This window comes from Hyalangium sp., from assembly GCF_045802625.1.
In the GTDB taxonomy this organism is placed as follows: Bacteria; Myxococcota; Myxococcia; order Myxococcales; family Myxococcaceae; genus Hyalangium.
In genome coordinates, this window is sequence record NZ_JBJMQP010000221.1 from 1 (window position 1) to 57,671 (window position 57,671).

Here is a 57,671-nt window from a genome sequence, read left to right on the forward strand (position 1 = left end):
ATGATCGATCTGTTCGGCGCCGCCGATCCCACCGGCGCGCAGCGACGTCCCGAGCTGGTGAAGCACGCCGGGCGCCATCTGACAGCGCTCGAGGACTGGCTTCGGGAGCGTCCGTATCTCACCGGCGAGGCGTTCACCGTGGCGGACATCCTGATGACCACGGTGCTGCGCGAGGTGAGGTCCAGCACTAGGCTGTCGTCGATGCGTCGTCACGGTGGGGCGGCCACGGCGCGCCGACCTCGGGCAACGCCAGCCACGGCCGCGGTCCGTACTTCTTTTCGAACTCCTCGGCGAGATCCGAGCGCAGCGGCCGGACGAATCCCATCGAGTCATCGAGCATTGGCGTGACGTTGACGGGGTTGCCGCCGAGGTCGAGGTAGAGGCAGGCCGCGAGGTGCGGCGAGGCCGCGAGCGCGACGACACCCCCCTTGCCGATCGCGTTGGCGGTCAGGCTCATCCAGCGGAGGGTGCGCGCGTGCTCGCTGCTGGCGAGCAGCTTCGCCTCCGTATCGCCGAAGCGCTCCCCGAGCTCGACGATCTGGAGCGAGCTCACACGAGCGAGCAGCGGAGAGGCGACGACCGCCGCGAGCTCCAGCGGCGCGGTCAGGTTGACGTGCTGCACGGGCGCGAGCGCGACGAGCTTCGGCATCACAGTGGGAAACGCGGAGCCGGGCAGCGTGACCTCGGCGAGGCAGCCGCGGTGGAACGCAAAGGCCGTGACGAGCGGCGCGACAGCCCCTGCCCACAGCTTGCCGTGCCGGCGAACGAGCACGTTGATCTCGCGAGAGAGCTGGTTCGCCTCGTCACACCACAGGGTGTTCGCGAGGCGATGCTCGCGCAGGCGCAGTTGTTTCTCGATGAGAGGGGCGCGCGAGTCGTGGGTCGCATGCCACTCGGCGGCGAGGGTCTGGCGTGCCGAGAGCGAGCTCGGCTCGGCGAGGACACGGTCGTAGGCGGCCATGGGGGCACTCTGCGCGTGCGACGAGTGACTGCGGCAGCGCCGCCTTCTGGGCCTCGAACGCTCGCCGCTGCCTCTCAGTCCGGAGACTGGGAGTCACGGGCCTTGTCGCTCCCGTCGTGCGTCTCGGTCTCGTAATACGTGTGGCCGGGAAGCTCGTCCGGGGACTCCATGTCGCGCGCCTGATCCGCGCCGTCGCGCGTCTGGGTCTCGCTGGCCGTCTTCTCCGCCGACATGCGGAAGGGCGCTTTCTCGAGACCCACTCGGCGCGCCCACTCCTTCTCCAACTCCGTCCCCTCGGCGTCCGAGTTCGGGAACGTCAACCCGTCCGCAGGACTCGGGCGCGTCGTGACGAACAAGGTGCGTGGATGTTCCATGGTGGTTCTCTCTGGGTGGCGGGTGGGGTTGATGCCAGTCTCAGCCTAGGCGACGGAAGGGAGGGCCGCCATCCCCCCCCGATCACTGCACCAACATGCGGCAGAAGCGGCTTCCCACATCCGTCCCGGCTCGGATGTCGAGGAAGAGGAACTGACCAGAGGGGTTGATCTCGAGGAAGTACATGGTGCCATCGGGCGCCTCTCGCAGATCGATCGAGCCGCTGTGCAGCCCGAGGGCGCGGCGCAGGCGGCGGAGCTTGTCCGCGATGGGCTCGGGCAGCGTGGCCGGCGTGAGCTGGTAGCTGAGGTCATTGCGCCAGTCGTACTCGGCCACGGGCTGCTGGATGTGGACCTCGGTGGCGAAGACGTCGTCCTCGACGAGGGTGACGCGGTACTCCCGGCCCCGAGGGATGTACTGCTGGAAGATGGCGGGGCAGTACTTCAGCCTCCACAGGTCCGGGAGGTCCTCGTCCCGGAGCGGCCGTGTGTCCATCACCATCAGGTCCGTGGGGCCAAAGGACTTGTAGATGAGTCGAGGGTGCTTGCCGCGGAACGCCAGCACCTCTTCGGCCGTATTGGTGATGAGCGTGTCCGGGATCTCCAACCCGCAGGCCCGAGCGACCTTGAGCTGATAGGGCTTGTACCCCGCGGCCTGCTCGAGGATGGGCGAATTGTAGATGGGCAGGCCGCTGGCGAGCAGGGCTCCCCAGAGGGCGTCCCGGCTCTCGCGTACAGCGAAGCGGGCCTCCTCGGGGTCACGCGTATCGGGAGACGCCTTGGGATAGTGGACGCGCCGCCACCAGATGGAGTGGTAGTCCGAGAGGGGGCGGCCATTGAGCCGAACATTCGTGAAGTCAGGCCCCTGGTGCGAGAACGGGAGCGCGGAGGGGAAGTCCGCGGCATCCACGATGTCCGCGTCATCCCCTTGTTTCTGGAGGAGCGCCTGGATGGCAAGTGCGTGGTAGTCCTTCAGGAAGGAGAGGATCAGGATCCGCTTGGTCATCGGGGGCCCAGTGTCGTAGCCAGGGCGTCATGAGTCCAGACGAAGTGCACGGCCACTTGAGGCAAGGCGGAAAATCTCCCGAGGAAGGACATGACGCTCGATGAGGTGCGCCTCGCGCTGCTCGAGCTCATGGCTCAGGAGAGCTACCTGGGGAGCGTGATGATGAAGGTGGTGAAGACTCCCTCTTCCGATTCGAAGCGCAGGGTGCCCCCGTAGCCCTTGACGATGATCTCGTGGCTGAGGGAGAGCCCCAACCCTGTTCCCTCTCCTGCGGGCTTCGTGGTGAAGAACGGCGTCAGAATCTTGTCCCGGATGTTCAGGGGGATGCCGGTCCCATTGTCGTGGAAGTGAAGTTCCACGCTGTCCTGTCGGCCGGCGGTCGTCACCCGGATTCGTCCCTGGAAGTCCCGGCCCAACCGCTCCCACTTCGCGTTCACGGCGTGGCAAGCGTTCTCCAGCAGGTTGGTGGCGATCTGACTGATCTCCTGCGGGACGAGCTGCATCTTTCCCACCGACGCGTCGAACTCCTGCTCGAACTGGATGTTGAAGGAGGGGTAGTGAAAGCGGTTGCTCTGGGAGACGAGGTGGATGGCATCCGCGAGCAGAGCATTGAGCGAGACATCGCGGCGCTCGCCTTGTCCTCCGCGGGAGTGCGCGAGCATGGCGTGGATGATCCGCTCCATGCGCTGGCCATGCGCTTGGATCTTCTTCACGTTGGTGGCCAAATCCATGAGGTTCTGCTGAAGGTGCGCCGGAGGCTCGAAGCCCTGCTTGTCGTGCAAGGCCGTCAGCTCGTGGACCACCTCCTCGCACAGGTCCGCCGAGAGCGCCGAGAAGCTGTTCACGAAGTTCAGCGGGTTTCTGAGCTCATGAGCGATTCCCGCTGTGAGCGTCCCCAACGCCGCCAGCCGATCCTGGAGGATGAGCCGGTTCTGTGCCTCTCGTAGCTGGCTCAGGGCCGTGGGGAGCGCGTCGTTCTTCACCTGGAGTTCCTGGGCCCACTTCGCCTCCTGGAGCTCCATCTGCCTGCGGGAGGTCACATCCTGGGCGAACACCCGCAGCACGCCGCTGTCCGGCAGGGGCACCACCGCCAGCTCCCAGCACCGGCCCTCAAGCTCCACCCTGGCAGGGCGCTGCTCCTCACCGGCCCGGGCCCACGTGAACGCGGCCTGCACCACCGGGTGGTCCTGCAGCTGCACTGTCAGGTCTGGGAAGAACTCGTGGGCGGCCGGGTTGGCATAGCGCACTGCCCCTGTCATCTCCAGTTCCAGCATGGGCGCCGGGTGCATCAGGGGGAAGGAGGCCAGCCGGAACAGGTGCTCCTCCAGCGGGGGGTGCTCGGTGATATCGCGCAACTGCAGGAGGACTGCCGGCTTGGGGTGCTCGGGGTTGGGGGGCTTCACTGCCACTTCAACCATGTACGAGCGGATCTCTCCTTGCTCCTCCTGGTTATAGGGCACCTGTCCTTGTGTGCCGTCATGGCGCGCCAGCCGCGTCAACGCCTGCAGCCTCGCGGCCTGGGGCCCCAATATCTCCGTGAGCGTTCGCCCTAAGAGCTCGCGCACCTTCCGGCCCAGCGCCGTGTCCGTGGCAGCCCACGCGCTGAGGCAGCGGTCCTCTTCATCCAGCGTGAGCGCGAGGAAGCTGCTGCCCCGGCGCAGCCAGGGGTTGGACGCGCGCGGGGAAGCATTTGAGGATGGGACGAAGCCATCGACGTGGAACGGCGCGATCAGCGGATCCAGCCCGTTCCCGCCTTTGCTCAGCTCCACGAAGATGGACCGCAGGGCGGCGGCGTCCTCCTCGGAGAGGCGGCGCGTGAGGATGAGCCCGTCGGAGGGCGTGGGCTCGGAGAAGAGAATAGGCTTGAGCAGGCGCTCAGCGCCCTCAAGGTACTTGCTCATGGAGGCGCGGGCGTGGACCTCGTCCGGCTGGCTTGAGAGCACGGACGTCACGTCGGCCTCTCCCAAGAGGACCGCGCGCAGGGCTCTAGGGTAGGAGCCGTAGAACCGCTCGTTGGAGAAGAAGGTTGCGGGAGGGTAGCCCAGTGCCTCCAGCCGACGCGCGATGAGGAGATAACCGCCCAGCGATTGGGGGATCACCCAGGCGGCGCGGCAACCCCGCAGGTCCTCCAGGGTGGAGGCCTCGTCCACGCGGCAGACGAGCGCCGCGTAGTAATGATCGTGCCCGAAGCGCACCGCGCGCAGCACGGCCCATGCCCGGTGGGCGAACATGGCGCACTGCTCGGCCGTGGCCCAAGCGATCTCCACCTGATTCTCTGCGATTGCCTGGGAGAGGGCCTCGTAGGAGCGAGCTGTCACCACCTGGACCAACCGCCCCATGCGCAGGGAGAGGGCGCGGCCGAGCAGCTCGGCCCGAACGTGCTGCTGCTCTACTCCTTGAGATGGGTAGAGGAGGAAGCGGATGGGGGGAGAGGGGACTGTCACGATGGCCCGCGAGAGGCCGAAGTATAGGCGAAGGGACACGAACTGGTACCAGATGCCCTGGCGGCCTATGGGAGCGAATCGCAGCGAGGCGACGTGACCCTGCGCGGACCTCCGCTCCATGCTCCTCGACAGCGGGCGGGCACGGCATCTACAACGCTGGAGTGCTCACGCTCTACGGCTTCGGCCGCGTCAACTCGAAGGTAGTGGGTCTCACGCGCGATTTGCGCGCCCTGTGGACGCTCGAGGAGCTGGGCGTGCCCTACCGGGTGCACGGCCTGGATCATCCCGCGGGGGAACTCAGCAGCGAGGAGTACCGGCGGCTGAACCCCTTCACTCAGGTGCCGGTGCTCGAGGACGACGGCTTCGTGCTCACCGAGACGGGCGCGATCCTGCTGTACCTGGGGGAGAAGACGGGCAGATTGATGCCCGCGGATCTCCAGGGCCGCGCCCAGGTGACGCGCTGGTGCTTCGCCGCGCTCAACACCCTGGAGCCCCCGCTGTTCCAGATCGCGATGATCGATCTGTTCGGCGCCGCCGATCCCACCGGCGCGCAGCGACGTCCCGAGCTGGTGAAGCACGCCGGGCGCCATCTGACAGCGCTCGAGGACTGGCTTCGGGAGCGTCCGTATCTCACCGGCGAGGCGTTCACCGTGGCGGACATCCTGATGACCACGGTGCTGCGCGAGGTGCGCAACGCGGGCGTGCTCGACGGCTTCCCCCGGGTCTCCGCCTACCGCGAGCGCTGTGAGGCACGGCCCGCCTGGCGGCGGACACTGGAGGCCTATGAGCAGCGCCTCGGGGCCCCGGCGGGCAGCGCGCGCTAAAGGGGGAGGGGCTGTCCACCGCTACGCCGCCTCCCCATCGCGGCTCGCCAGGACCACGTAGTACCCGTCCGGATCCCGGAGCCACATCTCCCGGTGCTGGGGCGCCGGGTTCACGTGCGGCTCCTCGACCACCGTCGCTCGCAGCTTCCGCGCCCGCTCCACGGCCGCATCGAAGTCGTCCACCTCGAACCACACCAGGACGCCATGCCCAACCGGTGCTTGGTCCCTCCCTTGGAGGTTGGGGTGCTCCTCGTCGTCCCAGCTGTGGAGCTGGAGGATGAGCGTGTCCCCGCTCATCAGCCGGTCATAGAGGAGCCGGTGCGGATGATCCGGGTCCCCGAAGGACTCCACGCCGAGCAGTGCCCGGTACCAGGCGCTGCTGGCCTTCACGTCTCGCACCGCGATCAGCGGTTGGGCGCGCACAGATGCTTGTGCGGGAGGGAGTGCGCGGGGGGAGGGGCTGGCCATGGCGTACCTGGGGAAAGGAGGGCGGAGGTGATGACTGTAGTCAACAGGTTGAGGGGTGGTCTCACCACACTTGCGCAGAGGAAAGGTCGTCTTTGGTGCTTCAATGTGGGTGCTTTGGCGATAACCCCCTGGATCCCTGAGGCTTTGTTTCCCAAGGCGTTCCCCCTTCGCGTGGCATGTAGGCCGCAAGAGGTGTCAGGCAGACCCCTCAACCTTCCGAAAAGAGAACGCCATGTCCATCACCCCCGCCGCCCGCCGCCATGCCCCGCCACCCCGCGCTCCCGCAGTGGGAATGCTGCACGAGGGGAGCAAGGGGCCCCAGGTGCTGGCGCTCCAGAAAGCGCTGGCCGCCGCTGGCTTCAATCCCCACGGCCTCGATGGCTCCTTCGGTCCCAAGACGAAAGCGGCGTTGATCGCGTTTCAACGCGCGGCGGGCATCACCGTTGATGGACTCGCCGGGCCGCAGACCTGGAACGCCCTGAAGGGCAAGGGGGCCCATCCGCCTCCACACACCGGCCCGTCCACTGGCCCGTCCACTGGCCCGTCCACCGGCCCCGTCACCGGCCCGTCCACCGGCCCCGTCACTGGCCCCACGGCGCCCGCCTCCCAGAAGATCCAGTCGATGCTGACCTGGGCGAAGTCGATGATCGGGACGCCGTACGCGGCGGTCAACCCGTTCCGTTTTGGCGATGTCCCCTGGGATGGGGCCGCCCACAAGAGCGTCAACGGCTCGTCCACCGTCTGGCAGTACCCCAAGGGCACCCGAGTCTTCGACTGCTCGGGGTTCGTGGTGGCCGCCTACCGGCAGCTCGGCGTCGATCTCGCTGCCCACGGACTGGCCTCCACCTCGACCTTCAACGCGGACACCAAGTTCCTGAAGCCGCTGACGCGTGAGCAGCTGGCCCCTGGAGACCTGATCATGTACCAGCCCCACAACGGCATTGGCCACGTGGTCATCTACATGGGCGAGGGCAAGGCCATCGAGGCCGCGGGCGGCAAGGGAGTCACCATCAGCAACGTGGACTGGAACCGGATCAAGTCGATGCGGCGAGTCCCCGTGCCCTGATCCTCCGCGACGATCTTCCTTCGCGGGCGCAGACAGGAGTTCCCGGGTGATCCGAGGTGCCCCAAGAATCGGGGCGCCTCCCTGGCACTTGCGCTGGAACTTCAGGTGCTGAGACAGTGCGCGCACTTCGTGAATCGCGTCTGATTCATGTCTCACGCCCCCGAGGACATCATGAACGCTCGTTTCGCCCAGCTCGTTGTCAGGGGCGTGTGGCTCCTTGTTTTGTTGGTGCTCGCGGCCTGCGGAGGGGGTGGCTCGAAGCCGCCTCCCGCGAGCCAGTCCCTTCGCGTCACCCCCGCGACGGCCACGGTCACCGTCGGCGCGACGACGCACCTGGTGGCCGAGCTGGTGGCCGCGGATGGCACGGCCTCGCCCGCTGGCGCGGACGTGGTGTGGACTTCGAGCAATGCGTCGGTCGCGAGCGTCACACGCGAGGCGGATGGGAGCGCCACGGCCAAGGGAGTCGGCAAGGGCAGCGCTGACATCACGGCCAGCGTGAACGGGCTCTCGGCCAAGGCCACGGTGCAGGTGACCGCCATCGAGCTCGTCTCCATCGAGCTCACGCCAGCGGCGCCCTCTGTGCCAGTGGGGCAAACGAGCTCGCTCACCGCCACGGGGCACTTCAGTGACAAGCACACGGAGGACCTCACCGCGCAGGTGACCTGGACTTCGTCCGCGGTGACGGTCGCCACGGTCAGCGATGCCGCGGGAAGCAAGGGGATGGTGACGGCCGTCGCTCCGGGCGAGACAACCATCACGGCGAGCACTGGGGGCGTGAGCGGGACGACGACGCTGACGGTGACGGCGGCCACGCTGGTCTCCATCGCCGTCACCCCGGCCAACCCGTCCATTGCTGCCGGGACGACTCAGCAGTTCACGGCCATGGGCACGTACTCGAATGCCACGACCCAGGATCTGACGGCGACGGTGACCTGGGCCTCCTCGAGCCCGAACACTGCCACGGTCAGCAATGCCGCAGGCAGTAAGGGTCTGGCCACGGGATTCAGCGCCGGTACGGCGACGGTCAGCGCCACGTCGGGTTCGGTGTCAGGCTCGACGACGCTGACGGTGACGGCGGCCACGCTGGTCTCTATCGCCGTCACACCCGCCAACCCGTCCATCGCTGCTGGAACGACACGCCAGTTCACCGCCACGGGCACCTACTCGAATGCCACGACCCAGGATCTGACCGCTTCGGTAACGTGGGCCTCGTCGAGCCCGAACACGGCCACCGTGAGCAATGCGGCGGGCAGTAAGGGTCTGGCCACGGGAGCCAGCATCGGGACCACGACCATCAGCGCCTCGTCGGGTTCGGTGTCGGGCTCGACCACGCTGACAGTGACGGCGGCGACGCTGGTCTCCATTGCGGTGACTCCGGCCAATCCCTCTATCGCCGCTGGGACGACGCAGCAGTTCACCGCCACGGGCACGTACTCGAATGCCACGACGCAAGATCTGACGGCGACGGTGACCTGGGCCTCGTCGAGCCCGAACACGGCCACGGTGAGCAATGCCGCGGGCAGCAAGGGTCTGGCGACGGGAGGCAACGTCGGCACGACAACCATCAGCGCCACGTCGGGCTCGGTGTCGGGCTCGACCACGCTGACGGTGACGGCGGCCACGCTCGTCTCCATCGCCGTCACCCCCGCCAACCCGTCGATCGCCGCCGGGACGACGCGGCAGTTCACGGCCACAGGCACATACTCGAATGCCACGACTCAGGATCTGACCGCTTCGGTGACGTGGGCCTCCTCAAGCCCGAACGTGGCGACGGTGAGCAATGCGGCGGGCAGCAAGGGTTTGGCGACGGGAGCCAGCATCGGGACCACGACCATCAGTGCGACGTCGGGCTCGGTGTCGGGCTCAACCTCGCTGACGGTGACGGCGGCCACGCTCGTCTCCATCGCCGTCACCCCGGCCAACCCGTCGATCGCCACTGGGACGACGCGGCAGTTCACGGCCACGGGCACCTACTCGGATGCCTCGACCCAGGATCTGACCGCTTCGGTAACGTGGGCCTCGTCGAGCCCGAACGTGGCGACGGTGAGCAATGCGGCAGGCAGCAAGGGTCTGGCGACCGGAGCCAGCGTCGGGACCACGACCATCAGCGCCACGTCCGGTTCGGTGTCTGGGTCGACCACGCTAACGGTGACCGCAGCCACCCTGGTCTCCATCGCGGTGACTCCGGCCAACCCGTCGATCATCGCTGGGACCACCCAGCAGTTCACCGCCACGGGCACCTACTCGGATGCCTCGACCCAGGATCTGACCGCTTCGGTGACGTGGGCTTCGTCGAGCACAAGCGTGGCGACGGTGAGTAACGCGGCGGGCAGCAAGGGTCTGGCGACGGGAGCCAGCGCCGGGACCACGACCATCAGCGCGACGTCGGGTTCGGTGTCCGGCTCAACCACGTTGACGGTGACGGCGGCCACGCTGGTCTCCATCGCAGTGACTCCTGCCAACCCCTCCATTGCGGCTGGAACCACCCAGCAGTTCACCGCCACGGGCACCTACTCGAATGCGACGACCCAGGATCTGACGGCGTCGGTAACCTGGGCCTCGTCGAATGCGAACGTGGCGACGGTGAGCAATGCGGCGGGCAGCAAGGGTCTGGCGACGGGAGCCAGTGCCGGGACCACGACCATCAGCGCGACGTCGGGTTCGGTGTCCGGCTCAACCTCGTTGACGGTGACGGCGGCCACGCTGGTCTCCATCGCGGTGACTCCTGCCAACCCCTCCATCGCCGCCGGGACGACACAGCAGTTCACGGCCACGGGCACGTACACGGATGCCTCGACGCAGGATCTGACCGCTTCGGTGACGTGGGCCTCCTCAAGCCCGAACGTGGCGACGGTGAGCAATGCGGCGGGCAGCAAGGGCCTCGCAACGGGCGCCAGTATCGGGACGGCGACCATCAGTGCGACGTCGGGCTCGGTGTCGGGCTCAACCTCGCTGACGGTGACGGCGGCCACCCTGGTCTCCATTGCTGTCACCCCTGCCAACCCGGCCATCGCCGCTGGGACCACCCAGCAGTTCACGGCCACGGGCACCTACTCGAATGCGACGACGCAGGATCTGACCGCGTCGGTGACGTGGGCCTCGTCGAACGCGAACACGGCCACGGTGAGTAATGCGGCGGGCAGCAAGGGTCTGGCGACGGGAGCCAGCACCGGGACCACGACGATCAGTGCGACGTCAGGCTCGGTGTCCGGGTCGACGACGCTGACGGTGACGGCGGCCACGCTGGTCTCCATCGCGGTGACTCCGACCAACCCCTCCATCGCCGCCGGGACCACCCAGCAGTTCACCGCCACGGGCACCTATTCGGATGCCACGACGCAGAATCTGACGGCATCGGTGACTTGGGCCTCGTCGGATACGAACGCGGCGACAGTGAGCAATGCCGCGGGCAGCAAAGGCCTGGCGACGGGCGCTAACGTAGGCACAACGACGATCAGCGCGACGTCGGGCTCGGTGTCGGGCTCGACCACGCTGGCGGTGACGGCGGCCGCCCTGGTCTCCATCGCGGTGACTCCGACCAATCCGTCCATTGCCGCCGGGACCACCCAGCAGTTCACCGCCACGGGCACCTATTCGGATGCCACGACCCAGGATCTGACCGCGTCGGTGACGTGGACCTCGTCGAGCCCGAACACGGCCACGGTGAGCAATGCGGCGGGCAGCAATGGACTCGCCACTGCCATCAGCGTGGGTACGACGACGATCAGCGCCACGTCGGGCTCGGTGTCGGGCTCAACCACGCTGGCGGTGACGGCGGCCACGCTGGTCTCCATTGCGGTGACGCCGGCCAACCCGTCGATCGCCGCCGGGACGAATCAGCAGTTCACGGCCACGGGCACGTATACGGATGGCTCGACCCAGGATCTGACTTCGACGGTGACGTGGGCCTCGTCGAGCACGACCGTAGCCTCGGTGAGCAATGCCGCAGGCAGCAAGGGTCTGGCGACGGGAGTCGCTGCCGGGACGACGACCATCAGCGCCACGTTGGGCTCGGTGTCCGGCTCGACGACGCTGACCGTGACTGCGGCCACGCTGGTCTCCATTGCCGTCACGCCAGCCAACCCGTCCATTGCTGCCGGAACCACTCAGCAGTTTACCGCCACGGGTACCTACTCGGATGCCTCGACTCAGGATCTGACGGCGTCGGTGACGTGGGCCTCGTCGAACGCGAACACGGCCACGGTGAGCAATGCGGCGGGCAGCAATGGGCTCGCCACCGCCATCAGCGTGGGCACGACGACGATCAGCGCCACGTGGGGCTCGGTGTCGGGCTCGACCACTCTGACGGTGACAGCGGCCACCCTGGTCTCCATCACAGTCACCCCGGCCAACCCGTCGGTCGCCGCAGGGACGACCCAGCAGTTCACCGCCACGGGCACGTACACGGATGCCTCGACCCAGGATCTGACGGCGTCGGTAACGTGGGCCTCGTCGAGCCCGAACGTGGCCACGGTGAGCAATGCCGCGGGCAGCAAGGGTCTGGCCACGGGAACCAGCATCGGGACTACGACGATCAGCGCGACGTCGGGCTTGGTGTCGGGCTCGACGATGCTGACGGTGACGGCGGCCACGCTGGTCTCCATCGCAGTGACTCCGACAAACCCGTCCATCGCCGCCGGGGCCACCCAGCAGTTCACCGCCACGGGAACGTACACGGATGCCTCGACCCAGGATCTGACGGCATCGGTAACGTGGGCCTCGTCGAGCACGAGCGTGGCCACGGTGAGCAATGCGGCGGGCAGCAAGGGTCTAGCGACGGGATCCAATGCGGGCACAACGACGATCAGCGCCACGTTCGGCTCGGTGTCGGGCTCGACCACGCTGACGGTGACGCCGGCGCTTGTTTCCATCGCGGTCACGCCGGCCAACTCGTCGCTCATCGCTGGGAAGAGCCGGCAGTTCAAGGCCACGGGCACGTACTCGGATGCCACGACGCAGGATCTGACGGCGTCGGTGACGTGGGCCTCGTCAAGCCCGAACACGGCCACAGTGAGCAATGCCGCGGGCAGCAATGGGCTCGTCACTGCCATCAACGCTGGCACGGCGACGATCAGTGCGACGCTGGGCTCGGTGTCCGGCTCGACGACGCTGACCGTCACCGCATGCCACGTCACGATTAACGAGGTGACGACGGGCGGGGCCTCATCGGGCTTGGACGAGTACATCGAGCTCTACAACGGGTGCTCGGTTTCCATCGATCTGAAGGGCTGGAAAATCGTCTACCAGTCCGCTGGGGGATCGAACGATATCAACCTGTTCTTATTCTCAACTACAGCTTCAACTCTGATGTCGCCGGGCAGCTTCTTGCTCTATGCAGGGACCAATTACTCGGGTAGCTCCGATGGGAAGCTCAGCAGCGGCCTTAGCCCTACCGGCGCTGGCGTGGCTCTGAAAGATGCTTCTGGCAATGTCCGTGACTCCATGGGCTACGGAACGGCGACGAATACGTATGTCGAGGGCACAGCGGCTGTGGCGCCCGCCGTAGGGAAGTCCGTTAGCCGGTTCCCTACGGATGGCGTGGACACCGAAAACAACGCGAATGACTTCCACGAGACAGCCCGGACGCCCAAGGCGCCTAACCCCTGAGCCTCACAGCGGGGCGCGCTGCCTATAGGGCGCGCCCCGCGCTCATCACCTGCACGGGGCCGTGAAGCCCTGCCTCACGCCCCGCAGCTCCCCGTGACACGAAAAAGCCCCGCCTCCCACGAAGGGAGACGGGGCTTCAACGCTCCAGCCGCTTGGCCGCGGAGGCGCGGCTACTCCGGTTTGAAGTGCCACACCGCGCGGTGGTGCGGGTGCTCGTCGAGCGTCCAGGTCTGCTTGCGCTGCGCATCCCAGGAGAACTGCTGGATGCCCTTGGCGAGCGTGTCCTGGGCCTTCACCGCGTGGCCCGGGGTCGCGTGGTACAGGTGCCCAGGGGAGCCCATCGTCGCGATGTCGAAGCCGTCACCACGGGCCACCACGCCGGCCACGCGCGCCAGTGGCACCGAGAAGGCCTCCGTGGCGCGCACGCTGCCGCTGGCGTCCGTCTTGAGCTTCCCCGTCTCCAGATCGAGGGGCCAGCGGATGATCTTCCCGCCCGTCTTGTCCTTGCGGTACTCCTGGCTCACCAGCGCGTTGTGCTTGCGGTCGACTGACAGGCCCGAGAAGACAGGAGCGCCCGGCTTGCCCTTGAGCTCGGGCGGCACGCGGTAGAAGCCCACCTGCGGCAGCACCACCGACGAGGTGCCCTTGGGCACCGCGGAGTGGTCCTTCACCTGGGCCAGCTTGTTCATGTCGAAGACGCGCAGGCCGCCGTGGGTGTCCGCGACGTAGAGGTAGTGGCCCACCATGCTGGCGCCGCCGGCGTGGCACGCCACCGGGGAGAACTTGCCGGGGTGCTTGGGGTCCGGCATCACCAGGTCCACGTTGCGGTACTTGGCCTTCTGCCCGTCGTTCGGGTGCGTGTAGTCGACGAACGAGACACGCGAGTGCTTGTTGTCCTTGGAGTGCCAGGTGACAGCCACCCAGTCGCGCCCGTGGATCTTGCCTTGGGCGTTGGCGTCGCTCGAGGTGGTGACGGCCTGGGGGAACCAGTTGGGCGTCGTCCCGTCCTCGTGGTTCCAGGTGAAGCCGGCCGGGCGCTGGTGCTTCATGCCGGTGGTGGGGTGGGTCGCGTGGTAGTGGCGATCCAGGGGCAGGTGGTCCAGCCCTCCCACGGGCTTGAGGGTGCCGGTGGCCACCGCCTGCGAGATGGCCTTGTCCGAGGCCGTGAAGCCCGTGGGCTTGAGCGTGGCGTCCGTCTTGACGCGCTTGAGCTCATGGCTCCCGCCACTGGAGGCGGCCTGGGCATGGGCCGGGGCCTTGGCGTGCGTCGAGGCCTGGGCGGGGTGGTGCGGCGCGGGGCCGCGCCGGAGAGAGCTGACGGTCATGTCAGGATTCTCGCCAAATGAGAGGAAGAGTTGCGAGCTGCCCCGCTCGCGTAACGTCCGGAAGTCACTGGAGTGGCCGGCACTGGGGGACGTAGTTCTTCAAGTATCCATCGAGGTCGCTCTGGCTGCCATGGAGCTCCAGGAAGCGAGCCGCGAGCGCGTGGAACGAGGCACAGTCTCCCGCCTGGGCCGCGGACAAGGCACTGGTGATGAGCAGGCTGCGCAGGTAGGGCTGGAGCTCCTGGGCCTGGCTGCACTTCGCATCCAGCTCGAGGAATAGCTCGCGCGCCGCCTTGTAGCCCTGGATCACCTGCCGCCGGAACAGCTCCTGGGAGTAGCCCGCGAGGATGTCGCGCTTGTCGCAGGAGGCGAGGGCCTGGTTGTACTGCGTCCCCGCGTTCTCGCGGGCGTTGGGTCCCACTCCCAGCGCGGTCTTGATCTTGTTGCTGATGAAGTTGAAGGAGCGCGCGGTCGGGAAGCGATCCAGGAACAGCTGCCACTTCGCGACGGCCTCCTCCACGTGTCCCCGGAGCATGAGCGCATCGCCGTAGAGCTCGAGCACCCGCCGCTCGCGGTTTTCTCGCTGTCCGGGCGGGCTGGCCTCGGCCTCCTGGAGGGCCTGCTCCATCAGCTGGAGTCCTTCCTTCAGGGCGGAGGGCTCCTGGTCCGCGAGCGTGGGGCCCAGCTGGAACGACACGGAGTCGTCTCCACGGCTCCTGCCCGTGAGGATGAACTCGGCCACGGAGAGGGCCGCCTCGTCATCGAACCGCGGCGAGTCATGCTTCGACAGGCGCAGGCGCTCCTCGTCCTCGGGAGCGAGCTTCAGGTCCGTGCGCGAGAGGTAGGAGGCGCCCTCGAGGGCCGTGTGGAAGCGTCGGAAGTGCTCGGCGCTCTCACGAACGTAGGCCAGCGCCTGCTCGCGCCAGAGCTGCAACACCGCCAGGGCCTGGCGCTCGTGTCCGGCCAGGATGAGGTTGGGGTGCTTCGAGGCCAGGTGCGGGCGCAACGTGCGCAGCAGGTACTGCACCCGCATCAGCCGGTAGCCGAGGAGCATGGCGGACCCGGGCTCATCGAGCTCGGCCTGCTGGTGGGACTGGAGGAACTGCGCGGCCCGCTGCCCGAGGGCCTCGTTCGCGTCAGAGAAGGTCTCGGTCCGCTTCGTCTCCGCGGCCTTCAGCCGGGCGAGGATCTGCTCATGGCGCTCACGCGCGAGCAGGAACGTGGGTGCCTTGCTGACCACGGCGGCGAGCTGCTCGCTGGCCTCCTGGAGCTTGCCCTGATCCATGAGATCGATGCCTTGGGAGTAGCTCAGCAGGGTGTCCACGTCCGGGGCCCGGCTCTTGAGCCGCGGAGCCCCGCTGAGCTTCAGCTCCAGGCCCGCCACGAAGCGGCTCACGAGCTGTTGCTGGAGCTCGAAGAGCCGGTTCTTCAAGCCCGTCACCTTGTCGGCGACGAGGACCTTGCCCGTCCCAATCTCGATGAGCTTGATGTCGATGCGAAGCTGCGGATCGACGGCCTGGAACGAGCCGGCCACCGCGTACTGCGCGCCCACGAGCTGGCCCAGCCTCACCGCCGTCTTCGGATCGAAGTACTTGCTGCGCTGGAGCTTCTGCTCGTCGATGATCTGCTGGAGCTTCTCGCGCTCGACGAGCTGGAGCTGGTCCACGGCGGACAGGTCCGTGACCATCATGTCCGCGAAGCCCTTCTGCAGCACGTCGAGCGAGGCATCGCCCGTGTTGTTGTCGAAGTAGAGGACGGCGACCACTCGCTTGGAGGCCGTGCTCTCCGCCGAGGCGAGCACCGGGACGAGCAGGCCCCACAGGGCAATGGCCAGCAAGCGTGAGACGTGAACCATGGGCCTATTAGAGCCCGAACTGCTGGAGCGGTACATCCAGGCCGTGGCGCACCTCCTGGAGATGCCTCCTCCGGGAGCTACCAGGCGCCCCGATCAGGAGTGGGACGTCGCCTGGAGAACGCAGCGGGCCCGGTGGATGTCGGAGCGGCGACACGCTCTCGCAGGGCCCGCTCGGATCATTCGAGACGTTCCTCACCTCGTGCGTAGGGTGCCGCCACTCGTTGATCAGGAGGAGGCATATGCATCAGCGGTATCGTCGGGGCGTCGTGATCGCAGTGGTTGGCGTGGCGCTGGGCGCGGCGTTCGCTCAGTCGACCAAGGATCCCAAGCCGGGCGGTCTCAAGACCCCCACGCCCAAGGAGACCGGGGATCAGACGTACACGATCCCAATCGTCGCCGAGGAGAGCTTCAAGGCTGTCATGGACCGTGACGTGCGAGAGAAGCCCACGGTCATGCGCCGCCAGCAGTCGCTGCTCGAGTCCCGCTACGATCTCGCCAACCGGCCCGCGAAGCTGATGATGGCGGGCGGCCGCAGAGCGATCCAGCAGGGCGTCCGCGTGAAGCTGCCGAGCGGTATGACTTGGGAGAAGCTCGCCAACATGAGCCCGGACGAGATCCGCGAGAAGGGGCTCTTTCCGCAGGGCTTCCTGCCGCTGCCCCACGTGAAGCACGCGGTGGGCGGGCAGGTGTTCCCGCGCATGGAGATCGATGAGATCCGCAAGCAGGAGGGCCGCTCACTCGAGCGGTTCGATGCGGACTTTGATCTCCCCGAGCACCTGCTGCCGGAGTTCCCGCCGCCCATCTTCCTCTCGCAGCGGCCGGACCTGGGGGACGTGTCCCAGGGCAAGGTCCTCACCATCCGCAACTTCTTCGAGCTCATGAACGGCAAGCTCACGCCGGTGCAGATGGAGGGCCTGCGCCAGCTGCTCATTCCCTTCCCGCAGGCGGAGTTCAACGCCACCGACGCCCGGAAGGTGACCGAGGCGAGCCAGGGTGTCGCGTGTCTCGACTGCCACACGAACGGACACACCAACGGCGCCTTCCACCTGACCCCGGATCTGCGCCCGCAGGCCGCGCGCTTCCGGCTCGACACGGTCAGCCTCCGCGGAGTGTTCAACCAGCAGATCCATGGCTCGAAGCGCTCGCTGCGCTCCGTCGAGGACTTCTCCGAGTTCGAGCAGCGCACGGCCTACTTCAACGGGGACATCGCGGACGCCGCCAAGAAGGGCGTCAACGAGCCGGATCGCCCGACCCAGGTGGCGATGATGGCCCAGATGCAGAACATGTTCGACTTCCCGCCGGCGCCCAAGCTGCTGCCCACGGGACGGCTCGATCCGACGAAGGCCACCGAGATGGAGAAGCTGGGCGAGCAGGTCTTCCTCGGGAAGGGGCAGTGCGCGAGCTGCCACCCGCCCATCTCCTCCTTCCTCGATCAGCAGATGCATGACCTGAAGGTCGAGCGCTTCTACAAGCCGCAGATGATCAACGACGAGCTGATCCACGCCGACGGCCCCATCAAGACGTTCACGCTGCGGGGCATCAAGGACTCGCCGCCGTACCTGCATGACGGGCGCCTGCTGACGCTGGAGGACACGGTGGAGTTCTTCAACCTCGTGCTGGGCACGAAGCTGGAGCAGCGCGAGAAGGACGCGCTCGTCCAGTACATGCTGGCGCTCTGAGCAGCGCCAGCACCCGCGAGTCTCTCAGGGGAGGCTCGGGCCTGGCACCCACGCGTGCTACCAGCTCGAGCCTCCGCCTCCCGAGCCGTCCGAGGACGAGCTGGAGCTAGAGCTGGAGCTGGAGTCGCTGCTGGACGAGGACCAGGAGGAGTCCGAGGACGACGAGGACCAGGAGGAATCACTCGAGCTCGAGGAGCTCTCGACGAGCTGGGAGATGATGTACCTCTCGTTGAAGGAGTAGCCGCACGCCCCGCAGGTGAAGGTGTGCATCCCTTGTCCGGACGAGGAATAGGTCGGCTCCAGGGTAATGTGGGTGGTCTTCTTCATCCGCGTGCCGCACTCCCTGCACTTGCGGGCAGACATCCACCACAGCGCGAGGATCCCCGCTCCCACCCCTCCCAGCCCGATCATCTCGATGTGATTGGCGATGAAGTCAGAGACGCGATTCAGCACAGGCTCCGGGTAGTATTCCGAAGCCGGGCTCTGGACGACGGGCGGCGAAGACGTGCTGCCGGAGGAGATCCGGGCGGCGATGGCCTCCAGCCCTGCGCGGATGGCCCCGGCGCGATCGCCGCTCCGGAGCTTCGGCGCCACCACGTCCGAGCAGATGGAGCTGGAGGTCCCCGAGTTCAGCACTCGGGCCAGATCCGTCCCGGGCTGGATGTAGAGCATGCGCGGGTTGAGCACCACCAGCAGGAGCGCGCTCTTGCGCCCCGCGTTCCACTGATTGAGGGTGCGCACCGCGGCGGACTTGGGAAGCTCTTCCGTGCCGTCGATGAGAGTCACCACCGCGAGCCGGGCGCCGGTCTGCCGCTCCAACTGCTCTCTCAGCGTGGTGAGCTGGGTGAGCTCCTCCGGCTTGAGCAGATGGGCTTCATCGTAGATCCACGAGGGTGGGGGAGAGGCTGGAATGTCCGCCCAGGCCGCCGAGGAGACGGAAAAGAGAGCCAGCAGGCCCAACGTGGAGGCCCATCGAATCCCACGCGCTTTCGTCAGGTACATCCGGTCCCTTCCTATGGCTGAACTTGGGGAGAACAGCTCCGGCTCAAGCGAGCGCCTGCTCGAGCTGGCGCTTCAAGGTGTGCTTCTCCTGCGCGGCGGCCATCCGGTTCTTCATCGCTGTCACATGGACTCGCACGGCGAGCGTGTTCGAGACATCGATCTCATTGCCGCAGCTCGCTACCGTGATTCCCAGGGCTCCCGACGGATCCTGCAACGACACGGCGCTGTGCGGTGTGATGTACGCCGCCGGCGTCGAGTTGCTCACTCCCGCGTAGCGGATGAACCAATTCGGGAAGCTCAGCCCCGGCAGGTTGGTGCCCGGAGGCAACGTCCCCGCCAGGTAGTGCTCGACGCCGTTGATGTAGAAGCCGGACATCATCGAGGTGCTCAGCGGCACACGCGCCAGGGGCCTGAGGACGTCGAACAACCGCGACCAGGCCAGCACCGCGTCCGCGTGCGCAGCGACAGCGTCCACGGCCTCTCCCAGCCCCTCTTGCAGGTTCTGCAGGTGGGTCCGTCCGGCGATCAGCCCTCCGCCCACGGTGCTGGAGATATAGGAGTTGTCGTCGTCCGGGCTCCGCCGCTGGTTCACCGCGTCTGCCGTGATGGAGTTGCGGCGGCCTTCCCACGCGATGAAGGTGCCACCCACGATGCTGGAGGGCACGCTGGCCGAAGGCTTCAGCGCCGTGGCGAGCGCCGAGTGCACCACCTTGTTCTCGGTCCGCGAGGGGTAGGAGAAGCTCATCTCCGCATCGATCAAATACGGCCCCTCGGCCGTCGCCATGCAGTTCTCCTGGTGCAGGTCTGTCAGCCCGAACATGCAGGCGACGCCCGCGAGGCGGCCGAACTTGTGGAAGAACCCGGGAATGTGCGCTGGCGCGATCTGCCGGGCGCGTTGCTTGAACTCCATGTAGCCGTAATGGCCGTCGTCCTTGCGGCCCCCCGGGATGACGCGCAGCACCGGCAGCTCCACGCCGAGCAGCGCGAACAGGCTGTCCGTGTGGGTGCCCAGCCCGAGCAGGTGGGGCCTCGTCAGCCGGAACGAGTCCGCGTCTCCCATCAGCAGCATCTGGAAGGTGAGCTCCGAGGGCTTGTAGACGAACTTGACGCCCGTCGAGGACGTCACGATGGCGACGCGGTGCGCGCACTTGTGCGGGTCGCTGCCCGCGATGAAGATGGACTGCACGGAGTGGGTGAAGTTGAACGCCTGCCTCAGCAGGTTCGCATCGTGGAGGATGCGCCCCGTCATGCTCAGGGCAAAGCCAATGTGCGAGTCGATGACGTATTGGATGAGCTTCGCCACGCGCTCGCTGCGCGTCTCGGGCTGGGCCGAGAACAGGCTCTTGATGCCCTTGATGAGGCTCGACGTGGTGGTGGGAGGGCTCCACTCCCCGTAGCGCTGCAGGATGGCGGCGCACATGCACGGGCCCAGCAGATCCAGGGCGGCGCGCTCCATGAAGTTGGAGGACTCCCAGACCGCGAGCCACCCCGGGGGCGCCTCGTGCCGCAGGGCTTGACCCATCCAAGACGCCAGCTGACCGAGCGCCGCTTCAAGGTGCGGGAGGGAGGCCTCCTGGAGTTCTTCGGGGGGGCGGCGCATCTCCTCGATGCTCTGAAACGTCTCTCGTACGCTCCGCAGGGCATTCCTGATGGCTGCGTCGAACATGGGCTGGGCTCCTCTGGCCTCCAGCGTCGGCCCGTTGCCCGATCCAAGTCAAAGACCGGGGGGAGCGGCTTGGCCCAGCAGACTCCCAGCGTAGGGACGTTACTCCTTGCCCGAGCCCTTCGGCGGGCCCTCGCTGCCCAGCGGTGACAGCTTCCCGGACAGGGCGCCGGCCTGCTCGTGTGGCATCAAGTCCCGCGGCGAGCGGTAGTACTGCATCGGCGAGTAGTGCAGGAAGTTCGAGACGCGGCTGGTGTACAGGCACGCGTACTGCTCCACCTGGTAGCCGAAGCGGCTGTTCTCGTTGCCCTCCTTGAACAGCAGCCCCCAGTACGGGTTGAAGCCTTCCTCCACGTCCCGCTCCAGCGTGTCCGCGATCCCCGTCGCCTCCTTCAGCGCCCGGCGCACAAAGTCCAGCTCCGCCTTCAGGTGCCGCCGCGTCTCCTCTTCCCGCGCCCGGTCCGCGGGGCTCTGCGCGTCCCGCTCGATCCGCCGCTCCAGCGCGTTCAGCGCCGTCTTCAAGGCGTTCACCTCGTCATCCAGGCGCGCCCGCGTCACCTCGATCTCCGACAGCCGCGCGATCTCCTCCTGCCGCGAGTCCGTGTAGGTGATCTCGTCCTCGATCTCCTGCACCACCATGCACGTGCGCCACAGCGAGGACTTCTTCGACTTCAGGATGTCGCCGTAGATGTGATCGCCCACGTAGAGGATGGTCTCGCCCCGGTGGCCGGTGAACTCCTCGAACTGCGCCAGGTTGCCGCCCGAGTACACCTTGCCGCGCTCCAGGCTCTTCGCCTCGCCCACCACGGGCCCCGCCTCCGTGGAGCTGTCCAGCTCCAGGAACGGCCGATCCCCGCCGAAGAACCCCGGCTTGCCCGCCGCCGTCACGACGAAGTCGAAGTAGTTGCGCCAGCTCGGGTACTCCGGGAGCGTGCCGTCCAGCAGGTAGCGCATCACCGCGTCCGTGTAGTCCCACGCCGAGTTCGTCAGCAGGAACAGCCGCTTGCCCCCGGAGCGCAGCTTGTGCAGCGCCGGCCCCAGCTCCGGATCCAGGAAGATGTAGCGCGACAGATCCTTGCGCACCTCGCGCTTGAGCGAGTTGTCCCGGTGCACCGTGTCGATCGCCTCGCGGATGTTGTCGTAGAGCTTGCCGTAGTCCACCCGCTGGCCCAGCGACTCCAGCAGCTCGATGATGCCCGCGAACAGACACGTCTCCGGCAGCGCGAACAGCGTGTCGTTCCACGCGAAGCGCGGATCCCTGGGGCGCACCAGCTTGTTGCGGTACAGCTCGCGCCGCACCTCGGGCGTGAGCGGACGCAGCCCGTGCCACCCGCGCCCCACGTGCCCGAACCGATCCATCTTCAGGATGTTGCCGTGCACGCGGTCCACCGCCAGCCCGCGCATCACGAAGTGGTGATCGTAGAGCAGGTGGCCGATGACCGGGTTGTACCCGTACTCGCCCACCAGCTTCGCCAGCGTCATGTCGAACGAGAGCTGCTCCAGCCGGCGCATGTGGTAGATGGCCAGCGTGTAGTCCATGTCGAAGCCCACCAGCTCGATGCTCGACATGCGCAGGTTGCGGTTGACGAACACGTCCCTGGCCCGAGGCACCTCCGGGCGCTCGCGCGGCCGGGTGAGCAGGCGGGAGAGCCCCTCGTCGTTCAACAGTTCCTGGGCGCGGCGGGCCGCTTCCTCGGCGCGGGCCTGGTTCAGCGCCGAGCGGAAACTGCCGTGCAGGGGATCCGGAGTGGAGCCGCCGGGGATGGGGGTGTTCGCGGGTGCAATGGGTGCCAAGGGACTCCAAGTCATAACACGCGCCTCGCGCTCCAGCACCCGGACGGTGAGTCCTCCTTGCGGGTATGCAAGGGAGCGTGGCACGCTCGGGGGCTCGATGCGGTCCCCAGCCAGACGCCAGCCCTCGGACGCCGAGATCCACGCGCGGCTGTCCGCTCGAATCGAAGCCCTGGAGGACCGGGTGCGTCGGCTGGAGCAGCACGTGCGCCGCGCCGCGTCAGTGGGCCAGGTCCGCGCCAAGGCCAGCACTCCCGCTCGGCAGGCGAGGCCCCAGCGGCCTCGGCCCCGGTGCCCTGGCTGCACGCTGGAGCTGCCCCGCGGACGCCGGGGCGAGACGTGCGTCTGGTGCGGCTTCCACTTCTCCGCCGTCCGGCGCCGGGCAGGCAAGGGATGACGGCCTCCTACCGGCTCACCGGGCAGATCGAGGCGGGAGACCTGGCCGAGCTCTACAAGGCCTCGCGGGAGTCCTCCGGCGACGTGGTGGTGAAGCTGTTTCACCCAAAGACTTCGGATCCGGCCTACGCGCGGGCGCTGGCCGAGACCTCGAGCGTGCTCGCCTCGCTGCCTCATGCGGGCATCGTCCACTCCGTGGACATCGGCTTCGTGAAGCAGCGGCTCGCCGTGGTCCGCGAGCATGTGGACGGCTACACGCTGGGCACGGTCCTCCAGCGGCTCCATACCAAGGAGGTCATCCTCCAGTCGGCCCTCGCGCTCTATCTGGTCATCCAGCTGCTGGAGACGGTGCAGCAGGCGCACGATGCGGGCGTCATTCACGGCGCCATCACTCCCGGCAACCTGCTGCTGTCCCGCGAGGGCGTGCCGGGCATCTGCGACTTCGGCGCGCTGAGGGCGCTGATGGCGGTGCCGGAGCTCAAGCGCAGCTTCGCCACCCGAGGGCGCAGCGCCTACCGCGCTCCCGAGGTGGGCCGTGGGGATGAGCCCTCCGCCGTCTCGGATGTCTACTCGCTGGGCTCGATCGCGTACGAGCTGCTCACCCTGCGCGAGGCCGTTGTCTCCGGTGGCAGCCTCAGCACCCGGAGCGGAGGGCTGCCGCCTCCGAGCCGCCTGGATCGCCGCATCAACTCGCGGCTGGATCCGCTCATCCTGCGCGCGGTGGATCCGCTGCCCAGCCGGCGCTACCGCTCGGCGGGAGACTTCGCCTCGGTGCTGCGCAACTTCTTCTCCGCCAGCGGCGGCATGCCGGGCCAGGAGGATCTGCGCCGCTTCATCCGCGAGCTGGTCCCCAACGAGGTGAACCTCTCCACGCTCGGGGCCGTGCCTTTCTCCGAGCCCTTCTCGCTCACCCCTGTCTCCGGCGCCGAGATCGCCCACGTGCACGCCGAGCCCCTGGAGGCCTCGGTGGTGACGCGTATCCCGTTCAGCCGCTCGCTCAGCGAGGACGAGGCGGCGGCGGAGACCACGGAGGCGCCGCCACAGTTCGAGGAGTACAAGCCCGAGGCCTGGGGTGCGCGCGAGCCCACCCAGGCGGCCTCGCCCACGCAGGGAGTCTGGGGCGCTCAGGAGTCCACCCAGCTGGGCACTCCCGAGCAGGAGGTCGCGCTGGCGCCCACGCGCATCGCCGCCACCCTGATCAAGCCCGCGCTGGAGTCCACCCACGTCTCCCCGCCCAAGGTGGAGCCCACGCTGGACTCCACTCCCGTCGAGCCGCCCAGGACCGAGGCCTATCTCCCGCTCGAGCCCACCCGCGCCGGCCAGCAGCCCCCGGTGGCCGAGAAGGAGGACACCGAGCCGAGCCGCGTGGGCCCGCTGGAGAAGGGCTGGGAGGCTCCACCCGGCGCTGCGCCGCCCAAGGCGCGCAAGCAGCTCGTGCCGCTGGGCGGCATCATCGGCTCCAAGGAGGGCACCCAGGTCGGCCGCAACCCGCGCCTCAAGTGGGTGGAGGACTTCTCGGAGGAGAAGACGCGCCTCGCGGACGAGCTCAAGCCGGAGCCTCCCTCCAAGGGCGGTACCTCTGCTCGTGCCGCGCTCCCGCCTTCACCGCAGCAGCCCTTGCGCGCGATGCCCGCGTCCATGCGGCCACCGCCTGCCGAGGAGCCCACCCGGGCCTATGTTCCCAGGGAGCGGACGGAGATCCCCATGCCGCCGCCGACGAGCGAAGGCATCTCCATCGGGAATGACGGGCGGCGCCTGCTCACGGAGGAGCGCAACCTCCTGGCCATCGCACGCCGCAAGCGCCATGCGCTGGGGCTGGCCACCGCCATCGCGGTGGTGGGCGTGTTCGCCTTCACCCTCGCGGTGTGGCAGTTCCAGGCGCCTCCGCCCCCGCGGGCCTCGGTGCCGCAGCCGGAGAAGCCCCCGGCGGATCCTCGCGCCTCCGCCATCAGCGGCGCGGTGGAGCAGTACGGCACCCCGCCTCAGCCTCCCAAGCCCGCTCCCAAGCCCGAGTCGTCCAAGTCCACGCCCGGCGCTTCGGAGGGGCGGGAGGAGGGCGTGGAGCCGCCTCGGCCCGATGCAGACTCCGCCTTCCTCACCTTGCGCACCAACATGCCCGCGCGTGTCTTCATCGACGGGGTGCTACAGCGCAAGCGGGCGCCGCTGGCGAAGTATCCGGTGAAGGCCGGCAACCGGAGCTTCACCCTGGAGTCCCTGTCGACGAAGCAGCACGCCGAGTTCAGCCTGCGCTTCGAGCGCGGCGAGCACCGCGTGATCGAACAGAAGTTCGAGTCCACCCCGAGGCGCTAAATCATGGAGCGGACCCGCGTCTACGTCGTCGAGGATCAGCCCCAGCTCCTCAAGAACCTGATCAAGGTGCTGGGGACGTTCGAGGAGCTGGAAGTGGTCGGCACCTCGCAGGATGGCGAGGAGGCCGTGGAGGACATCGTCCGCGTGCGGCCCCAGCTCGTGCTGCTGGACTTGGAGCTGCCGGGCATCAACGGCATCCAGGTCACCCAGCGCGTCAAGCGCCGCGCCCCCGAGGTGGAGATCCTCATCCTCACCTCGTTCGAGGACGAGCAGAAGGTGTACGAGGCCATCCAGGCCGGGGCGTCGGGCTATCTGGTGAAGCGGGTGGGGCCGGAGAAGATCCGCTCCGGTATCCGCGAGGTGATGGAGGGCGGCACGGTGCTCGAGCCCATCATCGCCCGGAAGTTCTGGAACTACTTCCAGTCCATCCAGGCCAAGCCGCCCGAGAAGAAGGAGAACCCCTGGGGCCTCACCCCCACCGAGTTCGAGGTGCTGCGCTACGTGGCCAAGGGCCTGTCCAACGCCGAGGTGGGGCAGGTGATGACCCTGGAGCGCCGCACCGTGCGCACCCACTTGTCCCATATCTATCGAAAGATGGGAGTGAACTCGCACGTGGAGGCCGTAGTGTTGGCCCTGCGCGCTGGCATCGTCGACTTGTAGCGCCGCTGCCTCGTGCCGGGTATACGAGGGGCCATGCCCAAGGCTCCTCCGCGTCCTGCTGCTCCGAAGGCGGATCCCGCCCTCCAGTCCCTGCTCGAGGTTCACGAGGCCACCCTGTCCAATGGCCTGCGCGTGCGCTTGCTGGCCAACAACCAGACGCCCGTCATCAGCCTCTACACCTTCTTCCAGGTCGGCTCGCGCAACGAGCGCCCCGGCATCACCGGCATCAGCCACCTCTTCGAGCACATGATGTTCAACGGGGCCAAGAAGTACGGCCCCAAGGAGTTCGACCGTGTGCTCGAGTCCAACGGCGGCCGCTCCAACGCGTACACCTCCAATGACATGACGGTGTACTACGACGACTTCTCCTCGGACGCGCTGGAGACGGTGCTGGATCTGGAGTCGGACCGGATGCGCTCGCTGCGCATCTCGGATGCCACGCTCACCAGCGAGCGCGAGGTGGTGAAGGAAGAGCGCCGCGTCCGCGTGGACAACGAGATCACCGGCATGCTGGACGAGGAGCTGGGCACGCTCGTCTACAAGGCCCACCCGTACCGCTGGCCGGTGATTGGCTGGATGGCGGACATCGAGAACATCTCCCGCCGCGACTGCGAGGACTACTTCCGCACCTACTACGCCCCCAACAACGCGGTGCTGTACCTGTCCGGCGACTTCGATCCGAAGAAGACCCTGTCGCTGATCCGCCGCTACTACGGGGATATCCCCAAGGGGCCCAAGCCGCTCCAGGTGATTGACGCCGAGCCGCTGCAGAAGGGCGAGCGCCGCGCCGTCATCCGCCACCCGGCGCAGTCTCCCTCGCTGATGATCGGCTTCCGCGGCCCGCGCGCCACCGAGGCGGAAACCATGGTGCTGGATGTCATCCAGTACGCCCTCAACAAGGGCGAGGGGAGCCGGCTGGTGAAGGGGCTCGTCTACGAGCAGCAGCTCGCCGTGTCGGTGATGTTCGACTGGGGCTGGCGCATTGATCCGGGCACGATCGTCCTCTACCTGGAGCTCAAGCCGGACTCGGATCCTCAGAAGGCCGAGGCCGCCCTGTATGCCGAGCTGGAGAAGGTGGCTCGCGAGGGCCTCACCGAGCGCGAGCTACAGAAGGCCAAGAACAACCTGCGCGCTGATCAGCTCCGCGAGCTGGGCACCAACACCGGCCGCGCCCACGCCCTGGGCCACTACGAGGCCCTGCTGGGCTCGTGGCGCGAGATGCTCACGCTCCCCAACCGCTATGCCTCCATCACCAATGAGCAGGTGAAGGCCGTCGCGGCGAAGTACTTCGCTCCGGATCGGCGCTCGGTCGTCACCCTGCTGCCCGAAGCCGAGCCCCAAGCCGAGTCCGAATCCATTGCCGCCTCCGCCTGAGCCCCGAGGAAACCTGATGGCCTCCCGTTCCCGCGCCACCCCGAAGAAAGAGAAGTCGGCGTCTTCGCGCCAGCTCAAGCTCCCTGAAGTCACTGAGACGTCCACCTCCAGCGGCTTGCAGGTGCTCGCCGCCGAGCGCGGGCCTCTGCCGCTGGTCTCCATGCGCCTGGTGCTGCGCGCCGGCAGCGCCACCGATCCCAAGGACAAGGAGGGGCTGGCCGACTTCACCGTGCGCCTGTTGCGCCGCGGCACCGCCCGGCTGAGCGCCGACGCGATCGACGAGGCCGTCGAGTTCGTGGGCGCCAGCCTCGCCACCGGGGTGAGCGAGGACCTGATGTCCCTGTACATCACCACGCCCGCCGAGCACTTCCCGGAGATGCTCTCCGTCCTGGGACAGCTCGTCCGCGAGCCCCTCTTCCCGGAGAAGGAGGTGGAGCTGGCTCGCGAGCGCGCGCTGGCCCAGTTCGCCAATGATCTGGACGATCCCAGCTCCGTGGCGGACCGCGCCTTCACCCGCGCGCTGTGGGGCGACCACCCCTATGGGCATGACGTGGGCGGCTCGGCCTCGCACGTGCGCACGTTCACCCGCGCGGACGTGGAGCGCTTCTACCGCGAGCGCATCGGCCCCAAGGGCGCCCTGCTGGTGGTGGTGGGCGCGGTGAAGCCCGAGGTTGTCGCCGCCGAGGCCGAGAAGGCCTTCGGAGGGTGGGGGCAGAAGGATCAGCTCGAGCCCCAGCCGGCCCCACCCGTGGAGGGCGGAGTCCAGGCGGGCAAGATCATCCTCGTGGACAAGCCGGACCAGACGCAGTCCCAGGTGCGCATCGGCGGACCGGGCTACCGGCTCGGCCACCCGGACTACTTCGCGGCCACGGCGATGAACATCGCCCTGGGCGGTGGGTTCACCTCGCGGCTCGTCAATGAGATCCGCGTCGAGCGCGGCCTGTCCTACAGCGTCGGCAGCTACTTCGACGCCATGAGCGCTGGCGGCGCCTTCGCGATCAGCACCTTCACCAAGACGGCCTCCACGCGCGAGATCATCAACGTGGCCCTGGGCGAGGTGGCCAAGATCCGCAAGGGCGGCATTACCCCTCGCGAGCTGAAGTCCGCGCAGACGTACCTGGCTGGCCTCTACCCGATGCGCACCGAGACCAATGAGTCCGTCGCCTCCATCCTCGCGGACATCCGCGTGCACGGGCTGGGCGAGGACTGGGTGGAGAAGTTCCGCGAGCGGCTGCACGCCGTGACGGCCAGGCAAGTCAAAGAGGCCTCCGCCAAGTATCTGTTCCCCAAGGCCCCGGCCATCGTCCTGCTCGGCAAGGCCTCCGAGGTGCAGAAGCAGCTCAAGGGCCTGGGCCCCGTCACCGTCGTGCCGGTGTCGGAGTACGAGTGACCGAGCTCCACGTGCTCCACGAGGGCGCGGGAGTGCTCGTGGTGGCCAAGCCCGCCGGGGTGCTCGTCATCCCCGGGCGCGGCGAAGGCGGGCCATCCCTCCGAGAGCAGTTGGAGGAGCAACTGCACCGTAAAGTCTTTGTGGTGCACCGGCTGGATCGCGACACCTCCGGGGTGCTCGTGTTCGCGCTGGATGCCGAGCGCCACCGCGCCCTCTCCCAGGCCTTCGAGTCCGGCCAGGTGAAGAAGCGCTACCGGGCGCTGGTGCAGGGCAGGGTGGACGCGCCCCAGCTGGTGGACGCGGCGCTGGTGCCCGCGCGCAAGGGCCGCATGCGAGTGGCTCGGCCCGGCGAGCAGGGCAAGCCCTCTCGCACGCGCCTCCGCCCCGTGGAGAGCTTCGAGAGGGCCTCGCTCGTGGAGGCCGAGCCGCTCACCGGCCGCACCCACCAGATCCGCGTCCACCTGCTGCACGTGGGACACCCGCTGCTGGTGGATCACCAGTACGGCCGCGCCGAGCTCCTCACCGAGAAGGAGCTGGGTGGGTCAGGCGACGCCCAGGTGTTGGCGAGGACCCCCCTGCATGCGGCGCGGCTGGAGTGGCCCGTCCTGCCAGGCCTGGAGCCGCGCGCCGTGGAGGCCCCGCTGCCCGAGGACATGAGCCGCGCCCTGGAGCTGCTGCGCCGCCGCCCGTGAGCGTCAGCTTCCGACGCGTCGGCGTCCCGGGCTGACGCGTCGCCGCCACCCGTGCGCCCTGCGGTCGACGTGGACCCCGGCGCTTCCGCTCGGAACCTCCCATTTCCACCTCACTTCAACGCGGGGCACGGTCCTTGCTTTACGCTTTGAGTGTCTTCTTCCATAAAGTGTAGGATATCTGGCTATACCTGCTTCTAGAGGATGTCCGCGATAAAGATGATGCACTTATTCGCGGATTATTCTAGAACAGCTAAACAGTCGGGAGTCGGGGTCCATCCAATGGCCGGGCCGTTCGAGGCACAGCGAGAGCAACTCAAGGTTCGGCGGCAGCCACTCGCCGCCCGTGTCTGCTCCGTGACTGCGGCCTACAGCAGGCCTGTGCGGCTCACCTTGCCAGTGGGCCAGAGGGCCTTCACTCTCCAGAGCACCCACGCTGCAGGAAGCTCGGTTCGCTGTATTGCCCAAGTGAATGTCCTGCCTCTTGCTTCGGCGCTCGCACGCCGCGGCGCTGTCCCTCTCCTACACCTCTGCTGAAGCACTCAACTCGTTCTCACCCTGGTCGTCTTCGCACCTCTACAGTTTTCAACAACACGAGAATTTCGCAGTCCTTGAGAAATGCCCCCACAAGGGAGGAGCGCAATGCAGCAACTCAGCCGCAGTTGGAAGGGATTGATGACGGCGGGCCTGTTGGCCTGGACCGCCGCATGTGGAGGAGGCGCCTCGCAAGATGCGACTTCGGGCAACGGCCAGGGCGCGGCTCTGACGGATGCCGTCAAAGAGCCGGGCATGCCGCCCTCCAGCTCCGAGAGCTCGTCCGCTCAGAAGCAGGCCCTGGTGACGGCCATGGCGAGCGCCAACCCCCTGGCGCCCGTGGTCACCGAGTCCGGCTTCATCTCGCTGTCGGTGGATGGCATTGGCACCAACGCCGCGTCCGGCGTGGTGCAGGTCAACAAGCCCTCGGCGAACGCCACCGTGAAGGCCGCGTACATGGCGGCCGCCAGCACGGGCTTCTCCAGCTATCAGATCCCCAACGGCGGGGTGAAGATTGACGGGCAGAACGTCACCTGGAGCCGCACCATCCCCAGCGGCATCTCCTCGTACAACCACTGGGCGGACGTCACCTCGCTGGTGAGCAGCAAGATCAACTCCGCGCCTGTGGGCCGGGTGAACTTCACCATCACCGAGTCGAGCACCACCAGCGTGGATGGCGAGATCCTCGCCGTCATCTTCAACAACCCGGCCTCGCCCACTGTCAACACGGTCATCCTGCTGTTCGGCTCGCAGAGCACCAGCGGGGACGTGTTCCGCATCGGCCTGGCCGACCCCATCAACAAGAGCGATCCGAACCTGGGCCTGGACCTGTCCCTGGGCATCTCCTTCGGCTACCAGACGGGCACGACCTCCGAGCGGCAGATCAGCCTTATCGACGTCAACGGCCAGCGGATGACCTCCATGGCCGGCGGCCAGGATGACGGCGCCAACGAGGACGGCGCGCTGCTCACCGTGGGCGGCCTGGATGACTCCAACGCCAACCCCAACCCGACCGCCAATGGCCCGGGTCCGCGCGGCGACGACGAGCTCTACGATCTGCGGCCGTTCGTGGCGCAGGGCGCCACGCAGATCTCCATGTTCACGCAGAACCCCTCGAACGACGACAACATCTTCTTCGGGGCGCTGAACCTGACCTCGGCCGTCGCCATCGTGGGCGAGGGCATCGTCCTGGGGCCCGCGACGTCGAGCGGCGCGGTGGGCACCACCCACACCCTGACGGCCACCCTGCAGGACAACAACGGGCAGCCGCTGATCAACCGGACGGTGACGTTCACGGTGATCGCCGGCCCCAACGCCGGCAAGACGGGCACGGGCGTGACGAACAGCCAGGGCCACGCCACCTACTCCTATACCGGCGGCAGCGCCGCGGGCCGGGATGAGATCCAGGCCTCGTTCGTGAAGAGCAGCGGGCAGACGGGCGTGTCGAACTCCGCCTACCGTGACTGGTTCATCCCCAACCGTGCTCCGATTGCTTCCTGCTCCAACCTGGAGCTGGAGGCGGACGCGGTGTGCGGCGCCTCGGGCTCCGTCAACCATGGCTCCTCGGATCCGGATGGGGACGCGATCAACTGCACCCAGTCGCCCGCCGGCCCGTATGGCCCGGGCGTCACCAACGTCACCCTGACGTGCACCGACTCGAAGGGCGCCAGCGCCAGCTGCTCCGCCACCGTGCAGGTGATGGATCACTCTGGCCCGGCGATCAGCTGCCCCGCCAACAAGGTGGCGGAGTGCAACGAGGGCGCCGCCTACGTGGACACGGGCGTGGCCACCGCCACCGACAACTGCAGCGTGGCCGAGGTGAACAGCCCGCAGCCCGCGTACTACCCGCTGGGCATCAGCACCGTGACGCACACCGCGAAGGACTCCTCGTACAACACGGCCAGCTGCACCGAGCTGGTCACCGTTCAGGACACCCTGCAGCCGACGATCACGCTCGGCGGGTCCAGGGCGGTGGTGGTGGAGTGCGGCGCTCCCTACACGGAGGCGGGGGCCACGGCCGCCGACTCGTGCGAGGGCAGCCTGCCGGTCACCGCGGTGGGCGGCGTCAACACCCACGTCCCGGGCGCCTACGCCGTGACGTACTCGGCGAGCGACAGCTCGGGCAACAGCTCCAGCACCACGCGCTCCATCAGCGTCGTGGACACCCTGGCGCCGGTCATCACGCTCGAAGGGGCTGACCAGATCTACCTGGCCTGCGGCGATGACTACACCGAGCTGGGCTACACGGCCTCGGACGCGTGCGCCGGTGATCTGACGAGCTCCGTCGTCACCCACGGCGGCGTGGATGGCTACTCGTCTGGCCAGTACACGATCACCTACACCGTGGCTGACAGCGCGGGCAACACCACCACGACCCAGCGCAATGTCACGGTCGGGCCGTGCAGCACCAACACCTGCATCAACGTGCGCCTGAACGACTACAACGTGTTCCTGCTCGGCGACTACAACGGGGGTCACGACGTGCTGGGCAAGGTGGCGGCGGGTGGCAACATCGTCCTGGACAACTTCGCGGTGGGCTCGGCCCTGCCGGCCAGCGACACGGCCAACGTGCTGGTGGCGGGTGGCAACCTGACCCTGTCCAACGGCGCTGTCTGGGGTGACGCCGTCTACGGCGGCAGCCTCAGCTCCGACCAGACAGTGTCGTTCCCGCGCGGCAGCGCGTCTCAGGGCACGCCGATCGACTTCACCGCCCGCGGTGACGAGCTGCGCAAGCTCTCCAGCGATCTGGCCGCCCGGCCGGTCAATGGCACCAAGACGCGGTACAACTGGGGTGGCATCTACCTGCAGGGCACCGACTCGAATGTGAACGTGTTCAACGTGCCCGCCTCCGACTTCAACGGCGCGGTGTTCTTCTCCATCGACGCGCCGGCTGGCTCGCTGGTGGTGGTGAACATCACCGGCCCGTCGGCCTCGTTCGGCGGCTTCGGCACCCAGTTCAGCGGTGGCATCGATCAGCACGGCGTCCTCTACAACTTCGTGGACGCCACCAGCATCACCGCCAACGGCTTCGGCTTCTGGGGCACGGTGCTGGCGCCGAAGGCGGACATCACCTTCAACAACGGCAGCTTCGATGGTGGCATCTACGCCAAGTCGCTGACTGGCAACGCCGAGGGCCACATCAACCCGCTGAACGATCACGACATCTGCGACGCGGCGCAGCTGAACTGATCTCCTGAGTCCACCCGCCCTGCCTGGATCCATCCAGGCCGGGTGGGAAGGGGCCCCAGCACTCCACGGCTGGGGCCCCTTTTCATTTTCCGAGGCGCCCGAGGCTCAGGGCTTGGCCAGGAAGAATTCGTTCGAGCTGCCCGTGTGCCCCGCGTAGTCCTCGACGATGAGGGACAGGGTGCTCTCGGCGGAGTCCTGGGCGGTGAACTCCTGCTGGAGCACTCCCACCTGGAAGGCGTCACTCACCTTGGGGTTCACGTTCCCCTGGGTGGAGCGAACGATCACCCGGCCCTGGAAGAGCGCCGCGTCCGGCCCCTGGGCCCGCATTGTCACGGCGAAGGGCTGGCCGCGGACCTGGGGGCCGATGGGATCGATCGTAAAGCCGGTGAGGTTGAGCGGAGGCTTCACCTCGAACCCCTGCTCGAGCACCACCTGCCGCCCATCCTCGAACTGCACCCGCAGATCCTGCAGGCCCATCGGCAGCCAGGGGATGATGTCCAGCGTGAGCCGGCGCCCGTGGTCGTCGATCCGAGAGAGCTCGAAGTCCCGATCGCCGACGCTCGCCTTCACGGGAGGCGTCACCATCACCCGCCCGGAGTCCCCACCGTAGTCCACCTGGACCGGGAACTGGCCGTCGAGGTTGAGGGTCAGCAGGAACCTCGAGTCCGCCGGCATGCTCGCGGGCTCGGCGGAGGAGAGGAAGGGCAGGGGCGTCTCGGCCGAGCCACATGCGCACAGCCACAGCACGGGCATGGACACCCATTGGCGCCTGACGGACATCTTCGAACCGACCCCCTGGAACGAGCGCGGACCTTTCCGCGTCCCCCCAGCGTCGCTCAGTTCGGGCGGACCCGGAAGGAGTTCGACAGCCCCTTGTGGCCCTGGGTGTCTTCCACCAGGAGGTAGATGTTGGCCCCGGGGTGGGACATGGAGAGCTCCTCGACGAGCACTCCGTCCACGAAGGCCCCCGGGGTGACGAGCGTCAACGTCCCCACGCTGGCGCGCAGCGACACCGGGGCCTGGAAGAGCTTCGCCTCCGGCCCATCGGCCCTGAGGGTGATCTGGAACGGCCTGTCGCGGACCTGCTCCGGGATGGGATCGATCAGGAAGCTCCGGACGCCGCCCACGAATCCATCCTGGGGATTCGGGTTGGGGCCGTTGAGCGTGGCCGCTGGAACCACCGAGAAGGCTTGCTCGCGCACGGCCTCGCGCCCGTCCGCCAGCGTGAGCTGGACGTCGTAGGCTCCCTCGGGCAGCCCCTCGGGGACGGGGACGATGAGCGTTCCATCCGGCTCGGCGAAGGGGACGTCCACCTCCTGCCCGGCGAGGCGCATCGCCATGCTCAGCTGCGCGGGGTCCACGCCGCCCGCCTGGTAGTCCACCGTGAGCGGCAGCACCGCGTCCACTCGCACCGAGAGGGTGGAGGGGACGCCCGCGGCCACCTGCCCAGGCATCACCGAGACGATGGAGGGGGGCGGGAGCTGCGTGGGCCCGCAGGCGCAGAGCAGGAGCGGCCACAGCACCCAGGAGGTTCGCTTCATGGTTCGTACCTCACGCCGATGGTGGCGCCCGCTCCGCCGAGCTGGGCATCCAGGCGGCCTGTGCGGGCGGGGCCGTATTCGCCCCGCAGCTCGCCCAGGACGCTCACGCGGCCCAGACGGTAGGCCCCTTGCGCGGCCAGGAAGGCCATGGCGCCCAGCTTGCTCTCGCCAAAGCCCGGCTGGAAGTCGCTGGAGACATGGTGCTGGAAGGGGAGGACTCCCGCTCCCAGGCGGCCGTACAGGGTGAAGCCCGAGCGCTCGAACACGGCCAGGCGCGCCGAGGCCAGCACCGGGCCCGCGAGCACGCTCGAGTGCAGCGTCCCGTAGCCCTGGATCGTGGCGTCCAGCGAGGCGCGGCGCAGCCCCACCTCCAGCTCCGCCGCGAGCTGCTCGTTCCAGACCGGGAGAGGGTAGGAGGCTCCCAGGGCCAGCGTGGGCCCCCGGTTGGCGCCTCCGGCGAAGAAGCCTCCCGCCAGCAGGTGCACCGCCACCTTCTTGGGGCGGGCCGTGGGCGCAGGCGGAGGCGCGCTCACCACCACCACGGGCTTCGGCGGCTCCTGCGTCGTCACGCCGGCCTGGGCCCGCGCGGTGTCCTGCCCGTCACGGCGCCGCGCCTCCACGGAGACGGACTTCGCCTCGGGCGAGGGGCTCACGCGGTAGCGCAGCGGGGCTCCGGGCTGAGGCTCCAGCCGGGCGCCCTCGGAGGCGAGCTGGAGGTCCGCGGCGCTCAGCGGCTCCTCTCCCGCCACCACCAGCCAGCCGCCCGAGACGGGCACGGGATCCGGCGAGAGCAGCGCCACCAGGGGGTGGTGGTCCGGCACGTCGATCTTCACCACGCGGTCCGTCTTCAACGTCCCGCGCGTGGCCAGCACGTGCGCCTCTTTCATTCCGGGAGGGACCTCGATCGGCACCTGGGCCCGGCCTCGGCGATCCGCCTTCACCGGCCCGAACTGCGTGCCCCCGAGATCGATCACCACCTCCGCGCTGGGATCCGTCGTCACCGGCAGCGTCGTCCGCCCCAGCAGGGGGATGCGGACGACTGCCACCTCGGGCGGCACCCCGGGCGGGCTCACGTAGAAGAGCAGGAACGCGGCCAGCGGATAGCGGACGTCCGGCGGCGTCCACTGGAACTTCCGGACCGCGCCCGCCTCCACCACCTCCTGCGCGAAGCTCCCGGCGGAGGCCTTGGCTCGCACGGGGCCGGTGCCCTCGGGCACGCGGACTTCCAGCGCCACCGCCTTGTCCTGCCCGAGCACCACCTTGGCCGGCGTCGCCCGCACCTCCGGCGCTGCCGCCGCCGCGACTCCCGGCACAACTCCCAGAGCAACGGAAAGCAGGAACAGCAGGCGCATAAGGAACTCCCAGCGAAGATCACTCCTCGCCGGGGTTCTGGTCAATTCATTCCTCGGAGGGAGCCGTTTCGGGCGCCTCCGGAGCAGCCGCCTCTGTGGTCGAAGGTGAGAGCGGCTTGTCCGCCGGGCCCGTGGGGCGGGCGCTCGGCGGGCTGAAGGCGGGCTTCTCGGAGGGGGCGCCGCCGCGGCCGTGCACCAGCGTCTTCGACTCGGACTTGAAGGTGATGTCCACCTTGTCCCCGCGCACCGCCGTCACCAGGCCCAGCCCGAAGGTGGGGTGCTGAAGCACCTGGTCCACCTGGTAGGTGTCCTTGGGGCTGTACTTCGGCGCGTTGGCGAGATCCTTGCCGGCCAGCTGGTCCTCGAAGGAGATGACGACCTTCTCGGGCTTGTCCGCCCGGGCCGTGCTGGCGCGAGAGGAGGTGCCACGAGAGGAGGCCGTGGGCCGGTCCGTGATGCCGGGCGCGCTGCGGTAGACGTGGTCGCCTCCACACGTGTTGCAGCGCACGCGGACAATCTTGGTGCCCACCATCGCGAGGATGGTGTGAGCCAGGGTGAGCTTGCAGCGAGTACAGAAGGCATCAACCTCGCCGCCAACCTTATAAGTAGCCATCGGGGTGCTCGGTTCGGGCCTTGGGGGCCCGGGTCATGAGAAAAAGGGGGGGCGCAACATAACGATCAGCCCCAAGGAAGCACAACACGTCTCCACCGGGGACTTGTGCCGCTGAACCGGGCACGTAGAGTGGGGACCGACCCGCCATGGCCACCGAGAACGCAGACAAGGCGCCCAAGGAGCCCAACCTCCTCCTGCAGTCGATCGAGAACTTTGGCAAGGGGGCCATGGGTGTCGTAGCCGATATTGGCGGGGTGTCGCACCTGGCGTTCCAGGTTGCCCGCTGGTCGCTCAAGCGGCCCTACCGGTTGCAGAACCTGTTTGCCCAGCTGGACTTCGTGGGCGTGGGCTCCATCTTCATCGTCGCGCTCACCGGGCTGTTCACCGGCATGGTGTTCGCCCACCAGTCCTCGCGCGCCTTCGAGTTGTTCGACGCCGAGAGCATGGTGGGCCCCACGGTGGCGCTCACCCTCACGCGCGAGCTGGCGCCGGTGTTCTCCGCGCTCATGGTCACCATGCGCGCAGGCTCGGCCATGTGCACGGAGCTGGGCACCATGCGCGTCACCGAGCAGGTGGACGCCCTGGAGACCATGGCCGTCAACCCCATCCAGTACCTGCTGGTGCCCCGGGTGCTCTCCGGCCTCATCATGGTGCCGGTGCTCACCATGATCTTCAACACCGCGGGCATGGGCGGCTCCTACTTCGTGTCCGTGGTGGCCAACGCCATCTCCGCCGGCACCTTCCTCAACCGCACCCAGCAGTGGCTGGACCCAATTGATTTGTACGAGGGCCTGATCAAGGGCGCCATCTTCGGGCTCTCGGTGACGCTGGTGTGCTGCTACAAGGGCTACAACGCCTCGGGCGGCGCCAAGGGCGTGGGCCAGGCCACCACCCAGGCCATGGTCACCAGCGCGCTGTCCATCTTCATCCTCGACTTCTTCGTCGGCGTGATGCTGCACTAGATGAGCTCCGCCGCCTCAGAGCCGGCCGCCGGACGGCCGATGATCCAGATCGTCGATCTGCACAAGACGTTCGGCGACAACAAGGTGCTCACCGGGATCAACCTCACCATCCCCGAGGGCAGCACCTGCGTCATCCTCGGCGGCTCGGGCTCCGGGAAGACGGTGCTGATGAAGCACATGATCGGCCTGCTCAAGCCGGACCAGGGCCGGGTGATCGTCGACGGGCAGGACATCGTCCCGCTGGGGGACGCGGTGATGGAGCAGGTGCGCCGCAAGTTCGGCATGGTGTTCCAGGCCGCGGCCCTGTTCGACTCGATGAACGTGTACCAGAACGTGGCCTTCCCCCTGCACGAGCACACCAAGCTGCCCGAGGAGAAGATCCACGAGATCGTCCGCTCCAAGCTGGACATCATGGGCCTGCCCCCCTCGGTGGAGTCCAAGTTCCCGGCGGACCTGTCTGGCGGCATGCGCAAGCGCGTGGGGCTGGCGCGCGCGGTGGTGATGGAGCCGAAGATCGTCCTCTACGACGAGCCCACCACGGGCCTGGATCCCATCACCACCGACTACGTGGACGAGATGATCCTGGCGGCCCAGGAGAAGCTGAAGGTGACCAGCGTGGTCATCAGCCATGACATCGCCTCGGCCTTCAACGTGGCCGACTTCATCGCCTTCCTGTCCAAGGGGTTGATCATCGAGTTCGGCCCGCCGGAGCAGCTGCGCGCCTCGACGAACCCCGTGGTGCAGAAGTTCCTACAGACATGGTTCGAGAAGAACTAGCCGTGCACAGGGAAATGCTGGCACGCGGGCCCCAAACCGCTAGAGTCGTCGCGGCCGGACCCCTTTGGAGTCACCCCAGGTGAAGAAGCTCGTCACGCCGTTCCGTGTAGGACTGCTGGTGATCGCCGCAGGGGCCTTCTTCTTCGCGTTCTTCATGTTCGCGCGGAAGGGAGGTCTGAGTGACAAGGACTCCACCCATGTGTGGGCGTACTTCCGGGACGCCTCGGGCCTGAGCGCCAAGAGCCGCGTGCAGATCGCCGGCATCGGCGTGGGCGAGATCAACCAGATCACCCTGGAGGGCACGCGCGCCAAGGTGTGGCTGCGCATCCGCAAGGACGTGGAGCTGCACGAGGACGCCGTGCTCACCAAGCGCTCGGAGTCCCTGCTGGGGGACTACCTGCTGGATCTGAGCCCCGGCACCGAGCAGGCCCCCGCCATGCAGGACAACGGGCAGATCCGCCGGGTGATCGACACCCAGGGCATGGAGGCCGTGTTCCAGTCCTTGAGCCAGATCACCGCGGACATCCAGCAGGTGACGGCGGCGCTGAGGGACGTGCTGGGCGGAGAGAAGGGCACAGGCTCCTTGCAGCACATCGTGGAGAACCTCATCCGCCTGTCGGACTCCGTGGACCAGACGGTGCGCGCCAGCGGCGAGCGGCTCAACGCCATCCTCACCAACTTCCAGGGCGTGTCCGAGGACGTGCGCGGGCTGACGCGCGAGAACGAGGCGGAAGTCACTCGGATCGTCGACAACATCGAGGGGATTACCAAGGACGTGCGCGAGGTGCTCACCACCGTGAAGAAGGTGGTGGGCACCAACCAGGGCGATCTCCAGGAGGGCGTGGCCAGCCTGAAGGAGACGATGCAGAAGCTGGATCGCACCCTGGGCAACCTGGAGGACATCACCCACACGGTGAAGGAAGGCAATGGCGTGGTGGGCACGCTGCTGACGGACAAGCAGCTGGGCCAGAAGCTCACCGACGCGGTGTCGGACGTGACGGACTACGCCAACCGGATCACCAACCTGCAGACGGAGGTGGGGCTGCAGAGCACCTACCTGGTGGCCCAGGGCCGCTCGAAGAACAGCCTCTCGCTGCGGCTGATCCCCAAGCCGGACAAGTACTACCTGCTGGAGATCATCGACGATCCGCGCGGGCTGGTGGAGGTGCAGGTGGTGCAGAACAACCCGCCCGCCTCCGGCCAGCCCGTGGTGCAGACGCAGAAGATCACCAAGGAGACCTTCAAGCTCAGCGCCCAGTTCGCCAAGCGCTACTACTTCACCACGCTGCGCTTTGGCCTGATCGAGTCCACCGGCGGCGTGGGCGCGGACCTGCACTTCCTGGAGGACGCGCTGACGCTGAAGATGGACGCGTTCAACTTCTCCGCGGAGGAGCTGCGCTACCCGCGGCTGCGCGCCACGCTGCGCGCCCAGGCCTTTGATCACCTCTTCGTCTCGGCGGGCTTGGACGACATCCTCAACGCCCAGCAGCGCGACACGGCCACCCGGCGCCTGATCGCCGGCCGGGACTTCTTCTTCGGCGGCGGCATCTTCTTCACGGACGATGATCTGAAGGCGCTGCTGCCCTCCATCCCGCTGCCCAAGTGACGCCCCCGGCTTGACGTAGCGGCGGGAACATCGTACCCCCCTGAGGCACGGGTCTTGCCCTGAGCGCCGTGCCCGGAGTCTTCAACCCCAGGCATCCCAGGAAGCATCATGTCTCTGCTCGTCGTCGGCTCGGTCGCGCTGGATTCGGTGGAAACCCCCTTCGGGAAGAAGGAAGAGGTGCTGGGCGGCTCGGCCACCTTCTTCTCCACCGCGGCCTCCTTCTTCAACCCGGTGCAGCTGGTGGCGGTGGTGGGCGAGGACTTTCCCGAGGCCCACGTGCAGTTCCTGCGCGCCCGGGGCATTGGCCTGGACGGCCTCACCCGCGAGAAGGGCCGCACCTTCCGCTGGAAGGGCAAGTACGGCTTCCAGCTCAACGAGGCGCAGACGCTGGACACCCAGCTCAACGTCTTCCAGAGCTTCGCTCCCAAGCTGCCCGAGTCCTACCGCGCCGCCCCCTACGTCTTCCTGGGCAACATCCACCCAGAGCTCCAGTCCCAGGTGCTGGATCAGGTGAAGGCCCCCCGCCTGGTGGCCGCCGACACCATGAACTTCTGGATCCAGGGCACCCGCGAGGCGCTGCTGAAGACCCTCAAGCGGGTGAATCTGCTCTTCGTCAATGACGCGGAGATCCGCCAGCTGTCCGGCGAGCACAACATCGTCAAGGCCGCTCGCGCGGTGCACGCCATGGGCCCCAGCCGCGTCGTCGTCAAGCGCGGCGAGTACGGCGCGCTGCTCTTCGAGCGCGATCACATCTTCGCCTGCCCGGCCTTCCCGCTCGAGGAGGTGTTCGATCCGACCGGGGCGGGGGACACCTTCGCTGGCGGCTTCATGGGCACCGTGGCCACCGCGGACCGCCTGGATCGCGACGTCATCCGCCGCGCCATGGTCATGGGCAGCGTCATGGCCTCCTTCACCGTCGAGCGCTTCAGCTTGGATCGGCTCAGGGACTTGACCCAGAAGGAGATCCACAAGCGCTTCAGTGATTTCCGGCAGTTGACCCACTTCGAGGAGCTGGCTCCCCCGCAAGGCTGAAAAAACGGCACTCCCCGACTTGACGGATGTGGGACGGCCACGTACGGTGCGCCCCCGCTGTCATTTTTGCAGACTCCTGGAAGACACGGGGAGGCCAGATCCGTGAGTGCCGCCGTGGAGGAAGTCGGGTCGATGGAGAACCGGAAGTCCGGGCGGGTCCCCTCCTGCATGCGCTGCTGGTGCGAGGGGGAGAACGTCACCCTGTACTCGCGCGTGGGCAACCTGAGCGAGGGGGGCCTGTTCCTGCGCACCAGCACCCCTCTGCGAGAGGGCATGCGGGCCACCGTCCGGCTGGGCGTGGGGGAGGAATACGGTCCCGAGGTCCAGACATTGGTCAAGGTGGTTTGGACGCGTCACAATGATAAGCATCGGCCTTCAGGTATGGGGCTGCAGTTCGAGTCGCTGGATGCTGCGAACCTGGAGCGACTCCGACAGATCATCTCCTACGCGCGAGCGCGCTGCCCCGGGGCTTGAGCTGCCCGGAGAACGACTGAGCGAGGCAGAAGAGACATGCGGATCGCCGTCATCTCCGATATCCACTCCAACATCGAGGCGCTGACGGAGGTGCTCCGCACGGCGGACCGGAACAAGGTGGACCGGATCGTCTCGCTGGGAGACATCGTCGGCTACGGGGCCTCGCCCAACGAGTGCTGCGATCTGGTGCGCTCGGTGACGGAAGTCACCTTGCTGGGCAACCATGATGCGGCGGTGGCCGGGCGGATGGACTACTCGTACTACTACGACGCGGCCCGGCACGCGCTGGACTGGTCCGCCGGGGTGCTCTCGGACGAGAACCTGGGGTGGTTGCGGAGCCTGCCGTACACGTACCGCATTGGCGAGGTGGGCTTCTGCCACGGCTCGCCCATTGAGCCCAAGGCGTACGAGTACATCTTCGCGCTGGAGCAGGCCCGGGAGCTGACGCCGTTCGTGTCGGAGCTGCCGGAGGTGACGTTCATCGGCCACAGCCACCTGTGCAAGGCGTTCGCCATTGGCAACGGCGAGGTGAACGACGTGGTGGCCCAGAAGTTCGGCATCCGCCGGGGCTACAAGTACATCATCTCGGTGGGCAGCGTGGGGCAGCCGCGGGACTACGACAACCGGGCCTGCTTCGTGATCTGCGACACGGACGCGCGCACGGTGGAGTACACCCGCGTGGAGTACGACATTGAGACGGCGGCGCAGAAGATCTTCGACGCGGATCTGGCGCTCAACTTCGGCAAGCGCCTGTTCCTGGGCGTCTGAGGGCGGGCCCGCTCCCGGGTAGCCTGGCCGCTGAAATGCGGCGGGGCAGCGGGAAACGTGGCATATACGCCCGCTGTGCGGAACCACAGCCTGACGACCCTGCGTCGGCCCCTGCTGGGCCTTGTCTCCACCGTCCTGATCGCGCTGGCTCCGGCCGCGTGCCGCAAGCAGTCCGCGGCGCCGTCCCCCGAGTACGATCAGGCCCACCAGCTCTTCAGCAAGCTGTACGGCCAGAAGCTGGATGAGGCGTACCGGGATCCGCAGATGGATCAGGTCCAGGCGCTGCTGGCCCAGGTGCCTCCCGACAGCCTGGATGCGCAGTCCGCCAAGGAGCTGGATCAGCGCATCCAGAACGGGAAGGCGAAGATGGAGAAGGCCCGCAAGGAGCAGGAGGACGCCATCGCCTCGGCGCACCAGGTGGACTCGTTCCCCTCCACGCCCTACACGCCGGAGCCCCCCGCCACGCCCAAGCCGCCCTCCGAGGCACCCAAGGATGCGGGTACGAAGGACCCGGGCCCCGGGGTGGGCTCACCGGCGTCCGAGCTGCCGGCCGGCTACCTGGGCTGCTTCCGCTCCACCAAGCCCATCAACGTGTTGGACCATGGGCTCCGGGATGCGTGGGAGATGTCTGATGCGGCGAGGTGCAGCCAGGCATACCCTTCCTTCGTGGGTCAGGTGGTCCTCGTCGAAGAGGGCAAGGTGCTGGCGGTGTTACCCCGGAGTGCCGTGCAGGTTATCTACCCGGACGGTGGGACAGGCTCTGACGGGGGCAGGTGAGCCAGCCGGCCCGGTTGCACGCCCGCTCCCGCCTGGAACACTCGAGAGTTCGCCGCGATGAACGAACAGACCTTCATGAAGTTGATGCAGCTCCTGCCCAAGTCCGCCCTGTCCTCGGCGGTGGGCGTGGCCACGCGCCTGCCCGCGCCGGCGCCCGTGCACCGCATGGCGATGAAGGCCTTCGCCAAGGCGTACAACGTGGACATGGAGGAGGCCGAGCACTCGTTCGAGCGCTACTCCACCTTCGCCGAGTTCTTCACCCGCGGCCTGAAGCCGGGCCTGCGCCCGGTGGAGGCGGGGGAGAAGGTGGTCGTGTCCCCGGTGGATGGACGGGTGTCCCAGGTGGGCTACTCGGACAACGGCCGGTGCCTGCAGGCCAAGGGCATTGAGTACACGGTGGATGAGCTGCTGGGGGACAAGGCGGCGGCGGCCCCCTTCCATGGCGGAGCGTGGACCACGCTGTATCTGTCGCCTCGGGACTACCACCGCATCCACGCGCCGCTGGCGGGGACGATTACGGGCTACGCGTACATTCCCGGCGAGTTCTGGCCGGTGAACCCCGCATCGGTGAAGAACAAGCAGTCGCTGTTCTGCGTGAACGAGCGGCTGATTACCTACCTGGATACGGTGGCCGGCAAGTGCGCGGTGGTGAAGGTGGGCGCCACGTGCGTGTCTCGGATCAAGGCCGCGTATGACGAAGTGATCACGCACGCGGGCAAGCCGGGCAAGGTGCACTCGTACGAGACGCACCTGCCGGTGGAGAAGGCCGGAGAGCTGGGCCGCTTCGAGATGGGGTCCACGGTGATCCTGCTGTTCGAGCCCAAGCGGGTGAAGTGGGACGACAGCCTGCAGCCCGAGACCGTGGTGCGGATGGGGCGTCGCATCGGGGAGATCGTGTGAGTCAGAAGATCAGCGGTGTGAAGGGGATGAATGATCTGCTGCCCGGAGAGCTGGGCGGAGACATGGCCCCGGTGGAGACGTGGCAGTTCATCGAGCGCGCGGCGCGCGAGGTGTTCTCCCGGTTCGGCTACGGGGAGATCCGCACGCCCATGGTGGAGGACACGGCGCTCTTCGTGCGCAGCGTGGGCGAGGAGACGGACATCGTCGGCAAGGAGATGTACACCTTCGAGGACAAGGGCGGCCGCAGCCTGTCCCTGCGCCCCGAGGGCACCGCGCCGGCGGTGCGCGCGTACATCGAGCACTCGGTGCTGAACCAGGAGCCGCTCACGCGCTGGTACTACGTGGGCCCCATGTTCCGCTACGAGCGGATGAAGACGGGCCGCTACCGGCAGTTCTTCCAGATCGGCGCGGAGGCGCTCGGCTCGAAGGAGGCGGCGCAGGACGTCGAGCTGATGGACATGGTGGTGCAGCTGCTGGAGCAGGTGGGGCTGAAGGATGTGTCGCTCAACCTGAACTCGCTCGGGGATGACGCGTGCCGGCCGGCGTACCACCAGAAGCTGGTGGACTACCTGAAGTCCCACCGCGAGCAGCTGTGCGAGGACTGCCAGCGCCGGCTGGAAACGAACCCCATGCGGGTGCTCGACTGCAAGAACGAGAAGTGCCAGGCGATCGTCAAGGCGGCGCCGAACATCCTCGAGTTCCTGTGCGAGCCCTGCAAGGCGCACTTCGCGGACGTGCGGCGCAAGCTGGACGTGCTGGGCATTCGCTACGTGGTGAACCCGCAGATCGTCCGCGGGCTGGACTACTACACGCGCACGACGTTCGAGTTCATCGCGGCGCACCCGGCGCTGGGCACAGCGAGCACGGTGGGCGGTGGCGGCCGGTACGACAAGCTCCTGAAGGCGCTGGGCGGGCCGGATGTGCCGGCGGTGGGGTTCGCGCTGGGGCTGGATCGGCTGACGCTGCTGTTGAAGGAGGGCGGGCAGAAGTACAGCGCGCCTCCGGATCTGTTCGTGGCGGTGGCGGACGAGGGCTCGGCGGATGCGGCCTTCGCGCTGGCCAGCAAGCTGCGCCACGAGGGGCTGAAGGTGGAGTTCGACACGCGCGGCGGCAGCCTGAAGAGCCAGATGAAGCGGGCGGACAAGACGAAGGCGCGCTTCACGTTGGTGCTTGGCCAGGCGGAGCGGGAGAGCGGCAAGGGCCAGCTCAAGCCGATGGCGGGTGGTGAGCCGATTGCGGTGTCGCTCTCGGAGGTGGCCCAGGCGGTGCGGGCCGCGGGGCAGGGGACGGCAGGGCAGGGCTGAGAGTGAGCAGTGCCCTGTAGGGATAACTTGTCTACAGACAGGTGGCTCGCCGTGTCTTCGTTGCAACTATGGAGCGACCACCTATCGCAGGGAACCGCTCATAAGTACGCAAGAGCGCGGATAAATGGGCGGAGTTGTCCAGGTCGAGCGGCTCTTCTGTGAGGCGAACAATCCACCCGCCTGTCACGGTACGCCGCGCCCGTAAGAGTAGGTCCGCATCACGGGCTGGGTCCGGGAAGCCGATGGCCCGTGCGGCAGCGTCGGACCAGTAGTTCAGCCACCCGAGGTGATGCGGAACTCCGGCGTAGCGCAAGCAGAGAGCAGAAACAGGATCGTGCTCCAAGTTCGGACGTCCATTCCCACGCCTTCTCGTTCAAAAGAGGACCGCTGCGGCTCGATGCCAGCCCGTTCTACCCCGGCGCAAGCCGACTCGCCGCGACTTCTTGCCTGTGTGACACCGAGTGCCCGGCCCCGCAGGGCAGGTTGTTTGTTATCCGGGCGCGGCGTCCTATTTTTTTCCAGACACCCCACCGGCCCACCGGTTTACGCGCGCTCCAAGTGATCAGAACAATGCGACCGCTTCGAGGCACGTAACCCCACGCCTCGGCGGTCATGTTCATCTGGAATTCTCGAGGGCGGGGGGCCCTCGGGGAGAGTCCTTGTGGCGCAAGCAACACAGGCTCGAAGACTCGGGCGGGAGCCCTCAGGCTGGGCAATGAAGCACGCCCTGCTGCTGGCCGTCATGGGGTGCATCAGCGCGTGCTCCTTGGGTCCAGGCATGCACATGGACGAGGATGCCTTCCGCGAGCGGTACGCCGGCAAGGCGGACGGCGGCGCCGACGACGCCTACGAGATCGTCCAGATCGACGCCTCTCTGCTCCAAAAGCAACAGGAGGCCCGGCGGCAGGCCCAGCCCGCTCCGCTGCAGGATCCGCTGGCACAGGCCGCCGTGGACTACGACTACCGCGTCACCGCCCATGACGTGCTGAGCGTGATCGTCTGGGATCACCCAGAGCTCACCATCCCGGCGGGCGAGTTCCGCTCCCCCGAGTCCGCTGGCAACCCGGTGGCGGCCGATGGGACGATGTTCTACCCCCACGTGGGCACCATCCAGGTCGCGGGGAAGACGCTGAGCGAGATCCGCCAGCTCCTGACACAGCGCCTGGCCAACGTCATCGAGCATCCGCAGCTCGACGTGCGCGTGGTGGGCTTCCGAGGCCAGAAGGTCCAGGTCACCGGCGAGGTGGCCGCGCCCAGCACCGTCCCCATCACCGACGTGCCCCTGCGCGTGCAGGACGCCATCAGCCAGGCGAAGGGCTTCACCGTGGAGGCAGACATGCGCGGCGTCACCCTCAGCCGCGGCGGCAAGACATACACCCTGGATCTCCAGGCCCTCTACGAGCAAGGAGACGCCAGCCAGAACTGGCTCCTGCAGGACGGAGACATCCTCAACGTCCCGGATCGCAGCCGCAACAAAGTGTTCGTGCTCGGCGAGGTCCGCAAACCCTCCTCGCGCCTCATGGTGAAGGGGCGGATGACGCTCGCGGAGGCGATCGGTGACACCGAGGGCTTTGATCCCGTCACCTCGAACCCGGCCAAGGTCTACGTGATCCGCGGCAGCTTCGATCGGCCCTCCATCTACAAGCTCGATGCGCAGTCGCCGGATGCGCTCCTGCTCGCCACGCAGTTTCAACTTCAACCACACGACGTGGTGTTCGTCTCGGCGCACGACTTGACGCGCTGGAACCGCATCATCAGTCAGATCCAGCCAACAGTTCAGCTGCTCTGGCAGGCGATAGATATCGGCAACCGCGCAGTCATATTGCAATCGCCATGACGAGCTCCTCCGACCGCAAGGCTCCTGTTCGCTCTCACCGCGGAGCACCAGATGGCGAGCTCGATCTGAGCAGTCACCTGGGCATCCTTCGCGAGCACCGCGGGACGATTGCCGCGACGCTGGCCCTGACGCTGCTGGGCGGGGCGTTGTACATGCTCTCCGCGCCGCCCCTCTACCGCGCCAGCGCTGTCCTCCAGATCGAACAGAAGAGCAGCAACCAGGGCGAGATCGACCAGATGCTCGCGCACTTCGCCGGGGACACGTCCACCGAGATGGAGATCGTCAGCTCGCGGGCCCTGCTGGGAAAGGTCGTCGACGAGCTCCAGCTGGATGTGGTGGCCCGGCCGCGGCGCTTCCCGCTGTTTGGCGAGGCGATCGCTCGCGCTCATGGAGACACGGGCCTCGCCGAGCCTCCGCTGTGGGGCCTGGGCCGCTACGCCTGGGGAGGAGAGCGCATCCGGGTGGAGCGGGTGAGCGTGCCGCCTGAGCTGGAGGAGCTCCCCCTCACGCTCGTGGCAGGGGAGGGTGGCGCGTACACGCTGCTCGGCCCGAAGGGCGAGCTGCTGCTCCATGGGAACGTCGGCACCTCCGCCACGGCGCCAGCGGATGTTCCCCGGCAGGTAGAGCTGCTCGTCGCCGAGCTGAATGCTCGCCCGGGCACGCAGTTCCGGGTGAGCCAGCGCTCCCGCCTCGAGGTGGTGGAGGAGCTCCAGCGCTCGCTGCACCTGGCCGAGAAGGGGCTCAACACCGGCATCCTCACCCTGGCCCTCGAGGGAGAGGATCCAATGGCGATCTCCGCGACGCTCGGGGCGATCGTGCGCCAGTACCTCCGCTACAACGTGGAGAGCCGGAGCGAGGAGGCCCAGCGAACGCTGACATTCCTCGAGAGCCAGTTGCCCGGGCTGCGCAAGGAGCTGGAGCGGGCGGAGGCGGCCCTGAGCGAGTACCGCGCGGGCAAGGGGAACGTGGATCTGGGGATGGAGGCCCAGTCCATCCTCCAGCGCAGCGCGGATGTCGAGCGTTCGCTCTCCACGCTCTCGCTCGAGCGCTCCGAGCTGCGGCAGCGCTTCACCGAGAACCACCCGGTGGTGATCGCCACCAACCGGAAGCTGGCGCGGCTCCGGTCCGAGCAGGCCGCTCTCAACACCCAGCTCAAGAGCCTGCCGGGCGCGGAGCTCACCTCGGCGCAGCTCATGCGGGACGTGAAGGTGGCCAACGAGCTGTACCTCCAGCTCAACAACAAGGCCCAGGAGTACCGGGTCATCGGGGCCAGCACCATGGGCAACGCGCGGATCCTCGATGAGCCCGTGGTGACCCGCAGCCCCGTGGGCGCCAGCAAGGCGGGAGTGCTCGCCGTCAGCCTCGTGCTGGGGCTGACGCTCGGTGTCGCGTTCGCCTTCACCCGGCAGGCGCTCCACAAGGGCGTCTCGGATCCCGCCACGGTCGAAGCGCAGCTCGCGGTTCCGGTCTATGCCAGCCTCCCTTGGGGCAAGGCCCCGTCGCGCCGGTTTCGCCGGAAGCGGGAGGCAGAGCAGGGGAGGCGGGAGATCCTCGCTCAAGCCCACCCCCACGATCTGCTCAGCGAGAGCCTGCGAAGCCTGCGGACCCGCCTCCAGCTCACGCTGAAGGACTCGCGCAACCGCGTGGTGGCCATCACCGGGCCGAGCCCAAGTGTGGGCACCTCCTTCGTCTCCGTGAACCTCGCCTGGGTGATGGCCGAGTCCGGCCAGCGCGTGCTGCTCGTGGACGGCAACCTGCGCGGGGGCTGGCTCTACCGCTGCTTCGGGGCCGAGCGCTCCCGCGGACTCTCCGAGTTTCTCCAGGGCACGGGCGAGCTGGAGCAGGGGGTCCAGCAAGTTCCCGGACAGAGCCTGTCCTTCCTGTCCACCGGAGCCCTCCCGCCCAACCCCGCCGAGCTGCTGATGAGCGACAGGTTCACGCAGCTCGTGGCGCGGGTGTCGGCCGAGTACGACGTGGTCCTGATCGACACGCCGCCCATCCTGGCGGTGACCGACGCGGCGCTGGTGGGCCGGCACGCGGGGGTGAACCTCGCGGTGGTGCGAGCGGGCCTCCACCCGATGCGGGAGATCGCCGCGGCCGTGCACCGGCTCGAGGAGAGCGGCGTTTCGGTGCACGGAGTCATCTTCAACGGCGTGCCGCGCTCGGCGGCGGGGCGCGTCGTGAGCGGCATCTATCAGTACGAGTACCCCACCGCGAGCTGAGCGAAGGCTGGAGCCCCCGTGAGCTGGATCCGACGCACAGGATTGGGCCTCATCGCCGCGCTCTACGTGCTCGCGGGGCGCTGGGGCTTCAACCGGCTGACCTCCGCGGATTCCGAGCCGGATCCGTTCCAGGAGCCTCGGATGTGGCTCGTCATGGGCGGGCTGGTGCTCGCGGCGGTGGGGCTGGTGCACTGTGCCCACCGTGCGGCGCGGCCGGGAGAGACTCGGAGCGATCCGTGGCTCCTGGCGGCGCTGCTGGGCTTCTTCGGGTACATGGGCACCAGCGTGCTCTGGGCGCCCAGCTCGAGCTTCTCCGTGACAAAGCTCTACGAGCTGGCCCTGGTCCTGGTGATGAGCGTGAGCTTCGGGCTCGCGGTGCTCCGCCAACCGGCGGCGAAGGTGCTGGACGCGTTCTGGTCCGTGGTGGTGACGGCCACGGCGCTGCTGGCGTTCGCCGGCGTGCGCCAACTGCTGGGCGGGGGAGGCGGCGCACGGCTGGCGGTGCTGGGAGGCGGGCCCAACGTCTTCGCCCGGCTCATGGGGCTGCTCGCGCTCGGATCGCTGTACTTCTGGTCTCGGCGGGGGCGGGCGTGGCTCTGGATTCCGCTGGCGGCCACCGGGGTGCTCCTGGCGCTGCTCACGGGCTCGCGGGGTGGGGCGAGCGCCATTATCGCGGGCATCCTCACCTTCCTCGTGGTGGGGCGCGTGCCGCTGCGCCGGCTGGTGCTCCTGGCCCTGTTCGCCACGGCCGCCGTCTCCGTGGCGATCCTGTTCACGCCGATGGGCCAGGCGATCAACCGCGCCGTGGAGGAGCGCTTCCTCAAGCTCACGCTGAAGTATGACAAGGGCAGCGCCTCCGAGACCAAGGTGTACCTGTCCGGGCGCGAGGAGCTGTACGCCGCCGCGTACGCGCTGGGGCTCGAGCACCCGGTGACGGGGGCGGGGCTCGCGGCGTTCCCGTCACTGGGGTTGGGCGTCTACCCTCACAACCTCTTCCTCGAGGTGTTCTGTGAGGGCGGCGCGGTGGGCTTGCTGTTCCTCGCGGGCGTGCTGCTCGCCTTCGTCCGCTCGGCGTTCCGAGGGCGCCACGGGCTCGATGGGGCCACGGTCGGCGCGGCGTTGCTGATGCTGATCGGCAGCCAGTCCAGCGGAGATCTCTACGACAGCCGCGCCATCTACCTGCTGATGGTGATGGCCTCGTGCACCTCGGTCGCCAGGCAGCGTGCGGCCTCGGAGGCCTGGCCGCGTCTCCCTCCCGCTTTCCCCTCTGTCCCCGGAGTCACGTGACATGAAGATCATCTACCTCCACCAGTACTTCACCACGCCCGAGATGCACGGCGGGACTCGCTCCTACGAGCTCGCGCGCCGCCTGGTGGGCATGGGCCACGAGGTGCACATGGTGACCTCGGACACCGAGCCCTCCCTGAGCACGAAGGGCTGGCGCGAGACGACCGAGAGCGGCATCCACGTGCACTGGCTCCCGGTGCCGTACTCCAATGAGATGACGTACTCGAACCGGATGCGCGCCTTTGGGCGGTTCGCCGTCAACGCCTCGCAGCGGGCGGTGCAGCTGGACGGCGATGTGGTCTTCGCCACGAGCACGCCGCTGACCATCGCCGTGCCCGGGTTGGTGTCCTCACGCTGGAAGCGCAAGCCCATGGTCTTCGAGGTGAGGGACTTGTGGCCCTCCATCCCCATCGCGCTCGGGGCGCTCAAGAGCCGCCCGGCCATTGTGGCCGCCCAGCTGCTCGAGCGGGCCGCCTACGCGGGAGCCGAGCACATCGTCGCGCTCTCGCCGGGGATGAAGGCCGGGGTGGAGGCGGCGGGAGTCTCCCCGGAGAAGATCACCGTGATTCCCAACCTCTGCGATCCGGAGCGCTTCCAGGTGCCGGCCTCGGCGGGCGCGGAGTTCCGGCGGAAGCATGCGTGGCTCGGAGATCGGCCCATGGTGCTGTACGCGGGCACGCTGGGGCTGGTGAACGGGCTGGACTACCTGGTCCGCATCGCCGCGGACATGCTGAGGCGAGAGCCCGAGGTGCGCTTCGTCATCATGGGCAGCGGGAGGGAGGAGGGCTCGCTGCACACGCTCTCGGAGTTGCTGGGAGTGCGCCACCGCAACCTGTTCTTCCTGCCCAGCGTGCCCAAGGCGGAGGTGCCCGCGGTGCTCTCGGCGGCGACCATCGCCACCTCGTTCGTCACGGACGTGCCGTGCTTGCAGGACAACTCCGCCAACAAGTTCTTCGATGCGCTCGCCGCCGGCCGGCCGATCGCGATCAACCACGGAGGCTGGCAGGCGGAGCTCATCGAGCGGGAGCAGTTCGGGCTGGTCCTGCCGAACAGGAGCGTCGCCGAGGCGGCGGAGCTGCTGTCGAGCCGGCTGCGAGATCCCCAGTGGCTGGCCGAGGCGGGGGCGCGGGCGGCGCGGATTGGCCGGGAGCACTTCTCCGCGGACACGGCGGCGCGGCGGCTCGCCGGGGTGCTCCAGCGCGCGGTGCTCACGGCATGAAGCACCAGACGGTGGGCAGCAACTTCGCCTGGACGCTCACGGCGGGGCTCGTGTACGCGCTCGCGCAGTGGGGCGTGCTGGTGCTCTACGCGCGGCTGGGCACCATGGAGATGGTGGGCGAGTTCGCCCTGGGCCTGGCCATCACCGCGCCGGTGATGCTGCTGGCGCGGATGCAGATCCGCACGCTGCAGGCCACCGACGCCCGAGGCGCCTATGGCTTCGAGCACTACCTGGGGCTGCTGCTGCTCACCGTGCTGGGGGGCGTGGTGCTGTGCTGCGCCATCGCCTGGGTTGCGGGGTACTCGGCGCGCGTCAGTACCATCATCGCGCTGCTGGCGCTGGCCAAGGGCTTCGAGGCCCTCAGCGAGGCGTTCTATGGCGCCTTGCAGAAGGCCGAGCGGATGTCGCTGATCGCCCGCTCGCTGAGCGCCAAGAGCGTGCTCTCGGTGGTGCTGGTGGGGCTGGCGCTCTGGCTGACGGGGAGCGCGATCCTCGCGGCGGTGGCGCTGGTGCTCTCGTGGGCCACGGTGCTCTTCCTGTTCGACACCCAGGCGTACCGGCGCGAGTTCGGAGAGCGGCCCTGGCGGCTGCTGTGGCGCACGCCCTGGCGAGAGCAGGGGGGGCGCCTGAAGAGCCTGTTGGGGCTGGCCTACGCGCTGGGGATCACCGCCTTGCTGAGCTCGCTGCGCCCCAACGTCCCGCGCTACATCCTGGAGGCGCACTTCGGCCAGGCCGAGCTGGGCATGTACGCGGCGCTGGCGTACTTCACGGCGTTGGGAGGCCGGGTGGTGCAGGCGCTGGGGCAGGCGGTGAGCCCCCGGCTGGGGCGCTACCACGCGGAGGGAGATCAGCGCCGCTATGGCCGGGCCCTCGCGGGCTTCACGGGAGCGGCGGGGCTGGTGGGGCTCTGTGCCATCGCTGGCGCGGTGCTGCTCGGGCGCTGGGCGCTGACGCTCTTCTACGGAGCCGCCTACGCGCAGAACCTCCCGCTGTTCGTCTGGCTCATGGTGGCCGCGGCGCTGGAGTACGTCTGCGTGAGCCTGCAGATCGGGCTCACGGCGGCGCGGGAGCTGAAGGCGCAGGTGGTGATGCTGGCCGGCTCCATTGGGGTGGTGGCGCTGGGCAGCGCGTGGTGGGTGCCCTCGGCGGGGCCGATGGGCGCGGCGTGGGCGCTGGCCCTGGGCTGGCTGATCGAACTGAGCTGCAGCGCGGCGCTCACCGTCCGAGCGTGGAAGCGGCTCGGAGTCCACGCCGTGGGCCCGGCGCCCAGCGGCTCGGGAGGGCCCGCCACGCCGCAGGCCGACGCGGCGTCCTGAGTGCCGCGGAGGCCTCGATCTTCAAACACATGGGGTGAACATGCATCGACAGGCTGGAGCGAGGCTGTTTCTCAAGCAGTGTATCGATCGGGTGGCCGCGGGAGTGGGGCTGCTGCTGCTGTCCCCGGTGATGGCCACGACGGCGCTGGTCATCTGGGCCACCCTGGGCAGGCCCATCCTCTTCCGTCAGGTGCGTCCGGGCCGGGGAGGGAAGCTGTTCCAGCTCGTGAAGTTCCGCACCATGCTCGAGGCGAGGGATGCCGACGGCCATCCGCTCCCGGATGGGCAGCGCCTCACGCGGGCCGGGCGGATGCTGCGCGCGGCGAGTCTGGACGAGCTGCCGCAGTTGTGGAACGTGCTGCGCGGGGACATGAGCCTGGTGGGGCCGCGCCCGCTGCTCGTGGAGTACCTGCCGCGCTACTCCGCCGAGCAGGCCCGGCGCCACGACGTGCTCCCGGGGATTACGGGCTGGGCGCAGGTGAACGGGCGCAACTCGCTGGAGTGGGATGATCGCTTCCGGCTGGATGTCTGGTACGTGGACCACTGGAGCGTGGCGCTGGACGTGAAGATCCTCGCGCTGACGTTGCTGCGCGTGGTGCAACGCCAGGGCATCTCCTACGCGGGGAGCGCAACGATGTTCGAGTTCCTTGGCAGCGAGCCCCCATCCCCGTCACAGAAGGTAGAGCTCGAATGAGCGCGCCACGCGAAGCCTCCAGCGCCGGCCCGCGCCGCCTGGTGGAGCGCCAGTGGCGGCGGAAGGCGCACTCCGAACCGTGGGCGCTCAGCGGCGCTGGCTTCCGGGGGAACGCGGCTTGAGCTGCGTCGCCTGCGCCTCGACGGTGGTTGCGACGGCTGGATCGTGCCCGATGATCTTCGTGGTCGCTTGCAACGCTTCGGGCGCCGCGGGCGTCTCGCGCGTGCGCAGCGCTTCCACTTCCTCGGGCGTGGGATCGCTGAGCTCCAGGAGCGCCCGCTCGCGTCCCCATCGATCCGCGAAGTTCTCGCGCAGCCAGCCCGCGAGCTCGACCGGCGGAAGCATGTGCCGGACCGGATCGAGCCCGCGCTGGAAGGCCCTGGCGTCGGGGTAGCGCTTCTGCGGCTGAGGGTGAAGCGCGAGCTCGAGTATGCTCCGGAGCATCCGATATGCCTCGGGAGCGTCGGGCCGCTCCGGCTCCGAAAACCGGACGCCCCGCATGGAGAGGCCGGGAAGATCGCCGAACAGCAATTCATAGAGAACGCAGCCGAGCGCGTAGAGATCGCCGGACACATTCGCGTCGGCCCCCGCGCGGCGCTCGGGCGGCATGTATCCGGTCTTTCCAATGACGAGGCCCACCTCCGTGAGCCGCTCGTCGCGCTGCTCTTCGGAAGGCACGGAGGCTTTCGTGGAGGGGCGCTCCTGGGCTTCGCCGGAGCGATGCGCGATCCCGAAATCAACGACCTTCACCACACCGTCAAACGACACGAAGAGATTGTCCGCGCTGATGTCCCGATGAATCACGCCATGCTCGTGCGCGTAGGCGAGCCCGTGCAGGGACTGCTGGCAGATCTCGACGATCACCTCGAGCGGCAAGGTGGCTCCCGCGGCGACGCGCCGGACGAGCTCGAACACGTTCACGCCGCTCAGGTACTCCATGACGATGAACCACGCGCCGTCGATCTGCCCGAGATCGTGGACAGAGACGATGTTCGGGTGGTGGAGGCGCGCGGAGGTACGAGCCTCGCCAATGAAGCGCCGGACCTGGATCTCCGGATCGTCCTGGTCATCCTCCAGCATCCGCTTGAGGACGACGAGCCGATGAAACCCCGCGCGCCCGGTGCGCACGGCGAGCCACACCTCGCCCATGCCGCCGCGTCCGAGCCGCATGAGCCGGCGATAGCGGTGGATGCCGGTGCCCAGGTCCGCGCCGCGGAGCGAGCGCGCGGTGAGGATGGCGAGCGCGGTGGAGGCGAGCAGGAGGAAGGGGAGCCCCACGAGCACGAAGAGCGAGGGCCCCGGGAGCCAGTCCATGTCGACGGCGAACTCACGGCCCAGGAGCACGAGCGCGCACAGCGCGGCGCCGAGCACCGCGGCCGCCATCGCGCCCCGGCGCATCAAGAGCCGAGCCGCTTCGCCGGCCCAGGTCCCGGCCACGCACGTCGCGAGCATCCAGAACAGCGGGAGGCTCAGGCCCGAGGTGGCATGCGAGAGCGCCTCCGCGGTGAGTCCGGTATCAGGCAGGCTGAAGAGGGCCCAGGCCACATCGATCACTCGTACCACCCCGAGCACGAGGGCCACACCCAACAGTACGCGTCGCCAGAGGGTGAGGGGCACATCCAACAGGGACCACGCGACGCGAAGGAGGGTGAAGGGGAGGGGGATGGACGGAAGGACGCCGAGCAGGAGCCAGGGCCGGGTGTCGGCGATCATCGCGCTGGCTTCGTGGTTGGTGAGCCCGGTGGAGAGGCTGAGCACGGCGAACCCGAGGAAGCTCGAAGCGAGCCAGAGCTGAACCCGCTGAGATCTCACCGCGGCCCAGGTGACGAAGTGCAACAGCGCGAGGACGAAGAACGCCCCCGCGAGCGCGAGGTGCAGCATGGTGTATGGAGTCACAATCCAGGAGCGTAGTCGGCTGAGCGGCCCTGCGTGAAGCACCCGCTGCCATGCCAGGATGCGGCCGACGGAGGAAGCGAGGGATGGAGCACAAGGGACGCACACGGTGGCTGCCAGAGCTGTCCGGGCAGCTTCGCGAGGTGGATCGCCTGCGGCGCAGTGGGCGCTACGAGCAGGCGCTCGCTCGCGTGCGGGAGCTCGCCGAGGCTCACCCGACGCAGGTGCGGGTGCTGCTGGAGCTGGGGCTGACGCTGGCCATCTGGGGTCGCGCCCCCGCCGAGGCCCTGCCCTGGTTCGATCGCGTCCTGGAGATCGCGCCGGGGCACCTGACCACGCGGCTCCAGCGGGCACTCACGCTCGCCCGGGTAGGGCGGCATGCGGAGGCGGTGGAGGACTTCAACACGGTGGAGTCCGTGGGGCACCGCAAGCTGATCATCCTCTATGCCAAGCGCGCCGAGTCCCTGTGGGCGCTCGACCGTCATGCCGAGGCCGAGCGCGACTGGACCCAGGCGCTGGCGCAGGATCCAGGCAACCCGTGGCTGCTCCACCAGCGGGCCCAGGCGCGAGCACAGCTAGGCCGGTTGGAGGAGGCTATCCAGGATCTCACCGAGGCGCTCGCCTCGGAGCAGGAGGACTCGGTGGATCCAGAGCTGCTGCGCGATCGAGGCGTGCTGCGCGCCCGGCTGGGGGACACCGCCGGAGCACGCGCCGACTTCGAGGCGGGGATCTCCAGCATGCGCGAGGGGGATCCGCCCGGGCTCCTCGACTCGCTGCGCCAAGGGCTCCGGGAGCTCTCCTCTTCCGGCAGATAGCTCCGCCTCGACCGGCCTGAAGAGCGCTCGCTCGCCCCCCATCCTCTCCTGCACTGCGCCAGGAGGGGCGGCTTCCAGGCCAGAGGCATAGCTTCAGGGGGAGGCCAGATGGAACAAACCAGGACAGCCAGCTGGGATGAGACGTGGCGCCGAGCCCTCGTGCTCGGGGTGATGTACTTCGTGGTGGCGAACTTCGCCAACCAGCTCGTCTTCCCGCCCCATCCCAGCGCCGTGCTCTGGCTGCCGAGCGGGATTGCGCTCGCCTTCTTGCTGCGCTCCCCTCCGCGGCGCTGGCCTGCCCTGCTAGCCACCGTCTTCGTGGCCGAGGTGGCCTCGGTGCTCGTCCATGGCTTTCCCCTCCCGTTCTGGGTCTCCGGTCTGTGGGGCCTGGCCAACTGCCTGCGAGCCTTGACGGGCGCGTGGCTGATGCGGCGCTTCGTGGGCCCCGACATCCGGCTCTCCCACCGTTGGGAGATCGCTGGGCTGCTCTTCTTCGGAGGCCTGGTCAGCCCGTTGATCAGCGCCACGGTGGGCTCTTTCGGGTACCTCTTCTCGATCGAGCCATCCTCGTTCTGGGCGGATTGGGTGAACTGGTGGTTGAGTGACGGGCTGGGGACGATCCTGGTCGCACCGCTGCTGTTGACGTGGACACCCACGGCCTTGCGTTCCAAGCGCTGGCGATGCTTCGTGGAGTTGGGGGGACTGCTGGGCCTGACGGCGCTGGGTGCGCACTTCCTCTTCGGCCATGCCACGGTCCACGGGGTCTGGGCCTCGATGGCGTACGCCAGCTTCCCCTTCGTCTTGTGGGGGGCGCTGCGGATGGGCCCCCTGGGCGCGGCGAGCACCTCGGCGGTGGTGGCGCTCTTCGCGCTCTGGCACACCACGCTCGGGCAAGGTCCCTTTGGCACCCTGGTGGCCTCGTTGCAGGAGCGGATCTCCAGTCTCCAAGCCTTCCTGGCGATCCTCGGCCTGACGGCGCTGACGCTGGCGGCGGTGGTCTCCGAGCGGTGGCGGACGGAGGAGCTCCAGCACCTGCGGGTGGAGGCGGGGACGGTGCTCGCGGCGACGTTGAGCATCCGTGAGAGCTTCCCGCGCCTGGCGCACCTCGTGGGCTCGCGGATGTGCATGGGCTGCGCGGTGTGGCTGGTAGACGAGAACGGACTGTTGGAGCGAGTGGCGCAGGCGGAATGGAGCCCCGCCCGGGAGGCGCGCCTGCGCGGGCACCTGCCGCCGCTGCCCACCACCTTGAAGCACTGGCGCACCCCGGAGGGCCTGGCGGTGCTGGCTCCGCTTTGGGGCCGGGGGGCCGTTCAGGGGGGGCTCGTGCTGATGAAGGATGATTCGGCCCACCACGCGGGAGCGGAGGACATCGCGCTGGCCGAGGATCTGGCCAACCAGTGCAGCATGGCGCTGGAGAGCGCACACCTCTACGCGGAGGCGCACCAGGCCATCGAGGCGCGCAACGAGTTCATTACCATCGCCGCCCACGAGCTGCGCACGCCCCTGACCGCGCTCTCGCTACACGTGCAGAGCCTGGACGCGCTCCTGCGCCGGGAGAACGCCTCCGAGGTGGCGCGCGAGAAGCTCCGAGCGACCTCACGTCAGGTCAGGCGGCTGAGCCAGCTCGTCGAGCGCGTGCTGGATGTGGGGCGCATCACCAGCGGCCGGCTGGAGCTCC

Annotated in this window: 44 protein-coding genes and 1 pseudogene (1 of these 45 running past the window's edge); 29 read left to right on the forward strand and 16 right to left on the reverse strand. The window is 68.1% G+C overall.

The window, feature by feature from the left end; genetic code table 11:
• A pseudogene (locus tag ACJ8AT_RS35185) lies at positions 1–165 on the forward strand (glutathione binding-like protein); the annotation flags it as partial.
• Between the two features lie 22 nt (positions 166–187).
• On the opposite strand, the gene ACJ8AT_RS35190 reads toward ACJ8AT_RS35185, so the two are convergent.
• The 4 genes from ACJ8AT_RS35190 to ACJ8AT_RS35205 form a co-directional block, all read right to left on the reverse strand.
• Positions 188–961 (reverse strand): hypothetical protein, encoded by a 774-nt coding sequence (locus ACJ8AT_RS35190; RefSeq protein WP_407742343.1) that lies wholly within the window; start codon positions 959–961, stop codon positions 188–190.
• Positions 962–1,035: 74 nt separating this feature from the next.
• Positions 1,036–1,335: a hypothetical protein gene (locus ACJ8AT_RS35195; RefSeq protein WP_407742344.1), complete on the reverse strand. Its 300-nt coding sequence runs from the start codon at positions 1,333–1,335 to the stop codon at positions 1,036–1,038.
• An 82-nt stretch (positions 1,336–1,417) separates the two neighbouring features.
• Entirely contained in the window at positions 1,418–2,338 is a 921-nt protein-coding gene (locus ACJ8AT_RS35200; RefSeq protein WP_407742345.1) for a RimK family alpha-L-glutamate ligase, read from the reverse strand.
• Positions 2,339–2,481: 143 nt separating this feature from the next.
• Entirely contained in the window at positions 2,482–4,821 is a 2,340-nt protein-coding gene (locus ACJ8AT_RS35205; protein ID WP_407742346.1) for a PhnD/SsuA/transferrin family substrate-binding protein, read from the reverse strand.
• 122 nt (positions 4,822–4,943) lie between these two features.
• Between ACJ8AT_RS35205 and ACJ8AT_RS35210 the strand changes: the two genes are divergently transcribed.
• Entirely contained in the window at positions 4,944–5,606 is a 663-nt protein-coding gene (locus ACJ8AT_RS35210; RefSeq protein ID WP_407742347.1) for a glutathione S-transferase family protein, read from the forward strand.
• Positions 5,607–5,627: 21 nt separating this feature from the next.
• Here ACJ8AT_RS35210 and ACJ8AT_RS35215 read toward each other — a convergent pair whose 3' ends face one another.
• Positions 5,628–6,029, reverse strand: a complete 402-nt coding sequence (locus ACJ8AT_RS35215) for a VOC family protein (protein WP_407742348.1) — start codon at positions 6,027–6,029, stop codon at positions 5,628–5,630.
• 277 nt (positions 6,030–6,306) lie between these two features.
• On the opposite strand from ACJ8AT_RS35215, the gene ACJ8AT_RS35220 reads away from it, so the two are divergent.
• Complete coding sequence (locus ACJ8AT_RS35220; RefSeq protein ID WP_407742349.1) at positions 6,307–7,140, forward strand: peptidoglycan-binding protein; 834 nt, start codon at positions 6,307–6,309, stop codon at positions 7,138–7,140.
• 171 nt (positions 7,141–7,311) lie between these two features.
• Positions 7,312–12,747 (forward strand): beta strand repeat-containing protein, encoded by a 5,436-nt coding sequence (locus tag ACJ8AT_RS35225; protein WP_407742350.1) that lies wholly within the window; start codon positions 7,312–7,314, stop codon positions 12,745–12,747.
• A 170-nt stretch (positions 12,748–12,917) separates the two neighbouring features.
• Here ACJ8AT_RS35225 and ACJ8AT_RS35230 read toward each other — a convergent pair whose 3' ends face one another.
• Together ACJ8AT_RS35230 and ACJ8AT_RS35235 are read right to left on the reverse strand one after the other, a co-directional pair.
• A complete protein-coding gene (locus tag ACJ8AT_RS35230) occupies positions 12,918–14,072 on the reverse strand; it encodes a hypothetical protein (RefSeq protein WP_407742351.1) in 1,155 nt (384 codons plus the stop codon).
• A gap of 64 nt (positions 14,073–14,136) precedes the next feature.
• On the reverse strand, positions 14,137–15,927 hold the full coding sequence (locus tag ACJ8AT_RS35235) for a CsgG/HfaB family protein (protein ID WP_407742352.1): 1,791 nt from the start codon (positions 15,925–15,927) through the stop codon (positions 14,137–14,139).
• A 266-nt stretch (positions 15,928–16,193) separates the two neighbouring features.
• On the opposite strand from ACJ8AT_RS35235, the gene ACJ8AT_RS35240 reads away from it, so the two are divergent.
• Positions 16,194–17,606: a cytochrome B6 gene (locus ACJ8AT_RS35240; RefSeq protein ID WP_407742353.1), complete on the forward strand. Its 1,413-nt coding sequence runs from the start codon at positions 16,194–16,196 to the stop codon at positions 17,604–17,606.
• Positions 17,607–17,663: 57 nt separating this feature from the next.
• Here ACJ8AT_RS35240 and ACJ8AT_RS35245 read toward each other — a convergent pair whose 3' ends face one another.
• From ACJ8AT_RS35245 to ACJ8AT_RS35255, 3 genes are all read right to left on the reverse strand, one after another.
• Positions 17,664–18,608, reverse strand: a complete 945-nt coding sequence (locus ACJ8AT_RS35245; RefSeq protein ID WP_407742354.1) for a TPM domain-containing protein — start codon at positions 18,606–18,608, stop codon at positions 17,664–17,666.
• A 43-nt stretch (positions 18,609–18,651) separates the two neighbouring features.
• The gene (locus ACJ8AT_RS35250) at positions 18,652–20,274 is read right to left on the reverse strand and encodes a DUF4135 domain-containing protein (RefSeq protein WP_407742355.1); all 1,623 of its coding nucleotides are present in this window, start codon (positions 20,272–20,274) and stop codon (positions 18,652–18,654) included.
• A 99-nt stretch (positions 20,275–20,373) separates the two neighbouring features.
• On the reverse strand, positions 20,374–22,080 hold the full coding sequence (locus tag ACJ8AT_RS35255) for an HAD-IG family 5'-nucleotidase (protein ID WP_407742356.1): 1,707 nt from the start codon (positions 22,078–22,080) through the stop codon (positions 20,374–20,376).
• Between the two features lie 82 nt (positions 22,081–22,162).
• Here ACJ8AT_RS35255 and ACJ8AT_RS35260 point away from each other — a divergent pair, with 82 nt between their 5' ends.
• The 7 genes from ACJ8AT_RS35260 (at position 22,163) to ACJ8AT_RS35290 (ending at position 32,604) form a co-directional block, all read left to right on the forward strand.
• Positions 22,163–22,459 (forward strand): hypothetical protein, encoded by a 297-nt coding sequence (locus ACJ8AT_RS35260; protein ID WP_407742357.1) that lies wholly within the window; start codon positions 22,163–22,165, stop codon positions 22,457–22,459.
• The gene (locus ACJ8AT_RS35265) at positions 22,456–24,768 is read left to right on the forward strand and encodes a serine/threonine protein kinase (RefSeq protein WP_407742358.1); all 2,313 of its coding nucleotides are present in this window, start codon (positions 22,456–22,458) and stop codon (positions 24,766–24,768) included. The genes ACJ8AT_RS35260 and ACJ8AT_RS35265 overlap by 4 nt, the downstream gene beginning before the upstream one ends.
• Positions 24,769–24,771: 3 nt before the next feature.
• Positions 24,772–25,428, forward strand: a complete 657-nt coding sequence (locus tag ACJ8AT_RS35270) for a response regulator (RefSeq protein WP_407742359.1) — start codon at positions 24,772–24,774, stop codon at positions 25,426–25,428.
• Between the two features lie 33 nt (positions 25,429–25,461).
• The gene (locus tag ACJ8AT_RS35275) at positions 25,462–26,802 is read left to right on the forward strand and encodes a M16 family metallopeptidase (RefSeq protein ID WP_407742360.1); all 1,341 of its coding nucleotides are present in this window, start codon (positions 25,462–25,464) and stop codon (positions 26,800–26,802) included.
• A 16-nt stretch (positions 26,803–26,818) separates the two neighbouring features.
• Entirely contained in the window at positions 26,819–28,192 is a 1,374-nt protein-coding gene (locus tag ACJ8AT_RS35280; protein ID WP_407742361.1) for a M16 family metallopeptidase, read from the forward strand.
• Positions 28,189–28,884 carry an RluA family pseudouridine synthase gene (locus ACJ8AT_RS35285; protein ID WP_407742362.1) on the forward strand — a complete coding sequence of 232 codons (696 nt, stop codon included), beginning with the start codon at positions 28,189–28,191 and terminating at the stop codon, positions 28,882–28,884. The genes ACJ8AT_RS35280 and ACJ8AT_RS35285 overlap by 4 nt, the downstream gene beginning before the upstream one ends.
• 639 nt (positions 28,885–29,523) lie before the next feature.
• Positions 29,524–32,604 (forward strand): choice-of-anchor A family protein, encoded by a 3,081-nt coding sequence (locus ACJ8AT_RS35290; RefSeq protein ID WP_407742363.1) that lies wholly within the window; start codon positions 29,524–29,526, stop codon positions 32,602–32,604.
• Between the two features lie 105 nt (positions 32,605–32,709).
• On the opposite strand, the gene ACJ8AT_RS35295 is transcribed toward ACJ8AT_RS35290, so the two are convergent.
• The 4 genes from ACJ8AT_RS35295 to ACJ8AT_RS35310 are packed head-to-tail and all read right to left on the reverse strand — an operon-like array spanning position 32,710 to position 36,110.
• Positions 32,710–33,384 (reverse strand): hypothetical protein, encoded by a 675-nt coding sequence (locus ACJ8AT_RS35295; protein ID WP_407742364.1) that lies wholly within the window; start codon positions 33,382–33,384, stop codon positions 32,710–32,712.
• A 56-nt stretch (positions 33,385–33,440) separates the two neighbouring features.
• On the reverse strand, positions 33,441–34,145 hold the full coding sequence (locus ACJ8AT_RS35300) for a hypothetical protein (RefSeq protein WP_407742365.1): 705 nt from the start codon (positions 34,143–34,145) through the stop codon (positions 33,441–33,443).
• On the reverse strand, positions 34,142–35,497 hold the full coding sequence (locus ACJ8AT_RS35305) for a hypothetical protein (RefSeq protein ID WP_407742366.1): 1,356 nt from the start codon (positions 35,495–35,497) through the stop codon (positions 34,142–34,144). Before ACJ8AT_RS35305 ends, ACJ8AT_RS35300 begins: the two co-directional genes overlap by 4 nt.
• Positions 35,498–35,543: 46 nt before the next feature.
• Positions 35,544–36,110: a hypothetical protein gene (locus ACJ8AT_RS35310; RefSeq protein ID WP_407742367.1), complete on the reverse strand. Its 567-nt coding sequence runs from the start codon at positions 36,108–36,110 to the stop codon at positions 35,544–35,546.
• A gap of 146 nt (positions 36,111–36,256) precedes the next feature.
• On the opposite strand from ACJ8AT_RS35310, the gene ACJ8AT_RS35315 reads away from it, so the two are divergent.
• From ACJ8AT_RS35315 to hisS, 9 genes are all read left to right on the forward strand, one after another.
• Complete coding sequence (locus ACJ8AT_RS35315; RefSeq protein ID WP_407742368.1) at positions 36,257–37,072, forward strand: MlaE family ABC transporter permease; 816 nt, start codon at positions 36,257–36,259, stop codon at positions 37,070–37,072.
• 39 nt (positions 37,073–37,111) lie between these two features.
• Positions 37,112–37,849 (forward strand): ABC transporter ATP-binding protein, encoded by a 738-nt coding sequence (locus ACJ8AT_RS35320; RefSeq protein WP_407742369.1) that lies wholly within the window; start codon positions 37,112–37,114, stop codon positions 37,847–37,849.
• A 79-nt stretch (positions 37,850–37,928) separates the two neighbouring features.
• The gene (locus ACJ8AT_RS35325) at positions 37,929–39,455 is read left to right on the forward strand and encodes an MlaD family protein (protein ID WP_407742370.1); all 1,527 of its coding nucleotides are present in this window, start codon (positions 37,929–37,931) and stop codon (positions 39,453–39,455) included.
• 108 nt (positions 39,456–39,563) lie between these two features.
• A complete protein-coding gene (locus tag ACJ8AT_RS35330) occupies positions 39,564–40,487 on the forward strand; it encodes a PfkB family carbohydrate kinase (RefSeq protein WP_407742371.1) in 924 nt (307 codons plus the stop codon).
• Between the two features lie 102 nt (positions 40,488–40,589).
• Complete coding sequence (locus ACJ8AT_RS35335; RefSeq protein ID WP_407742372.1) at positions 40,590–40,961, forward strand: TIGR02266 family protein; 372 nt, start codon at positions 40,590–40,592, stop codon at positions 40,959–40,961.
• A 36-nt stretch (positions 40,962–40,997) separates the two neighbouring features.
• On the forward strand, positions 40,998–41,729 hold the full coding sequence (locus ACJ8AT_RS35340; protein ID WP_407742373.1) for a metallophosphoesterase family protein: 732 nt from the start codon (positions 40,998–41,000) through the stop codon (positions 41,727–41,729).
• Positions 41,730–41,804: 75 nt separating this feature from the next.
• Positions 41,805–42,506: a hypothetical protein gene (locus ACJ8AT_RS35345; RefSeq protein ID WP_407742374.1), complete on the forward strand. Its 702-nt coding sequence runs from the start codon at positions 41,805–41,807 to the stop codon at positions 42,504–42,506.
• Positions 42,507–42,563: 57 nt separating this feature from the next.
• A complete protein-coding gene (asd, locus tag ACJ8AT_RS35350; RefSeq protein ID WP_407742375.1) occupies positions 42,564–43,406 on the forward strand; it encodes an archaetidylserine decarboxylase in 843 nt (280 codons plus the stop codon).
• Positions 43,403–44,710, forward strand: coding sequence for a histidine--tRNA ligase (gene hisS / locus ACJ8AT_RS35355; protein ID WP_407742376.1), 1,308 nt, complete (start codon positions 43,403–43,405; stop codon positions 44,708–44,710). Before asd ends, hisS begins: the two co-directional genes overlap by 4 nt.
• Positions 44,711–44,741: 31 nt before the next feature.
• Here hisS and ACJ8AT_RS35360 read toward each other — a convergent pair whose 3' ends face one another.
• Positions 44,742–45,053, reverse strand: a complete 312-nt coding sequence (locus ACJ8AT_RS35360) for a DUF5953 family protein (RefSeq protein WP_407742377.1) — start codon at positions 45,051–45,053, stop codon at positions 44,742–44,744.
• A gap of 372 nt (positions 45,054–45,425) precedes the next feature.
• Here ACJ8AT_RS35360 and ACJ8AT_RS35365 point away from each other — a divergent pair, with 372 nt between their 5' ends.
• Genes ACJ8AT_RS35365 through ACJ8AT_RS35390 form a run of 6 tightly spaced genes read left to right on the forward strand, consistent with a single transcriptional unit; the run spans position 45,426 to position 53,285 of the window.
• Positions 45,426–46,547, forward strand: a complete 1,122-nt coding sequence (locus ACJ8AT_RS35365) for a polysaccharide export protein (RefSeq protein ID WP_407742378.1) — start codon at positions 45,426–45,428, stop codon at positions 46,545–46,547.
• A complete protein-coding gene (locus tag ACJ8AT_RS35370; RefSeq protein WP_407742379.1) occupies positions 46,544–48,769 on the forward strand; it encodes a polysaccharide biosynthesis tyrosine autokinase in 2,226 nt (741 codons plus the stop codon). Before ACJ8AT_RS35365 ends, ACJ8AT_RS35370 begins: the two co-directional genes overlap by 4 nt.
• Before the next feature lie 18 nt (positions 48,770–48,787).
• Positions 48,788–50,056, forward strand: coding sequence for an O-antigen ligase family protein (locus ACJ8AT_RS35375; protein WP_407742380.1), 1,269 nt, complete (start codon positions 48,788–48,790; stop codon positions 50,054–50,056).
• Between the two features lies 1 nt (position 50,057).
• Positions 50,058–51,275 carry a glycosyltransferase family 4 protein gene (locus ACJ8AT_RS35380; protein ID WP_407742381.1) on the forward strand — a complete coding sequence of 406 codons (1,218 nt, stop codon included), beginning with the start codon at positions 50,058–50,060 and terminating at the stop codon, positions 51,273–51,275.
• Positions 51,272–52,591, forward strand: a complete 1,320-nt coding sequence (locus ACJ8AT_RS35385; protein WP_407742382.1) for a lipopolysaccharide biosynthesis protein — start codon at positions 51,272–51,274, stop codon at positions 52,589–52,591. Before ACJ8AT_RS35380 ends, ACJ8AT_RS35385 begins: the two co-directional genes overlap by 4 nt.
• A 40-nt stretch (positions 52,592–52,631) precedes the next feature.
• Complete coding sequence (locus ACJ8AT_RS35390) at positions 52,632–53,285, forward strand: sugar transferase (RefSeq protein ID WP_407742383.1); 654 nt, start codon at positions 52,632–52,634, stop codon at positions 53,283–53,285.
• An 87-nt stretch (positions 53,286–53,372) separates the two neighbouring features.
• Here ACJ8AT_RS35390 and ACJ8AT_RS35395 read toward each other — a convergent pair whose 3' ends face one another.
• Positions 53,373–55,166, reverse strand: a complete 1,794-nt coding sequence (locus ACJ8AT_RS35395) for a serine/threonine-protein kinase (protein ID WP_407742384.1) — start codon at positions 55,164–55,166, stop codon at positions 53,373–53,375.
• Between the two features lie 98 nt (positions 55,167–55,264).
• Between ACJ8AT_RS35395 and ACJ8AT_RS35400 the strand changes: the two genes are divergently transcribed.
• Positions 55,265–55,993, forward strand: a complete 729-nt coding sequence (locus tag ACJ8AT_RS35400; RefSeq protein WP_407742385.1) for a tetratricopeptide repeat protein — start codon at positions 55,265–55,267, stop codon at positions 55,991–55,993.
• Between the two features lie 108 nt (positions 55,994–56,101).
• A protein-coding gene (locus ACJ8AT_RS35405; RefSeq protein ID WP_407742386.1) for an MASE1 domain-containing protein crosses the window boundary here: on the forward strand, positions 56,102–57,671 show its 5' portion. It continues 494 nt past the right edge of the window; 1,570 of the gene's 2,064 nt are visible here — the first part of the coding sequence; it begins with the start codon at positions 56,102–56,104; its stop codon lies off the right edge, out of view.

What these genes read in the sequence shown, in the direction of transcription:
- ACJ8AT_RS35395 (WP_407742384.1), bottom strand. Translation starts at nt 55,166, where the DNA reads ATGCTGCACCTCGCGCTCGCGGGGGCGTTCTTCGTCCTCGCGCTGTTG.
- ACJ8AT_RS35270 (WP_407742359.1), top strand. Translation starts at nt 24,772, where the DNA reads ATGGAGCGGACCCGCGTCTACGTCGTCGAGGATCAGCCCCAGCTCCTC.
- ACJ8AT_RS35225 (WP_407742350.1), top strand. Translation starts at nt 7,312, where the DNA reads ATGAACGCTCGTTTCGCCCAGCTCGTTGTCAGGGGCGTGTGGCTCCTT.
- ACJ8AT_RS35300 (WP_407742365.1), bottom strand. Translation starts at nt 34,145, where the DNA reads ATGAAGCGAACCTCCTGGGTGCTGTGGCCGCTCCTGCTCTGCGCCTGC.
- ACJ8AT_RS35340 (WP_407742373.1), top strand. Translation starts at nt 40,998, where the DNA reads ATGCGGATCGCCGTCATCTCCGATATCCACTCCAACATCGAGGCGCTG.
- ACJ8AT_RS35230 (WP_407742351.1), bottom strand. Translation starts at nt 14,072, where the DNA reads ATGACCGTCAGCTCTCTCCGGCGCGGCCCCGCGCCGCACCACCCCGCC.
- ACJ8AT_RS35245 (WP_407742354.1), bottom strand. Translation starts at nt 18,608, where the DNA reads ATGTACCTGACGAAAGCGCGTGGGATTCGATGGGCCTCCACGTTGGGC.
- ACJ8AT_RS35260 (WP_407742357.1), top strand. Translation starts at nt 22,163, where the DNA reads ATGCGGTCCCCAGCCAGACGCCAGCCCTCGGACGCCGAGATCCACGCG.
- ACJ8AT_RS35320 (WP_407742369.1), top strand. Translation starts at nt 37,112, where the DNA reads ATGATCCAGATCGTCGATCTGCACAAGACGTTCGGCGACAACAAGGTG.
- ACJ8AT_RS35400 (WP_407742385.1), top strand. Translation starts at nt 55,265, where the DNA reads ATGGAGCACAAGGGACGCACACGGTGGCTGCCAGAGCTGTCCGGGCAG.
- ACJ8AT_RS35280 (WP_407742361.1), top strand. Translation starts at nt 26,819, where the DNA reads ATGGCCTCCCGTTCCCGCGCCACCCCGAAGAAAGAGAAGTCGGCGTCT.
- ACJ8AT_RS35370 (WP_407742379.1), top strand. Translation starts at nt 46,544, where the DNA reads ATGACGAGCTCCTCCGACCGCAAGGCTCCTGTTCGCTCTCACCGCGGA.
- asd (WP_407742375.1), top strand. Translation starts at nt 42,564, where the DNA reads ATGAACGAACAGACCTTCATGAAGTTGATGCAGCTCCTGCCCAAGTCC.
- ACJ8AT_RS35310 (WP_407742367.1), bottom strand. Translation starts at nt 36,110, where the DNA reads ATGGCTACTTATAAGGTTGGCGGCGAGGTTGATGCCTTCTGTACTCGC.
- ACJ8AT_RS35235 (WP_407742352.1), bottom strand. Translation starts at nt 15,927, where the DNA reads ATGGTTCACGTCTCACGCTTGCTGGCCATTGCCCTGTGGGGCCTGCTC.
- ACJ8AT_RS35390 (WP_407742383.1), top strand. Translation starts at nt 52,632, where the DNA reads ATGCATCGACAGGCTGGAGCGAGGCTGTTTCTCAAGCAGTGTATCGAT.
- ACJ8AT_RS35255 (WP_407742356.1), bottom strand. Translation starts at nt 22,080, where the DNA reads ATGACTTGGAGTCCCTTGGCACCCATTGCACCCGCGAACACCCCCATC.
- ACJ8AT_RS35250 (WP_407742355.1), bottom strand. Translation starts at nt 20,274, where the DNA reads ATGTTCGACGCAGCCATCAGGAATGCCCTGCGGAGCGTACGAGAGACG.
- ACJ8AT_RS35195 (WP_407742344.1), bottom strand. Translation starts at nt 1,335, where the DNA reads ATGGAACATCCACGCACCTTGTTCGTCACGACGCGCCCGAGTCCTGCG.
- ACJ8AT_RS35365 (WP_407742378.1), top strand. Translation starts at nt 45,426, where the DNA reads ATGAAGCACGCCCTGCTGCTGGCCGTCATGGGGTGCATCAGCGCGTGC.
- ACJ8AT_RS35200 (WP_407742345.1), bottom strand. Translation starts at nt 2,338, where the DNA reads ATGACCAAGCGGATCCTGATCCTCTCCTTCCTGAAGGACTACCACGCA.
- ACJ8AT_RS35295 (WP_407742364.1), bottom strand. Translation starts at nt 33,384, where the DNA reads ATGTCCGTCAGGCGCCAATGGGTGTCCATGCCCGTGCTGTGGCTGTGC.
- ACJ8AT_RS35330 (WP_407742371.1), top strand. Translation starts at nt 39,564, where the DNA reads ATGTCTCTGCTCGTCGTCGGCTCGGTCGCGCTGGATTCGGTGGAAACC.
- ACJ8AT_RS35275 (WP_407742360.1), top strand. Translation starts at nt 25,462, where the DNA reads ATGCCCAAGGCTCCTCCGCGTCCTGCTGCTCCGAAGGCGGATCCCGCC.
- ACJ8AT_RS35220 (WP_407742349.1), top strand. Translation starts at nt 6,307, where the DNA reads ATGTCCATCACCCCCGCCGCCCGCCGCCATGCCCCGCCACCCCGCGCT.
- ACJ8AT_RS35190 (WP_407742343.1), bottom strand. Translation starts at nt 961, where the DNA reads ATGGCCGCCTACGACCGTGTCCTCGCCGAGCCGAGCTCGCTCTCGGCA.
- ACJ8AT_RS35305 (WP_407742366.1), bottom strand. Translation starts at nt 35,497, where the DNA reads ATGCGCCTGCTGTTCCTGCTTTCCGTTGCTCTGGGAGTTGTGCCGGGA.
- ACJ8AT_RS35385 (WP_407742382.1), top strand. Translation starts at nt 51,272, where the DNA reads ATGAAGCACCAGACGGTGGGCAGCAACTTCGCCTGGACGCTCACGGCG.
- ACJ8AT_RS35315 (WP_407742368.1), top strand. Translation starts at nt 36,257, where the DNA reads ATGGCCACCGAGAACGCAGACAAGGCGCCCAAGGAGCCCAACCTCCTC.
- ACJ8AT_RS35265 (WP_407742358.1), top strand. Translation starts at nt 22,456, where the DNA reads ATGACGGCCTCCTACCGGCTCACCGGGCAGATCGAGGCGGGAGACCTG.
- ACJ8AT_RS35290 (WP_407742363.1), top strand. Translation starts at nt 29,524, where the DNA reads ATGCAGCAACTCAGCCGCAGTTGGAAGGGATTGATGACGGCGGGCCTG.
- ACJ8AT_RS35380 (WP_407742381.1), top strand. Translation starts at nt 50,058, where the DNA reads ATGAAGATCATCTACCTCCACCAGTACTTCACCACGCCCGAGATGCAC.